The sequence below is a fragment of the Sphingomonas sp. CFBP 13728 genome, assembly GCF_014841895.1.
GTDB lineage: Bacteria > Pseudomonadota > Alphaproteobacteria > Sphingomonadales > Sphingomonadaceae > Sphingomonas.
Window position 1 is genome coordinate 55,952 of sequence record NZ_JACYUS010000004.1, and the last position, 54,535, is coordinate 110,486.

Here is a 54,535-nt window from a genome sequence, read left to right on the forward strand (position 1 = left end):
GCACGTCGGATGCTTTGGAAAGCGCGGGCGGCTTGGTCGCTGTCCAGCACAGATCCTTGCATCGGCACGATCGCCAAATGGGTCATCAACAGCGCGTTGGTAACGCGCGCCGACGCCCTGCCCTCAAGATCGACTATCACGAACCGCGCACGCTTTTGTGCCTCGTCGATCGTATCGATAATTGCGTCCTCGTCGACCTCTTGAACGACCTCAATGTTCTCCGGCTTGCCTGGCAAGCCTGCCCACTTCATGAGTGGGAAGTTCGGATCGGCATCTACTATGACGACCGAAGCGCCGCCTTCTGCCAGCTCGATCGCCAACAGCAACGCGGCTGTGGTTTTCCCTACGCCGCCCTTAGGCGAGAGCAAAGTTATAACCGGCATCGCAACGCCTCCCTTTGTTGTCTAGCTGTAATACCGCTATTACATTTATCCGAGGTACTATATGTAATACCAGTAAAACTACCATACAGGTAATCAAGTTAAAGCTATAATCGGCGTAATACACACGTTAGCTGAATTAACGTAATTCGTCGTGGTTGGGGGATTGCGCGGGTTATCGGCATTGCAGGTAATACCACATATACAGGCAATGGGTGCAATGCGAGTGTTACCCGAATTGCACGTGTTACCCGAATTGCACGTGTTACCCGAATTGCACGTGTTACCCGAATTGCACGTATTACCCGCATTGCACGTATTACCCAAATTGCACGTGTTACTCGCATTGCACGTGTTACCCGAATTGCAGGTATTACACAAAATGCAGGTATTACACAAGATGCAAGTATTACGTAGGTTGCAGGTGTTACGTAGGATTCAGGTATTAGCGGCATTACCGGTGTTACCGGTATTATATGAATGATATGTATCTTATAAATTCTTTGTGCTGCTGGTGTTGCAGGTGTTACACGTCCTACCCGCAACGCTGGTATTATATGCAGTACAGGTATTACAATGGTGCACGGGTCTGCAAAGCTGGTCCTGCCTATGAGCCCGGCCTTACGTATAATGGCCGCTGCACATGCACTACCTGAGTTACACGGACTACCGGCATTACATCTATTCGCGGTATTACACGTCAAACCGGTAATCACGATGCGTGCCGTTTCGGCTTACATAGAGTGTAGGACTGCCCACAGTAGGCAAGACCGCTAATCGCTGAATTATGTATAATCAGTGTAATACAGCTAATCGGTCGTACTCGGGAGGGGGGAGGGCGCTCGTAGTGCTAGACGGCGTACAAACCGAGTTGCAAGTACCGCTCGTCTTCGTTGGCGAAGGCCACAGCCTGGTCATCACCGGTCTCGAACGGTTCGCGCAGTCAATACAGAACATGCGGATGTTGTGCACGCGCTAAGGGAAGGGAATCGCGATCAAGGCGACTAGCAACTGATCGATACGAACACGGCGGCTGGGAAGCACTTCTCGACAAGCTTACTATTTTTTCCACAGTTCGAGACGAACATCCAACGCGAGCGGCACATTGAAGATATCGAGGAGGCAAAGGCGAGGGCGATTATAGAAGCCGTAAGCCACGTATCAATCCCGACCCAGTTCGAAAGCTGATCGTCAACCGTACAAAGACCGCGCACATTTCCCGCTAGCTCAGTAGCCCCGGAAGCATCGTCTAAACCCAGCCGCGACAGCTTCTTTCGAAATTAAAGTTACCCTGTCATCGATGCGCCGTGCAACTGAAAAACAGATTTTGCCAAATCCACGCCAATCATCGTATCCATTGTCACGGCTGCCGTCCTTTCCGCTAAGTGGCCTCAACACCACTAACTTGGCACATTGCGCTGCCGTCTGGAGAGGGCGACAACCACCCCATCTTTCAAGAAAACGTCTAGTCCGATATACTCGTCCATGGTTGTTCTCCATCAGATGCTTGGGCCCGGCTTCCGGTCGTGAGCCCGTACTTCCATCTTATCGGGGAACAGCCACCAACATCCATCATGAACGCTAAGGCTTCGCTCCCGCGATTACCCCATGTTTAAGAGGCGGGGCAGGGGGCTAGAAAACCGCTTCTGGTGGAGCGGGGAAGGGAGCGAGAATGACCGCCTGTGGGTTGGGTAACTGTTGAATAGCGAACGTGTATGGCCGGGGGAAAAGGTCCACAGGGAGACATCCCCTGTGACGCTTTCGGTTCCATGCCTTAGGACATAGGTAAATTAGATTTTGCGTCGGTGACATGCGCGATCACGACGATCCCGAGTGTCGCGGCACCGCCGAAGCCGTCGAGATTGTGCGGCCGGCTCGCGCAGGGCATTGTCGCAGAAGAATCGCTCAGAAAGTGTAACGCTATGAACCGACTGCTCGCCGCCTTGACCTGTGTCGTCGCGTTTGGCGCTACGGGCGTGGGAGCACAATCCGTTGCCCCCTCTAAGGATATCGTTGCCGTGCTCGCATCGCCCACGCGGACGCCAGCGAACCGCGCGCGTGATCGCTATCGTCACCCGGCGCAGACATTGGCCTTTTTCGGCGTTAAGCCGACGCAGACGATCATCGAATTCCTGCCGGCGGGCGGCTGGTATACCGAGATTCTTACACCGCTGGTAAAGGGCCGGGGGCACTATATTGCGCTGGTGCCGACCGCGCAGGCAGAGCGCACCCGCAGCGTTTTTGCCGATAAGACCGCGGAGTATGGCGTGACGCAGGTCGCGACGATCGACTTTACGACCGGAGCGTCTTCAATTCCGGCGGGAAGTGCGGATGTGCTACTAACGTTCCGGAACATACACAACCTCTTGATGCAGGACGACCCCGCCGTAGCAGGCCGCGTGTTCAAGGCGTTCTATGCGGCGCTCAAGCCGGGTGGCGTACTCGGGGTCGTCGATCATTGCTTGCCGGAGGAAATGGACACGGCGGGTGAGAAGACGAGCGGCTACATCAAGAGATCTACGGTCGTTCGCCTGGCGCAAGAGGCGGGCTTTGCGCTTGCCGCAGAATCGCGGGTCAATGCGAACCCCAAGGATACCCACGATCATCCGGAGGGCGTCTGGACACTGCCGCCGAGCTATCGATTGAAGGACGTTGATCGCGCGAAATATGCTGCAATCGGCGAGAGCGACCGGTTCACGCTACGGTTCGTAAAGGCGCGTTGATCGCACTAGTTTGCAGACATGTACATCGCGTGCCGAAGGCGGTTTGATCTAGCGGGCATGAGCAAAGACCACGTAGATCGCCATAGAATCGCGGCGGGGCAGGGGAATAGCTGGGGTCGCGGTCGCGTCCTGGCATGACAGCCGTCGGAATTGCTATCGCACTCCGTTGCCCTCGGACAGGACATGCCGAGCGAAGTCTCGTCGGATCGCATCCAGCTTGGGGGCGATATAGCGTTGGCAGAACGGTCGGATCGGGTCGGTACGGTAATAGTTGCGGTAGCGCTCTTCCGATGACCGGAACCCGACGAGGGGCAACACCTTCGTCTTCACGGCGCTGTCAACTTTCTGCCTAAGCCGGGTAATCACCGTATCTGCCCGATGCCGCTGGTCGGTATCCCCAAAATAGACAGCGCTGCGGTAACGCCCGTCCGGCGAATAGCCGCTGTTCGCCGAATGGGTGCGCAGATGGACCTCAATCAGAATGTCGAGCGAAATGATCCCAGGATCGAAGCGGACCACCACTCCTTCTGCCCAGGCATCGTCGGGTGCGGTCGATTGCAGGAAGCCTTGATTGACCTGGGAGACGCCGCGCAGGATTTGAAACACGCCTTCAGTGCACCAATGACACCCGCCGCCGAAGCCCGCCGTTTCCATGCTCACCTTCTCCACCCTGTCCGGCGAGATGCCCTTCCGCTTTCCGTGTTTAATGGCGGCAACGTGTAGCGCCGGTCGGATCGTGGCCTGGCATAGGCGGGGCTGTCTTCCCGACTAAGCTTGTACGCCGACGGTGTTAACCGATATCGGCCTAATTACACCCGCAAGACAACATCTGAACGAACGGATGGTTTCGAGATACGCTCAAGCCGCTCTGAACGTCCACACATGGGTCTGGCCGGAAGCCGTAGGGCAGGGCGTGTTACGCCCACACACCCGGACGTTCATCTGGCGAAATGGGGCTCCTGAAAGCAGACATCCGTTCAGCACGATGATCTCGGCCCTCAACTCCCGATGCAAAATCAGCACTTTCGCGACATCGGCCTTTTTTGGCGTCGACATGGCCCGCCTGCTGATGCCCTAACCAGCCATTCCGGTGACGTTCAGGCGCGTACTATCGCGTCGCCGCGATTTAGGACGTGGTCCAAAAAGGTTCGCAGGTGAGCTATGGCGTCTGCGGTAAGAACCACATCGTCATGGCCACGTCGCTCCGCCACCTGACCGTCTTTCACAAGATGCTCAATCCACCTCCGACCGGAATGCTCGCTGGCCCCGGCTTTCTCAATGAGAGCACTTTCCGTCATAACTTGGTTGTTGGCCAGCCCGACAAACAGATGCAGCATCATATTCCAGGCGAACTCGTCGAAGAGCTCACTGGGGAACATGACCTTCCGCAATGAACGAACATCTAGAATGCACTGAGCGGCCTCACCGCGAGCTTGGTCACCAATCATCAAACGATCTTGCCGGAAATAATTTCTGAAGCCTTGATCTGCGTGAAGCTCGCGAAATTAACCTTATGCCATGCCCCCGCTGAACTGGAAGAATCGGACAGGTAATATGCCGGCGATGAACGCACAAAACGTCGAGTCCTTACGTGCCGCCATAGCTTGGGCGCTCCTGCTCGCGGACTCCCAGGACCAAAGTTTAATCGCGGCGTATCTAGGCGATGCCCTTCATCTCGCCGAAAATTTGTCTGAGCATGATCCTAAATAAAGTCGTTTGCCTTGGCATGTCCACGGTACTCTGAACTTGGTAGAAGCGAACCGCTTTGCGGTTGCCGCGCGTCATACTGACTGCGCTCGGCGCGCTCATTAGTGCTTGTCGATCGACTGTGCGTGGAGGTAGCTAGGGTCAAACTCGGCAATCTCGGTGAGGGCAGGCAGATCGAGCACTGTGACCTGACCCTTGCGTATTTCAAGCACGCCTTCCTTCATAAGCTGACGAACGACACGGTTGATGTGCACCGCTGTGAGCCCAAGAGCCTCAGCTAGATCCGGCTGGGTCAACGGCATAGCGAACTGACCACCGTCTTCGCGATCGATATTGCGCATCCGTTCACGAAGTTCGCAAATGAGGTGCGCTACCCTTTCGCGCGCTGTTCGAACGCCGAGGCTGACAAGCCAGCTTCGCAATACGCCTTCATCAACCAACGTTGCCCACCACAGAGCTCGCATGATTGCCGGTCGCGAGCTTGTCAGTTCCTCGAATTGCAGGCGATCAACATAGGCAAAGGTGGTCGAAGTTATGGCGCCGATGGCATGATCCATTTGATCGAGCACGCCTACGTGCAGGTCACAGAAATCTCCGGGGAGCAGCAGAGCGGTAATTTGCCGCTTGCCGTTCTTCAAAATTTTGTACCGACACGCCCAACCGTTTAGAATAAGGTGGACACGCTCCGGCCTGTCGCCATCACGAATGATGTCACGCCGGGCGCCAGTTTGACGTACATCTTGGCACATCGCCTGAAGGGCAGCGCAGTCTTCCTGTGAGAGCGTCATTACCCGCGACAGTTTGGTAATAAGTGGGTTCGTCGCTTTGAAAGAAGCCGGCTTCATCGCCGGTGCTAATGACCTACGATCTTCGTCGGTATCAACATGCCCTAATTTTTCATCTGGTTTAGTATCAAGAAGTTCTAAAACTTTTGTCAACTGCGCTGATACCAATGTCTTACCGTGCAAGTCAAAAACATCAAACAGAGATTTAAGTTTTGATCGAGCGTCGGCGAGCCAGGCATCAGACATCAGCATCGCTTCATCGCTTTCGGTGCAGGCGGCATTTTACCGATGAAAGTCACAGTCATCTGGTATTCTGCATCGAGCTATTTCTAGGATAGGGGTATACATCGGTTATTGTTCATAAATTTTCGACAAACGGGCAGGTTTGTGAAAGACGAACCTTATTGTCCGATTGCTACTGAAATCCTGAGTGATTAATACCCTAAACTTACTTACATATATCAGTATCACGTATTCATGAAGGCACACCAGTAGGTAGGCATAGCCGGCGCTCAATCGATAGAGCACGGAGGTGGACGGTTCCGCCAGTTGGAAAACGCATGCGCTTCCGACGGCCAATTAGCGGTCGGCTTCCTCGGCCGCCCCCAAAGCGGAAGGTCCGCTTTCCTGCCCATCTTGGACATTCCCGACCGTCCCTCATGCCATCTGTCCCAGCTCGCCTTCGCAGTCACCGACCGGGTCCCGCAGGACACGGTGGTTGAGATGCTTTAGCGGTGATGCGAGCCGTCCAGTCGTACATGGGGCACGCAGCACTGCATCGGGCTCGATCGCCGGCGTTGTGTTGCTCGCTGCCCCTCTGGATGGCGAGAGAACGGAAACGTGGCGCCCGCACTCATGGACGCCTACAGTGGGCATATACTGACAGCGACAAGGACGACGGGGATGGCTGAACCACTACCTACGCATTCAGGCGGCTCGCCGAAGGACTGGATATCGGAGTTTGCCAGCCTCGTACGGCACGCAAATAGCCGGGACGAGAAGGTCTACGCCTACATCGCGGGGATTAGCGGTGCTCGCACCATCGTAGAGGCGAAGGCAACCGCGTGGCACTTGGAATTGACGGACAACGAAGGAACAAACTGGCTTTTCGCTCACCCCAGCTCCGTCGTGTTGCGGTGGATGCGAACCTAGGGCGAAGATTGACCCAATGGATGAGGTGGGGAATTTTAGAAGCTTTGGTTTTTAGTACAACCTGCTGTAAGTTTTGTGGCGGCAAAAATATCATTCAACTGCATTCATCCCGATAGAGTTGTAAACCTAGATGCTCAGAGCATCTTGGCTTACCATTAACTCGACTTATATCATGCCGCGCACGCTATTGGGGCGATCGTGATATTCGCGGCCCTTAGAAAAAGCCAAGGGCCGCTCAACGCTGTTCTGACTATTATAGCGATACTATGGACGGGCTAATGTTCACCGTCACGGAGTTGGCAGGTGCGACGCTCTAAATTTCGACAGGAATGGCCGCTTTAGCTGCATCGTAACGATAAGGAGACCGGCGGCTGTCCTTCCCATTCCTGCTATTCCGCTTCCGTTAGATTCGCGCCGTTAAACATCCCTAATTGAGGCCGCAGTAGCGGTCGTTGGTTCATTTGTACGAAGTCACGGATCAGGCCGGCTAATTCTATGGTAAATTTATATAGATGGTCAGACTTCCGCAGCCGGGCAATCGCTTCAGCAGCCCCCCACTAGATAGGGATAAGAAGGGGGATTCCGCGAGCTGCCTCGAACTCGTCAAGCGCAGCTATTTCATAGAGCCGCGCCGCCCCCTGTGTGCCCAGCGCGGCAGGAGGGAATCGCGCCATCTAGCGACGTCCAATACTCCAGCGAAGGTCATACGCAATTGTAACCAGTTTGGGTCAGGACAGCGACTGGCTAGAACCTGACAAGAAAAATGACGCATCCCATGACGATGAAGATGACGACGAGCATGAAGACGATCGACTGGCGTCGGTTCCGCACCACCGTCACGCGCGGATTGTGGGGGGGCGCGATCGGGGTTCCGATTGGGATGGTCGTGTTCGCGCTGCTGATGCTCGCCAGTTACGCCAGCCTTGGGCGCGACGTCTCGACCGCGCGGGCGCACGTGGCGGAAGCCTTCACAGCGGGAATATTGCAAAACGAAGACTATCTGAGGGGCAACACCGATCTCGGCTGGCACCAGTATAACGACTGCCTTATCCTGTGGCAGGCGATTGATCAGCGGGCGTCCACCAAGGCGCTGACGATCAGTCCGATCAGCGCAATGCCGGAGGGTACCCAGACGCGGTGCGGCACGCTGCGCGCGTTCGTGAACGGCGGGACAACGCCGACTCCGTCCTTCTACCATCGCTATATTCACGGCCACACGACGCTCATCCGATTCCTGCTGCCGAACCTGTCGGTCGAGGCGATCCGCAACCTCTATCACACCACGCTGACGCTGCTCATCCTGGTCGGTCTGTGCGTCGGCATGGTCGGGCTGGTCCGCCGTCGCCATCCGACGGAGGCACTGTTCTGGACGATCCTGTTCGTGGGATTCTCACGGTGGTTCGGTCTGGAGACTTTCGGGCAGTCGCTCGGACACGGGCCAGCCGACATCGTCCTGCTCGCTTACCTCCTGTTTCTTGCGTTCATGGGGACAACCCGCGGGCTTCATCGTCGTACCGCACTGGCAACGGCAGCCATGTTTGGTGGGCTTACCGCGGGTTTCGAGTTCCTGACCGGCGGCATCCCGCTCGGCATGGCGGCCGTCATCGGCGGTATACCCTTTGCCGTCCACGCCGAGCGCGAGGGCAATCCAGCGGTCTTCACCTTCGATGCATTTGCGGCATTTTGCGCAGCCGTGCTGACCTGTTTGACAGCGAAGGTCATTCTGGTGATGGCAGTGTTCGGCCCCGGCGCGATGGCCGACAGCGCGCTGCAATTGCGGATGCGGATGGGCTTGGACTCGAGCCGCGGCGAGACAAACGATTTGGGGCTCATGCTGATGGTGAAAAAGCTCGCTAAGGGGCTGAACGGGATCGCTCCCGGCATGTCGGTTATGGCCGGTGCGGTTGCCCTCCTGGCGATCGTCGCCGGCCTATGGGGAGCCCAGCGTCTGTTGCGCACAGCGGACCCGGCAATGCGCTTCCGTACGATCGCGTTGCTGGCGTCCAACCTGGCGGTGGCGGGTATGCTGACGATGTTCTGGCAGCATACCATGATCCACGCATGGTTTATGGAACGCACGCTCGTCTGGCCGATCGCAACGGGCTTCGCGCTGTTCGCTTTCGCATGTTTCTATGCGTCGCACGGCGTTCGCGATGGCGCGCGACCGGCCGGATAAGCAAGCCTGCGCACTTCGCGACGCCCGCGCACGATCGTGTCGAGGACCAAACTGGTGAACACGATCAGCGCGGCGAAGATGCCAAGCCCGGTAATCAGTATCGCGGTAGTAAAGCGCGGGCTGCGGCGATGCAAAAGACTGATGTATCTGGGATACTCGTATCGAGGTCGGTTTCTGAAGGTGCGGCCCCCAAAACAGATGGGGTGGATGGCTGCCGCTCACGGCATCGAAGTTTCAAGATGCGATTGCTGTCAGGCGATCACGAGCAAACCCACCCCATCTGCTTTCCTCTCCATCACGACATTCGCGAGCAGATGGCCGCACCAACCAGCATTGCAACGCGACTGTTCAAGCTTGCCAACGGAGGGCCGTCCACACATGGGTTGGCCTTCCGAAACGTTCAGCGAGCGTGGATCAGCGGGCTCCAACCAGGCTGTCGAGCAGGACCGGCGAAAAGTCGTGGCAGTCGACACCGACGTCGAACTGGCGCGGCATTGGCTTCAACCGTCCGTGGCTGTGCCCGTGCAGGTTCAAGGTACCACGGTGTTGCCCATTCCAGCTTCGGAACGGGTAATGGCATAGAACAAGTCGTCGGTCATCCAGATCGATTTCCGCATAGTCACCAACGCTCGTCCACCCCTCTGCCGCCAGCGTCGCATCGGGGTCGTTGTTGCCACGCAGCAGGTGCTTGGTCCCGTTCAGGCGAGCGAGCAATTCGGCTACATCCGTCGGGCGACGTGCTACGTCTCCCAGGTGCCAAATCACGTCGTCCGGGCTGACGACGGCATTCCAGCGCTCAACCATCGCCTCGTCCATTTCTGCCGTGTTGGCAAACGGTCGTCGGGAGATGTTGATGGCGCGATGGTCGCCGAAATGCGTATCGGCGGTAAAGAATACGCTCATGAGAGCCGCAACGTCCGTTTGCATGTCATCGCGAATTAACGAGCTCCAGCGTCAAAGGTTCGGTGCCATGGTGACTGGACGTCTTACATTGCGTCGAACGTGAACTATCTCGCGGCAGCGCATGACAACCGACCGACCTTTGATCCTGGCAATCGGCGACAGCCTGATTGCCGGTTACGGCCTTCAGGCTGCGGATAGCTTTCCAGCCCAGCTGCAGGCAGCGCTGCACAAGGCAGGTCCTGACGTGCGCGTGGTGAACGCCGGGGTGTCGGGGGATACCACCGCCGACGTCCTGCGGCGCTTGCCTCGCCTGCTGTCCGCCCTCGACCAGCGGCCCGTGCTTGCTATCGTTCAGGTCGGACCGAACGACGTCCTGCGGCAAGTACCGGCAGCGCGTACTCGAGCGCAACTGGAGCAGATCCTGCTGAACCTCAGCAGTTGTGGCATTCCCGTGTTGCTGACGACCGTCGATCCTCCGGCGTTCATCCGCGATCGCGCCGCTGCATATCTGGGGATCCACGCGGGATTGGCTGCCGAACACGGCGTGACGATCTGGCCATTCTTTCCGCCCGGGGTGTTGGGACGCGCTGACATGGTGCTGATGGACCGGGTGCACCCCAACGCCAAGGCGATTGCAGCCGTGGTCGCGGCGATGCTGCCAACGGTGGAGAAGATGCTGTAGTGCCCGCGTTTGAATGCGACCGCGGATGTCTCCGCCTATCAGCCGCCAAGCCGAGTGGACTAACGTGACAGAGCCGAAGTGGTTGAGAACGGCGCGTGCAAAGCTCGGCACGAAAGAGGCTGCCGGCTCGGCCAACAGCGCGACGATCCTGGGTTGGGCAAAGCGGCTTGGAACGAAGGTGCTGGGCTTGGTCTACAATGCCGATAGCGTTCCGTGGTGCGGCGTGTTCGTGGCGTATTGCCTTCAGGAAAACGGTACCGAGCCGGTCTCTATTGCGGTGCGGGCAACGTCATGGTCGACATGGGGCTTGGCGTTGCGGCCGGAGCGGTTGGCTCCGGGGGCCGTGCTGGTGTTCGAGCGTCCGGGCGGTGGCCATGTCGGTTTCTACGTCGGCGAAGATGCGACCGCGTACCATATCCTCGGTGGCAATCAGGGCGACGCGGTAACCGTAGCCCGGATAGCGAAGGACCGCTGCATCGCGCGCCGATGGCCAGCCGGCCGCCCCGTGATTGGCAAGCCCGTCCAGATGGCGGCAAGGAAGCCGATCTCCACCGACGAAGCCTGATCCTGCCGCCACGGACCGTAGCGACAAGCGGTTGCTTAAGTGGCGGGTTCGGCATGAACCCGCCGCACGGCCTCGACGATGAGATCGCCCGGTTCGAGCCGCTGCGTTTCCGCCTCCCAGAACCCAAAGCTTCGATCGCCCCGATAGATGCGGTGGCCGAGGCCGGTGCGGATCTCCGACAAGGGGATGCCCACCTCTGCCGAGGTTACCGCTCGTTCGTGCAAGACGACCTGTCCGTCTGCCGCAGCGAGATCCGCCAGATAGGACGCGATATGCGCGCCGTGGGTCGATCCTGCCAACAGGACACCGGCCAGACTTGCCGGGTTGATCACGGTGTCGGCCCCGGCCTGCCGTGCAATCGCCTCGTTGTCATGCGACTTTATGACGACGCTGATGGGTACCCGTGGGGCCAGTCCCCGCGCGGTCAGGACGATCAGGATTGACGTGTCGTCCCGCCCGGCCGCGACGATCAGGGCGCGCGCACGGGCGAGCTGTGCGGCTTCCAGCGCCGCATTGCGGGTCGCATCGCCCTGCATGACGGTCGTTCCCCGCGCTTCGGCAGCGTCGAGCGCGACAGTCCGATCGTCGATCACCACGATTGTCTCGGGATCCGCACCACGCTTGACGAGCTCGTCCACGGCTTCGGCGCCGCTGGTGCCATACCCGGCGACGACGACGTGACCATGAAGATGACGCTGGATGACGGTCATGCGCCACCGGTCCCAGACGTTTTTGAGCAGGAAGTCATACGCCGTCCCCAGAAAGATGATCCATACGAAGAGCCTGACCGGCGTGACGACGAACGTGTCGAACATGCGCGCCTGGGTCGTCACGGGCACGATGTCGCCATAGCCGACCGTGGTGACCGTGATCATGGTGAAGTAGAGCACATCGAGAAAGCTGATCGCGCCGTCGATGTTGTCGCGCAGGCCATCACGGTCGAACCAGTGACCGAATAGCGCGATAGCTATAAGCGCGCCGGCTAGTCCCACCCGCCATAGCAGCCTGAGCCAGACCGGCGTTCTACCGCGCCGTCTGAGGGTAAAGCTGCGTTTATGCGGACGGGTCATGGCCTGGTCTACGCATGGTTCCGCCCGACCGGAAGGGTTGCCTCGGCTGATAGGTCAAACGTGTATGAGCGTCCGACGTCCTATCGGCCTAGCGGACGCCGAACCCCGCGGTGCTGTTTGCGCCATCGTCGGTTCGCTCGCGACCAGCCAGGACGTTCTCGAGTTCCGCCAGTGAATGCGGCACGTCGAGGTGCTGCGCTCCAAGGAACAAGCGTGACCCATTACCTTCGGGTACTGCATGGGTCAGCTTGTCGATATCTACGAGTGCCTTGCCTTGCGGTAGGATCTCGATTTGAACGAATCGCATGTCATGTCTCAATCTTGAGTCTAGCGGCTGGATCGCCACATGTTGATAACGGACTGCTGTGCCCGAGGGTGCGCTGGACACCTCGCGTCACCTAAACGCGTAGCTGATTGAAATGGCGAAAATCAGTCTACGATTGAGATAAATGAATGGCCGAAGTTAGGAAGTGGGCAGGTCAGTCCGAATGTCTACAACTGGGTCGGCATATCGATACGTTGAGGAACTTGAGAGCGGTCTCTGGGGCGTGACAACTCTATAGCGTTAGCGGCCTGACGATTGAAGCAGCGTGCGCGGATTACGAGGCCTCTTACCGAGATGGGGCAACACGCGTTGCCAAAGTGGCGATTGATCGACGAGCCAGCCGGGGCAGAGATGCAACGATCCAGCCTGCTCCTCGTTAACCTTTGCTCTCCAGTCTACATCGAAGGACCGATATGTTCGGGCATACGAAAAAGGTGCGCTACGCCGTCGTTGGCGGTGGCCAGATTTCGCAACAGGCATTCATGCCGGGCATAGGTCGTACCGACAATTCGGAGTTGACGGCGCTCGTCACCGGCGACCCCGTGAAGGCCGACAAGCTTGCGAAACTTTACGGCATCAAGGCTTGGTCGTACGAGCAATATCGCGATCTGCTGAAATCCGGAGAGATCGATGCAGTCTATGTCGCCACACCGAATTTTTTACATCTGGAGTATGCCGTTCCCGCTTTGGAAGCCGGCATCCATGTTCTGCTCGAAAAGCCGATGGCTTCCAGCGTGAGCGAGGCAGAGCAGATCATCGCTGCGCAAAAGAAGAGCGGTGCGAAGCTGATGATCGCGTATCGGCTTCATCACGAACCTGGTACCGTCGAGATGATAACGCGCGCGCGGACAGGCGAGTTCGGCGAACTGCGAAGCTTCGTGTCCGTCTTCGCGCAGAACGTCTCGGAAGCAAATTCGCGTGGCCATAACGGCTATTGGGGTGGCCCTGTCCCAGATATGGGGACGTATCCGCTGAACGCGGTGCGCAACCTCTTCGGTCAGGAGCCAATCGCCGTCCACGCGGTCGGTACGAAAACGCCCAACCGTGGCTTCAATTTCCATGACACGGTGGCGGTCACGTTGCGCTTTTCCGGAGAGCGCGTCGCGCAGTTCATGGTCAGCTACGCTACGGCATCTTCGGAGTTCTTCGAACTGGTGGGCACGAAAGCCAGCATTCATGCGTCACCGTCGTTCATGTTCGGCCCGAAGGTCGGCATTGCGTATGTCGAGACGACCAGCGCCGGCAGCAAAGAGCACAGTTTCGATCCGGTCGAGCAGTTCGGCAACGAGACGCAGTATTTTTCGAAATGCATTCTCGACGACCTCCAGCCCGAAGCTGATGGCGATGAAGGTTTGCTTGATATGCGGGTGCTTGCCGCAATCGAACGGTCGCTGGAAACGGGCGAGACCGTGCCCCTGGATCCCCGGACGCGAACCGGTCAGGTTCAACCGGATCAGGCGCTCAAACTCAAGCCCGCCAAGGAACCCGCAGAGGATGACATGATCAGCATCATACCTCAGTCGGCGTGATGGCTGGGCCGGTATCGGTCTGACCCCGGCGTGACCGTAGGGTAGGGGACTAACGGGTACGCGTGTGGACTCTGCGCTGATTACCAACGTTCGAGGCGGTCGGGTGACCTGACCGTCTCGCATGACCGACTGGCAGATGTCGGCTCACCGATCGGGAAAGATTGAGTATCCGTTCAATTCACCAAGGTTACCCATGTCTTTGACACCGCGATTGTCTGGCAAAGTTGCGGCGCGCGCACATCATTCCCCCGTGACGGCTGCGTTTCTTCATCGCTTGGCGCCTTTCTTCGCCACCGATCAGGTCGTTGGGGGGCCGTTGCTCGTCGCAACGATCGTTGCGCTCATCTGCACGAATTCGTCCCTCGTACAGGTCTACGAAGCTTTCTGGGACAACGGCCTTGCGATCAGCCTGGGCGCGCTGCACACCACGCATCCGCTGGCCGATTGGGTGGACGACGCGCTGCTGCCGCTATTCTTCCTTATCATCGGAGCAGAGGTGAAGCGCGAAATCACCAAAGGTGCTCTATCAACTATTCGGACGGCTGCATTTCCCCTGGCCGGCGCGATTGGCGGCATAGTTGTGCCGATCGCAGTCTATCTCGCCTTCACCTACGGAACCGAGGCGGCGCATGGCTGGGGAACCGTCATCACGTCCGATACGGCGTTCGCGCTCGCGATCATCGGCCTGTTTGCCACGCGTCTGCCGAAGTCGGTCCGCGCCGTGCTTCTCGCATTTGCGGCAATCGACGACGTTGGTGGCCTGCTCGTGATCGCCGTCGCCTATACAGATGCGCTCGATCTGACCGCATTGATCGTCGCCATCGTGGCTTATGCCGCAATGTTCGGCGCACTCAAGTTACGGCTGGTATCGCCCATTCCCTACGTCCTGCTAGGGCTGATCGTGTGGGGTGGGACCTATGTGTCCGGCATTCACGCCACTATCGCCGGGGTCATGTTGGGACTGCTGTCGCCGACGCGCTCGCGATTGTCCGAGCATCGCTTCGCCCACCGCGTTCAGGAACCGATCGATCGGTTCCAAGCTGCCGTGCGGGATGCGCAGCAGGCAGACGACGATCATACAGACGCCGAAGAGGCCGAACGCAGGACGCAAAAGCAGCTTGGCTATCTTCAGGAGATGACGCAGGCGACCGACGAACCTGCTGAGCGTCTGGTGCAGATGCTCAACCCCTGGGTTTCGTACGTGGTCCTGCCTCTGTTTGCCCTCTCGGCCGTCCGCATTCACTTCTCCTCGGATTTGCTCGCGGACGCTGCTGGCTCTGTGCTCGGATTGGGCGTGTTTGCCGGACTGGCGTTCGGGAAGCCGCTGGGGTTCCTTTCGGCGACGTGGCTTGCAGTGAAGTTGCGGCTGGCGGAACTCCCCGATGCGGTGTCGTGGCGGATGGTGCTCGGGATCGGAGCGCTGTCGGGCATCGGGTTCACGATTTCGCTGTTCATCGCCAACCTCGCCTTTCCGGATGTGCAACGTACCGAAATGGCGTCCCTTGCCGTCCTTATTGCGTCAGTCGTGTCAGCCGGGTTCGGGTATGCCGCCCTGCAGTGGGCGTCGGGCTCGGCTGGCAGGCAACTTGGCCACGTCTAACTGCCTCTGCACCTTTACGTCGCGCGCGTCGCCATCGCCGCGCATGCGTCGGGGTATCGCCTACTTAAAACCGGGTTACATGACCGGCTGAAACCCGCAGAAAAAGCGTCATTGCGGCGGAGGACTTATCCACCGCTGCGCCTGCCTCTCTCAATTATCTCCTAGTGCAAAGCCGCGGGCACGTTCGCCAAGGGCAGCATAGATTCCTGCCTGATCGAGATGGGCGCGCCGCTCCTCTATTGTGGTCGATTGAGCAGCGGCTTTCAGTTCGGCGACGGTAAGCTGCTCATAGTCGCGTATCGGAGGGTTGTCTGACATCCCGGCATCTCGTCGTTAACCATACTTCGGCTGGGTATCGTCAGACAGGGAGAAAGCAACTGTTATGAATGAGTTATTGACCTAGATTGGTCGGTTCTCGATCGGTCACAGTCACGGTTAGGACAAGACCGCTGGGCGCTGCTAGCAATCACGATAGAGCTTCGAGGTAGCAAACGCATCCTGCCAGATGGCTCTCAGTAACGGCTCTCGTTGCTCATCGTACGGGCAGTGATCTAACTGACCAGCCGGATCTCTGCTCGCTGCTTTCCCTTCGTTTCGGGCATTCTCAGCTTCCAGTGATATCCCATCCATGCCGATCCCCAAGCCATCCAGCCCAAATTTGGGATACTAGGTTTTCACTAGGATGTTTTGCGAGAGAACGCCAATTTAGAACCAATTTAACCGATTGGTCGCATTTCAGTTTCGATGCCGGTTGTATGTCAGCGGCTTGCGGGGGGCGCCTTACCTAATTTTGGGTACCGATCTATCAGATCGCTTGAGTAACGGCGGAGGGTTCCTCAACCGCCTTTCGTTGTAAACGCCTCCGAGAACGGAATGGTCATCACGATATCGCCATCGATGTCGGCAATATCGATCTGGGAAGCGGTATCGAGAAATCCCTCTTCAACCTGAGCCGCGATTATGGCGCGAGCGGCGAAAATTGCCCGACGTCGAGCGTCGGTGATATCTGAAACCTCTAGCCCTTCGTCATCGACAAACGTGCGAGAGCCTTCGATCAGGTTGAAATACATCCGCATTCGGGGGCGGTACCAATCCGCCTGCCGCTTTTCATTTAACTGAATTTGGCAATGAATATCTAACCTAGGCTAAACTGATGGAGAGCCGGCGAGGTATCGCTAGGGTACAAGCTCGAAAATGCCACCCGCGACCGCAGAAAACCGTTGGTTTGAAACTGTGCGGGAGAGGGCTCCTCCGCCGCAGGCACCCACGATGATGCTCCGAGCGGCGCTTACTCTTCGAAAACTTCCCGGGTCCTGCGATCGAAGATCCTGAATTGATGTGACGACTGGTCGCCCCGTCTGATCCGGACCTCGTTCAACGCCCCTTCGGTCGATAACCGCAACGCAACCGACGACCACCCGGACGTTAGTTTTTGATCTGCGATTTCGACCGAATATCGCAGTTCCGTCGGCTCGCCCATAATTCTACCTCGATCCTCAAAGGGTATCCTATCCTGACCAACGCTGCGGTGAAAGCCGCGCGGCCACCTACATGCTGTTCGACCAAGGCGGCCTGCACCTCTACGTTACGCCGACTGGTCGGAAGTCGTTCCGGATTAAGTATCGCCTTGGCGGCAAAGAGCAGCTGCTGACGATCGGCGCCGTTCCCGGAGTGTCGCTAGATGCTGTCCAAGCCCGATGCGACTAGGTGCGCGAGCTGCCCGGCCGCGGCGACGGTCGTTTCACCGACTATGCCTGTGCATACCTGCCGAGCACTACGGCGATCGACCTGACCGGTGCCGGTGACATCTTCTACCGCCGGGAATCTGACCCGTCCGTCGCGCGTCACCGACAGCTCGAGGCTGTAGCGAGCGACAAGATACCGGGCGAATTCATGATCGCGAGGACCCAGTAGGAGGCGGCGCAGCACGCCGGCCGCTCGACCGTCGTGAGCGCGACGATCGACAGCTGACCGAGGCGTCGCGTGCGCTGGGCACCTGCGTTGGCACACCCCATTCCATCCGTCGGAGCTTACGCTCGCCGCCGTCCGGTACGATCGCCTTGCCGTAGAACGTCGTCTTCTTGCCAGTCGGGAAGATGTCACCGACGGGGTATTCCTTGTCCTTCTAAGGAGGCAGATACCGAAGGTGACCGCAAGGTCTACCTATTTTGCCGTCATACGATACCGGTTGCACACGAAGCCTATCCCTCGGGTTGACGCCGACGAGATCCCTCGCCGGCGCACACGTCTTACAGCTTGTCTTTCAGACCCTTGGCGGCCGTGAACGCAACCTTCTTAGACGCCGCAATCGTGATCGCCTCACCGGTACCGGGGTTACGGCCTTCGCGCTCCGGGCGGTCCTTGACGGTAAACTTTCCGAACCCTGGAATCGAAACCTCCTCACCCTTAACGGCTGCGGCCGCGATCTGGTCAAATACGGCGGTGATCGCCTTCTTCGCGTCAGCTTCGTTCGAACCGGTCGCTTCCGCGACGCCCTTGGCCAGGTCACTTACGTTCATGCTATTCGTACTCCATTGGAAACACCGGCGGGACCTTACCCATGGCGAACGACGAGACAAAGACCGTACTGGACGAGCCGAGCGCTGCGGCGGTTCGCCTCATGCTGGGCAAGCTTGCGGATCACGATGTCGCCGAAGTCTATGAGGCGACCGCAGGGCTTGGGCCTATCGCAGATTTGGCGCCCAAGGCGATGCGCGCCCGTAACATCGATCTTTAACGACCAGCGGTGCGCTCGCGCATGATGCGAGGATCCCGGTAGGTGTTCGGTCCCGCGGGGCGGCGGGTGGCGGCCGGGTGCGCGGTGGGCACGCGCTGACCTGCCGACCAGGCGTGCAGCGCGCCGCGATCGAGAAACTTGCGGACGGCGACGCCTTTCACAGCTTCGGTGCCGATCGTAGCCAGGGCTTGTGGAAGGTGAGGGGGCTCGGCGAAGCACCGCTGCCGCTGTTCGCTGCGGCCGACCGCGCGGATCAGGCCGTCAGCGCGGAAGGGATCGAACCTGAGGTCGAGCTGCGCCCACTGACCGACGGTCGTGAGGTGATTGAGGACTACCGCGCGCTGCAGCTCTCGTTGCGNAATACGCGGACCTGGCAACGATCCGCGACGGCCGCCATATCGAGGTCGCCGGCATCATCCTCGTTCGCCAGAAGCCGGGGTCTGCCAAGGGCGTGCTGTTCATCACGATCGAAGACGAGACAGGCATCGCCAACGGTATTCTGTGGCCCGATCGGTTCGAGCGCCAGCGCCGCACTGTGATGTCCGCGTCGATGATCGGTATGAAGGGCAGGGTGCAGAAGGAGGGCGAGGTCATCCACGTCATCTGCGACCGGATTATCGACCATGGCGATCTACTGCACAGGGTCGGCGAAATGTCGTTCCCGCACCGGACCGGCCGCGGTGACGGCGCGAAACATGCGGGCTCCCCTGACCGCGGCGACAAGGGCTGGAACCCTGCCCCTCGCAACGCTTACTGGCCGCCCCATGCGGACGGCATGGATCCGGAAGCCGTCGTGAAGTTCAAATCTCACGACTTTCATTGATGGCCAAGCTCGTCCGTCATCAGCGCGTTGTCATCGCGCTGTCGGTGCATATCCTGCGCGGCGGTGTCGCGCGCTACTCTGACGCCCGCGTCGATGTCGTCGAGATTCGGTTGGCGCGGCGCTGTCTGCTGCCGCACTGCCCCGAACGCTGGCCACTCGAACTCTACTGGGACGCCGCAGCCCAAGAGAACGAGATCGGCAGCGCGCAGGGCGTGACCGCGGCCTTCAACGGGATCGTCCGCCAGCTGCGGCGCGCCGGCTGTTATGAAGAGGTGTCTGAACCGTGAGTATGCGACTACCGCGCGCAGCCATTGCCCGCGTTCCCGACGGTACGCGGATCGTCAGTGTCGAACGCATGTCGCGGGCTTTCACCAAATACCATCTGGATGACGGACGCGCACTGCACCGGTTCAAGATGGAAGAGCCGCACGCCACACCGCATGACCACCCATGGAGCTTCGAGACGGAGATCCTCGATGGCGGCTATGTCGAAGAGGTGTTCCACCTGGATCCAAACGGCGGTTGGCACAGCGAACGCGTTCACCGGCTTCCCGGCAAAACCTATCATGTCGATGCCGCGCACATTCACCGCATCGTCGAGCTGCCGACGGGTGAATGCTGGACGCTCGTTCGTGCTGGTCTCCACACGCGCGAGACCCGGTTCTGGCGTTTTGGAGACGCGGTTCAGTCCCGGGCCTGGCATGAGCGCCGATGGACGCGCTTAGGATAAGCCATCATGGCAAGCGCCAGCCCATCGCGACGTTCAAGACGGCGTTGGCCGGGGAAGGGCATCGAGCGCTGCGGATACCTGCAGGCGCAGATCGTCATCCCGGGTGATTTCCAGCATCGCGCTGAGGCTGCTGCGTGCGCCGGCCACGTCTCCGGCGACCAGCTGAAGTCTGGCACGCTCCCACCAACCATGGGCATGCGTAGGCGCCACGATCGTCATGCGATCATACAGGACCAGCGCGCGCGCAGGATCACCAGCCTGCTCGGCACGGGTCGCTTGGTTGAGCAGCAGGCGGACGAGCGCCGACCGGTTCGACAGGGGAAGCATCCCGTCGGAGAACCGGGCCTGGCCCGTCATCTGCTCCAGCAAGGCTTTCACCTGTTCAGGGGCAACGATGCGACCATCGTTGAAGGGATCGATGATCAGCGCAGCCGATGCGTCGCCAAGGCGGACCAGGACGTGGCCGGGGGTATTGAGCGGCATTGCCGACCATCCCAGGCGGCGAGCCATCGCCACATAGATAATCGAGAGACTGATCGGCAGGCCAAGCCGACGATCGACAACCGCGATCAGGTCCGCATTCTGCGGATCGTCATAGTGTACGCGGTCGCCGGAGAACCCGAATTCTTCCACCATCACGCTGCTCAGGGCCTGGGCCTGAGCAACGCTGCCCACTGCGTCGCCGTCAGCAGCGCGCAGGGCTATTTCTATGTCGGTGAGCTCGTCGAGATATTCGTCGAGATCGACGCCGGGGTGATCGAGCGCTGCGAGTTCGAGGGCGGCCAGATCGAGCTCGATCTCTGTGTCTTCCATCAGCCCGAGATGAAGAATGCTATTGGTCATGAGCCGTTAGATGGGAGGCTGCTTCGATCGTTTCTATGGCGACACCAGAATACGGCACGCCTGGTCCATAACCGGTTTACGATACGGGAGCCCCGTTGTGCGGCACAGCCGGTCCGCCCCGTCTCTTGCCAAAAGAGAACCGGCGTCCCCGGTAGTATTCAGGCTTTGCCGCGCTCACCGTTGAGCTTGCCCGCGGCAGCATCAAGCTTCTCACGATCGTTGCCGACGTCGGCGATCAGGTCGCGCGCCTGCTGTGCGGTCAACCCGTGCTTCTCGGCGAAATACTCGACCTCATACGTCTCGCTACCCGAAACACGGTTGCGATCACGCCCATCGGTTTTGCTTTTGTCATCGGCCATTGTGGTTCTCCATCCAGTTGGACATGAACGCACCGCCCCGTGACCGTGTCCGTCCCAATGGCATGATAGCGATTAAGGTGTGCCACGTGGCACACCTTCCTGGATTGCTCGCATTCGCGCGACGCACGAGCATTGCATCTGTCCAATACTCTCGCCAACGACGGCAATCTGTTCGAAGCCAGCCGTGCGGCGGGGGCTACGCTGACGATCGGGAACTGCTTAGCCGCGAGAGGTTATAACCGATTCCGGCAAGGCGCGCTCTATCGCGGGACTGTGCAACCGACCGCATTGCCGGTTGGCTCATGCTCGGCATCGTAGCGCGATGGGTGAGCCAAACAGTGACTTCGAACAGGCGGCACAGATCGTCGAGGCGTTCTCCGAAAGCGAGACCGACGAACGCATTCTCGAACTGCTCACGCGGATCGCAGCCGCGATCCGCGATCAAGCAGTAGACAACTAAGGCAGCGACCATGTGTAATCGCGCTCGCATGCTCGGTGAACCCGAAACCCATTGGGAGTCTGCCGCAAAGATCTTCAGCGAGCGACCGCGCGACAACCGGTTCGATCCGCGTGAGCTTCGCCCCAAGAGCCGAAATTATGTGATGCGGGAACAGGACGGCGAGCGTGCCTGGTATGTGATGTCGTGGGACGTGCTGGGCGGAAAGGCCCCATGGCCGATGACCAACGTCCGTAACCTGGCCGTTCCACAGTGGCGCAAACTCGCGGAAAGGCCGGAAAACCGGTGCCTCGTGCCGTTGACCGAGTTCTGCGAATTTACGCCCGACAAGCATGATCTGGGTGACGGCAAACCCCCGTTTAAAGGCGAAATGTGGTTCGGCGTGGTCGATCAGCCGTGTTCGCAGCCGCCGGGTTTTGGCCGCATACCGCAGAAGGGAACGGGTTTACGATGGTGACGTGCGATCCCAACCCGCTGGTAGCGCCGATCCACCCGAAAGCCATGATCACGATCCTGGATCCTGCCGACATCGATACCTGGCTGCGCGGATCCCACGACGATATCGTTGGTCTGCAGAAAACCCTATGACCCTGCCAAGATGACCGTCCGGGGGCCTGTCTTCCCGACCCGCAGCAAGGAGCGGTAGATACCGGCTATCCTCAGCATTCGAGGACGACTGCGCCGAACGAATCCATTGTGTCCGCTACGCGTTGTGCGACCGTAACAGGGAGCCAAGACGATGACGCAGGATGACGAACGGTGGATGCGCGAAGCGATCGCGATCGCCCGGTCGAAGGGATCCAATCCCTCGACCTCGCCGCTGGGGTGCGTGATCGTACTCGATGGCAAGATTATCGCGGGCGAGCGCAACCAGACGAAGGAATTGCCGGACGCGACCGCGCATGCCGAGATGATGGCGATCCGGCGGGCGTGTGAAAACACCGGGGAATTGGAACTGCGCGGTGCGACGCTCTACTCTACGCTGCAGCCCTGCGGCATGTGCACGATGGCATCGATCTGGTCGAAGGTCGGCCGCGTCGTTTACGGGGCGGGCCGCGACGATGTCCACGAAATGTATTTCGAAGCGCAGCACGTCGACACGCTGACGTTCATCAGCGACGCCTACCGCGATGACATCGTCATCGAGGGAGGGTGCCTTCGCGACGACTGCGCCAAGCTCTATTATGGTCCGGACGCAGAGCTGCCGGTCGACAAGCAGGCAAATCTATAGCGCGCTGCGGCTGCGCGAAACCGAACGAAACTTACCCCGGAGTCGGCGCGTTGCGGCGGTGCCGAAGCAGTTTGCTTCGCGGTTATCCGCTCAGCGAGGACACTATCATGGGCCTGTTTTCCAAAGACATCGTGACGTTCGACGACCTGTTCCTGCATCAGCTGCAGGACGTTTATTACGCGGAAAACCAGATCACCAAGGCCTTGCCGAAGATGGCCGACAAGGCAACCGCGCCAGCGCTGAAGCAGGGTTTCGAAACCCATCTGCGTGAGACGGAAGGGCAGATCACGCGCCTCGAGAGCATCTTCGACCTGCTCGGCGAGAAGGCAAAGGCAGTGACCTGCCCGGCGATCGACGGCATCATCAAGGAAGCCAACGAAGTCGCCGGCGAGATCGAGGACAAGGCCGTGCTCGATGCCGCGCTGATCGCGTCGGCACAAGCTGTCGAGCATTACGAGATCACGCGGTACGGCACGTTAATCGCTTGGGCGAACCAGCTCGGCCGCGCCGATATCGCAGCGATCCTGAAAGAGACGCTCGACGAGGAATATGCGACCGACGACAAGCTGACGGCGATGGCAACGTCGAGCGTAAACGCCAAGGCGGAAGCGGTCACCGCATAAGCGTTTCGGTGTCGGGGGGCCGATGCCCCCCGACCACTTTTCAGCTTCCATGAAAGGCACATTCGATGGCCGATGATATCGCATTCACGCTTCCCGAAGCCTTGCGTGCCCAAAAGCATATGCGCGATGCGCTAGGCTTGGGCGAAGAACGGTTCCCGGTGCCCGCCTTCATCAACATGGTGAGCGACGAGATCGAGCAGTTGCGCGACGCCGGCAGGACCGATGGCGAAATCGCCATGCTCGTCGAAGAATCGAGCGGTCATGCGCTCACCGAAGCGGATATCGCGCGCTACTATACGTCAGCCGAAGACCGGCACTCCAACGAGCATTAAAACCGTCTCTACCAGGTCAGCGGTTGCGCCCCTTGTCGGGGGCAGGGGGCACGGATTTACTCTCCTGAGCGTGACTGCCGACGTCCGCGTCGAGCGTCGAACCGGTTCTGATACTGTCTGCGATACGCTGGCGCGCAGCTTCCCCTTGTGCGGTAACGCTGCGCGCGCTGTCGCCGCGGTCCCGCGCTAACTGCATTGCCGCATCGACGATCGTCTGTGCGGGTGCGAGGCGCGGATCGGCAAGATTTTTCTCGGGCGCGTTCTTAAGGAACAGGGCGGCAAGCCGCTCCTGCCCGGGGGAACGGCCCTGCGGCAAGATCAGTCGTTCAAGTGAGCGTACCGCGCGCTGCAGTTGCGAGGACTGCTGGGCGTTGATCTGGACGCCAAGCGCAGCGCCGATCTCGCGGACACGCTCGAGCGGCGTCTGCTTGGGACCGATGACGGCATCGACCTGCCGTATCCCGAGATAGGTCAAAAGGTGCGACTGATACACCGGGCCTTTGGGATGCCGGACATAGGCTAGCTCGGTGCGCGCATGCGCTATCGCTGCCGATGACGACGTGATCGCTGCTCGGTTGATAATAGGGTTGCGAACCGTGATGCTTGAGCGTGACAGCGACGCGACCAAAGAGCGTGTCCAGTTCTGCGTCCCGCTCGTCGGGATTGGTGGCAGCGATGATCGCTGCCGGGGCTGGATATTTCGCGTCGATGCCGTCGATCTGCTCGGCATTGAAGACCGTGTAGCGCTTGAGAAACGCGACCTGCTTTTTACCGTCCTCGCCCTGCTCTCGCCCCGGATCGGCCTTCTCATTGCGAACCTCGATCTTGTTGGCATAGAACACGATTGAACCGGCACGCACCGTCTACACCGTGGGGACCACGTCGCTGAGCCGGCAGGGCGTCAACGGGATCTATCCGCGGGTGGCGCTCAGCGCCTTCGATCAAGGGCTGGTCGAGATGCCAATTGCGAGGTTGAGGAGGCTGCAAGGGCGCTATCGAGCCACTCGCTGCGGGTAGGGCTGACGCAGGATCTGTTTGCGGCCGGGGAGGACGGCGTTGGCATTGCACAGGCGCTGCGATGGTCTTCGCCGTCGACCGCGTTGCGCTACGGGCGCAAGCTCACCGCCAGAAGCAATGTTGCCGCACGCGTGTTGTCAAAGATCAGAGGCTGATAACCGCCTCACTCGGTGGTCCTTATGGCACGGACAGCGGTCCCGGCAGCTGCCGAGGGAACCAAGTCAGAAGGGCGTCCGACAGCGCCGTAGCGACAACAGAGGGGGCGCCCTTTCGTGTGCCGCTTGGGCGCACCGTGGTCGCCTGTCCTGTCCACACGACGTGACTATCGCGGCGCAGCGACACGGTTACCTTGAGACGGGTCACGATCAGGCCGTGCAACTGTTCCTTCCCCAAGGGCAAAGTCAGCGACAGGCCCCCAAGTCCGGCCGCCATGCCCGGCCGATCCGATCGGTCGTTGCGCGACTGGACAACGCCGCGCTGGGTCTGCGACACCTCAACCTTGGCAAGGTAAAGGCTGTGGTTCGCGTCGGGCAGGGGCAGGAAAGGCGTTCGAAGGAGGGTTCGCTGAACGGCGTCCATGAACGTTTTCGTGATAGCGGGAGACGTGGGCGGGCTATCGGCAGCAACGATCGCTATCGTGCCAGGCTTCACGACGGAATCAGCAACTGGCGATTGCACTAGCGCTGCGGCCGCGGCGAAAAGGAGAACGTACATCTGACAGGCGCCGATCAATTACTGGGGCGAGGGGTGCTAACGGCATCGCGTCGACCCTCCGCGTTGGAGGTGGTGATGAACCGTGATCGAATGCCGGTCGTGATCGCGACCTGCCGTTCCGACAGCCCTCTACCCGAGCTTCTCGGCGTGTCGATCAGCCCATTCCTTCCCCTCATCGCCTCCCCATAGGAGCCAAGCGATGTAGCCCGCGGACGGATCAGTGTCCGATCCCCACTCATGCGTTTTCCCGTCTTTGTCGACCTTGTGACGCGCAAAGTAGCTGTGCATCGACTTTACATCGTCAGCGGTCACATCGTCCTGCGCTGCTAGTTGCCCGGCACGACGAACCCCAACGTCCGTACCGCCTCGACCGAAATCGTCGCGCAACTTTAGCCCCTTCTTCGCGTTGGCGGCCATTTTTGCAGTTGGTTTGAACGTATCGGGCATCATGCTCTCCCTGTGGCAATGTTCAAAACGCCTAGTTTTCGGAACATATCCGTGAGGGTGGATCTGCTAAATTGCCGTCTGCTCCCTCCAGGTAATGCTGGATGATTGGCGCATGGAAGGGCAACCGAGTTTGTTGGCATCGTCTCCGCGCAGCGAACAATCGGCAATAATGGACAGGATGGTTACGAGAGGCGGCAGATAGGGGATTTATGATACCGCTTTGCTGATGGGATCGACACTGCTGGCACGATTGCGAACTCGTCCAGCACATCATGGCCGCCGAGGCGGAGATGGGGCGCGATCTCGTGCGTGAACGAACAATTGAAGTCTTGACCGTTGCACGTTGGAAGGGGGGCGGTGGCCATAAGATCGTGATGGCGCCTGAGCGAATTCAAGTTGCCCGACAGTTTTTGGCCTCAGGAATTAGGGCGCGGGGACATTGCGCCCGCGATTGGCGTGTCGATCGCTACGCTATATCGGTACGTTCCGGCCTCAGAGCGGGAAAGCCATTGGCGTATAGGCAAGCGCGCACGTAGCGCAAAATGTGTTCAATAACGTCTGAACTACCGAGGGACGTGGCTAGCGCTCAGAGTTGCACGACGTTGAAACCTAGGACCCCGATCGATACTGTCTCGGACTGCACACCTTCTACCGCCAGCATGCCGGCGCGATAGCCGGCCGACCAACGCTGTTCGACCGTAGGCCCTGAAAAATCCAGCGCTTTACCTGCGACTTCTTCATCCTGCTCGGAGTAGGCGAGGCGAACAAGCGACAGCGTAATGCCCTCACGCCCGGTATAGGCGGCCTTCCAACGGGCTATCGATCGGCGAGTCTGAGCGGCAAAGATCAGATCCTGCATACGACTGGCTGTTTCGCCTAACGTCGCAGGCTTGGTGCCGTTAAGCGGCAACAAGTCAACCGCGATGCATAGCGTCGCACGGGGCGGTGGGTCGCTAAGAACGGGATCAAGTGGAAGGTTCGCTGACAGGCCGCCATCAACCAGCCAGCGACCGTCGATCTCCACAGGTGGGAAGGCGACCGGCAGCGCGGCGCTGGCGCGAATGTGATCAGAGCGTATTTGAATAGCGGCACTGTCGAACACGACGTCGTCGCCGGTTTCGAGGTCGACCGCCGTGGCGGTGTAGCGGCATGGCCCGGCGTTGAGGCGATCGAAGTCGACCAGCGTTTCCAGCGTCGTAGCGAGCTGATTGGTTTCGAAGATCGACGGCTGGTTGTCGCTCCAAGGCGTCAAGGCGGATAGCATGGGTCCGAAGATACCGGGCCGACCCAGCGTTGCGGCCCAGCCTACCGCGCTCGTCCGCCGGCTGGTTTCGAGTGCACTCAGCCACGGGGGCGTCATGGCACCGGACGGGGCGGGTCGCCAGAACGTCCGCAATGTCTCTATCCGGCGATCAGGAGCGGACCCGGCGATCAGTGCTCCATTGATGGCACCGATCGATGCGCCGATGATCCAGTCGGGTTGAAGGCCGTGCTCGTGCAGCGCTTCGTAGACCCCGGCTTCGAACGCACCAAGCGCATTGCCGCCGCTGAGAACGAGAACGACATTGAAGGCACGGACAGTCTCCTCCTGATCGGGGGCTGGCGTCACTCACGGGTCTCCTTTGGCCGGCTAACCGCGATAGCGATACCGGCTCCAAGAACGCCGAGCACAAGAAAGGCCGGGTGAAGTTTCTGTGCCTGCAACACGGTGCTCGATTTGCGCGCGCGGACGTCCTGGCTTCCGCGCAACGCATCGACGCGCGGCACATAGAGGTTGTCGCGGCGGGTCGGTTCGCCAGGATCTTCCGGCTTCTGCTGTGCGACCGTGCCGACCAGTTCCATGATCCTGTCGCTCAACCGCGGTGCGGCGCGCGAAAGGAACGAGGACAACAGGCCCCCGCCACCTGCATACAGCGTTCGCCGCGGGGTCTCGCACGCGAACAGCACCGCGTCGGCGACGACTGAGGGCGCATAAAGTGGCGGTGGCAAGCGTGGTGGCTGGTCCATGAAGTTGCGCGCATGCTCTGGGAATGGCGTGTCGATCGCGCCGGGCTTGATCAGCGTAACCGAGATGCCGGCCTTCTCCTGCTCAAGCTCCATCCGCAGCGTATCGTTCAGCGCCTGGACTGCGTGCTTCGTCGCGCAATACGGCCCCTGCTCGACGATCGCGCGATCGCTGAGGATCGAACCGACGTTGATTATGGCCCCGCCGCGTCGGCGCAGATGCCGCGCGGCGACGAGCGATCCGTGCAGCACGCCAAAATAATTGACGTCGAAAACACGGCGGTGATCGGCGACGGGTACCTGCTCAAGCGTACCATACGTGCCCGTGCCGGCATTGTTGACCCAGCTGTCGAACCCACCGAACGCCTCGATCGCGACAGCGGCAATACGCTCGACTGCTGCCATGTCGCTTACGTCGGCAACGCAGATCGCGATGCGTCCGCCCTCGGCCGATAGGCGATCACGAAGTGCCTCCAGCGCTGCCTCGTTACGCGCGGTCGCAACGACGGCTGCACCACGTTGGACGGCCTCCTCGACGATAGCGAGGCCGTTACCGCTGGTTGCGCCGGTTACGACAATGATTTGGTCGCGCAGGGGTTTCAGTGTGATGGCCATGTCGTTCAGCGTCCCAGTGGTGAAGTTGAGTAGCCAGCGAGCAAGGCGGCTACGTCGTCATAGATCGCGATCGCGCCTGCCGCGTGCAGTTGGTCGTCCCTGAACTTGCCCGATCGCACCGCGACCGCCGATATCCCGCACTTGACCGCGGCCTCGATATCGTAGGGCGTGTCGCCGACCACGATCACCTCGGCGGGATCGGTTCCCGATAGCTTCTTCAGTGCGGTCGCGAAGATGTCTGGCGCGGGCTTGGTCTTCTCGACGTCGTCGCTGCTCGTTGTCGCAGCGATCAATGCGCGAGCGTCGAGCAGGTCGATATAGGCTTCCAATTCTGCTTCGGAGGCCGACGATGCCAGTACGACCTGCTGCCCGAGGCCATGCGCGTGCGCCAACAGGTCGTGTGCCTGCGCGAACGGCTTGGCAGTCTCCAGGTACTTTGCCTTGAAGATCGCACCGTGCGTGTCGCCGAGCTTTTCCTGCTGAGCCTCGTCCGCGTCGGGCAGCAGCGTCGGAACCAGCATGTCGGTCCCCTTGCCGATCTGGTCGTGGATCATCTGTCGGTCGAATGACGCGCCGACGGTGGCGAACGCCTCCTCCCACGCCAGGACGTGCATGTCGTTGGTGTCGACCAGCGTACCGTCGATGTCGAAGAGAATGGCTTTGATTTGCATAATGTTTCCCCGGAACTGATCTCGTGCATACGCGTCCAAGCACTCACGTGCCGAAAAAGCCGCGATATTTGAGCGATTTTCGCGATGTGCGACAGGGGCCTAACGGTCCATCGTTCGGTTCGGGGCCGCATGCGACCAAATCTACCTTGCGACGAACTTGCAAACGGCGACCATTCGTAGAAACGGGCGGACAACCTGACGTAAAAACTCCGGAAGCGTAACACCCATTACAAACGGACAAATCGGTAAGTCTCTGCGATATTGTGCATTATGGCCTCCGTGCAGGAAGTCACACTTGAGCCGTGAATTAACAGGCATCAATACAAAATATAAGCGCTTCGGGATCGTGCTCACGCAGGAACGATGTTGTTCCATGGATCGCTATGCTCTCACAAACAACGCAGGTTTAGGCCGAGGCAGTCAGGGAATATGATCGCTCCAAACAGCTTAGCAGTTTCATCAAGCACATGCCGAGGCCTGACCGTCCCTACCTGGTCTGATCCGATTGATCGATGGGTTGGGGATTCCGTCACATTCAAAAGGACATACTGATGAGTGACAAGGTTCAGACACCCGTTCCCGGCAACCCTGCGAGCAAGGGCGCCCCGGACGGCGTATCGGACTCGCCGCGCGGCAACGGTGGCGCCGAGGTCCACGGTCGCAGCGAGGGAGGCGAAAGTGGCGGTGGGGCCTATCCCAACCCGCATGCCGGCAAGACCGAGACGAACACAGGCTTTATGGCGCACGGTGGCCAGACTAACATTGCCTATCACGGCGGTGGGCAGGCGGGCGAAGACGGTGGAAATGCCGGTAACGGTGTTGCAGGCTCGGGCGGCGGTGACGGCACGACTATCGCTGCGGACCCTGATGCGGACCGCGTACCCCATGAAGTCGCAGCCGAAGGTAGCAAGATCAACGTCGTCGAGACGTCGGGCATCGCCGAAGCCGAGGCTAGTGGGAAGATCGGTACCGATGCCGATTACGAGGAGGAGCAGAAGCAGCCCGGCGCCGGCTGAGGTTGGCCTATCGCTCACCGCCATTGCTTCTTCTTCGAACTAACATGCGTGCCTTCCTGCGACGAAGTCTCGTTCCCCCTGGATAGACCCGTCATGATCGCTGCATTGCCCGACCCCTACATCCTCATGCTCACCGGCTTCGGCCTGCTTACCGCGCTGGTCGTCTGGTTACCGCTGGCGCTTCGTAAGCTACCGCTATCGTTGCCGATCGTCTGTATCGCGCTTGGCGCTGCGTTGTTCTCGTTGCCGCAGGTCACGCTCAGGCCGCTGCCGCTTCTTTACCCTGAGATCACCGAACGCTTCACCGAGTTCGTCGTGATCATCGCGCTGATGGGGGCCGGCCTGAAGATCGACCGGATGTTCAGGTGGCGGGACTGGGCGGTTACCTGGCGGCTGTTGGCGATCACGATGCCGCTGGGCATTCTCGCTATCACGGCGGTGACGGCATGGGGAATGGGACTGCCATGGGCGATCGCTTTGCTGCTTGCTGCCAGCCTGGCACCAACGGATCCTGTTCTGGCGGCGGACATTCAGGTCGGGCCGCCCAAGAGCGAAGACGAAGACGAGGTACGGTTTGGGCTGACGTCCGAAGCCGGCCTCAATGATGGCTTCGCGTTTCCGTTCGTCCATCTTGCTATCATGCTGGCAGCCGCAACCGCAGCCGGGAGCAGCAAGCCGTGGCTGGGTGAGTGGCTGACGTACCGCGTCTTATGGGAAGTCGGCGCCGGCGTCGGCGCTGGCTGGCTGATTGGCCGCGCCTTTGGCTGGCTGACCTTCCATGTACCCGCGCAGACCAAGCTTGCGCAGACCGGTGACGGCTTGATTGCGCTTGCTGCGACGTGCATCTCCTACGGCGTTACGGAAATCATCCACTGCTACGGTTTCCTGGCCGTGTTCGTCACGGCACTGACATTTAGAGGGACGCACCGAACGCACGACTTTCATCACGACATGCACGATGTCACCGAGCAGATCGAACGGCTCGCAATGATGGTGTTGCTGCTGCTGTTTGGCGGCGCGTTGGTCAGCGGGCTCCTGAATTCGGTATCGTTGACGGACGCGCTAATTGCGCTGGTGATCCTGCTGATCATTCGCCCAATTACCGGCCTGATCGGCTTGGCCGGCCACCGGGCTGACCGCTCGGAAAAACTGACGCTCGCCTTCTTCGGCATCCGCGGCGTTGGATCGATCTATTACCTGGCCTATGGTTTGAACCACATTCACGTCGATGCGGCCGAACGCCTGTGGGGCCTTCTCGGACTGGTCGTGCTGTTTTCGATCGTTCTGCACGGCTTCACCGTGACGCCAATCATGCGTTTGCTCGATCAGCAACACGGCCGGGATCCGGACAAGGATGCGCCGCCCGCCGTGGGGGCTTGAAGCAACTCCGTATCAGGGACCGTATCAAACTGGCGTGTAGCGTACGAACGGTGATCGCAGGTCACATGCGGGAGTCGCGTAGACGGACAAAGGGTGATCGAGACGGACCGACCAAATCATACATAGTCAGTTGATCCCACGACATATTTTCTATGCCGTTTTTCTCTAAACGGGGAATGATGTTGTGTCCCAGCGTCGAACGTGAGCGTTATCAAGCCAACAGGAATCGCCATCGCAGCAGCCGGGGGTCCAAAGATGTTGGAAAATGATCGTTCGGCTTCCCTGACGGCCGCAATGTTGGAGTTTCGCCGCTTTCGGTTGAATGTGCTGCCTGCAGAGTTGTTCTCCGAGCCTGCATGGGACCTGTTACTCGAACTGTATGTCGCAGATGCCGAGGGACGTCGCCTTACGGCCAGGCAGGTCTGCGAGCGGTCCAAGATTCCGCCGGTCGTAATGTCGCGATGGCTTCAACACTTGTCTCAGGCGGGGTTCGTGATCGGTGACGGTACTGGAGATATTGATGATATCCTCACTTTGTCCGCGGCCATGCTGGCAAGAATGGAAGAGATGATGGACCATGCCGGAAAGCTGCAACTCGCTGTAAGCTGAAGATGGTCGCAGCAAAGCGCCTTTACCTTTAAGCGGCGTTACGGCCCTCAAGGCGAGCCCGAAGGCACTTGAGCGCCGTTGCGACATGCGCAGCAACCAAAGGCTCCTGATGCCGATCCAGCATTTCTAACAGGCCTGATAACTGGGCCTGGGCTCCGATCCACCCGCAAGGCGGTGGTGGTGACCCAACTCGCGAAGCGCAGCTCAGATCTTTGAACGATGGCCCCAAGGAGCCGCATACCAATCCGAACTGATCATCCTGGGATCACTTTCAAAGAACATCGCGCGGTCTCGGGGGACACCCCGGCGCTTCCGAGACGTTGAGTGTCTATGCATGATGATAGGAAAGTTCGGCTGACGCGACCGCGTTGTCTTCCCGTAAGTGTAGAGGCAGCCGCCTTGAGCATCGTCCGATGAGCGCTGATCGTAACCTGGCCGGGCGCCGCGTGGTAATCACCGGTGCATCGAGCGGTATCGGCGCGGCAACGGCGATGGCTTTCGCAAAGGCGGGAGCGCGGCTTGTCCTAGGGTCTCGCGGCAAGGACGGGCTGGACGACGTCGCGCAGCGCTGCGTCGAAGCTGGCGGCAGCGCAATCGTCCGACCGGTAGATTGCACCGACGCAGACGCGGTGGCCGCATTCGCTGCCGAGGCGCGCGATCTGCTCGGTGGCATTGACCTGTGGTTCAGCTGTGAAGGCGTCGGTGTGCTTGGCCGGTACGAAGACGTCCCGATCGCGGATCACGCCCGTGTCGTCGATGTGAACCTCGTCGCCCACATGAACGACGTCCATGCCGTACTGCCGATCTTCCTCGCGCAGGATCACGGCACTTGGGTAAACATGATTTCGGCGGGAGGTTTCGTCGCCACGCCTTATGCCGCGGCGTATTCGGCGAGCAAGTTCGGGTTGCGCGGGTTCAGCGCGGCGTTGCGCGGCGAGGTGTCGAAGCGCCCGCATATTCACATATGCGACGTCTGCCCGACCTTCGTCGATACGCCCGGCGTGGACCATGCTGGTAACTATACCGGCGCCCGGCTTTCGCTTCCCCCCGGTTCGCTCGCACCGGAGACGGTGGCGAAGGCAGTCGTGCGGCTTGCCACGCACCCTCGTAACCTTACCGCCGTCGGCGCACCGGCAATCGCATTCAAACTTGGCGAGTTCGCGGCGCCGAACCTGCTGGCGGCGATCATGAGCGGTTTCCTCGACACCTGGTCAGCCCGCGCGCCCAACGGCGACGACAGCGATGGGGTATTGTTCGAACCTGGCGTCCCCGCCGGTCCGGATGGTGGCCGACGCGATCCCCACCGGGGGCGCAAGCTGGCAGCCGCGGCTGGCGGCATGGCCGTTCTCGGCCTTGCGGGGGTCGGTGTCTGGCTCGGCCGTCGCCGATGATTGAGGACGATCGCTATCTCGCGGTGCGCCCCTGGATACGGTTCCCAACGGACGCTGTGGGCGAGGATACTGGGGGCTTGGCATTGCAGGGGCTTACCGCATGACTGAAGCGATCGAATTGGGACTGCCGGCGCGAGCCTTCGACCGTCAGGATGATGGCGACGACCGTGGCTTCTACGCACCCCCGCGTTTAGTCACGCACATTGACGAGGCAGCTGTCGGCGCACTGACCAGCCTGTACCGCGATTCGATCCCCGCTGGCGGGCGGGTGCTCGACCTCATGTCGAGCTGGGTCAGCCACCTGCCGGACGACGTCGCCTATGCCGAAGTCGTCGGCCACGGCATGAACGCAGAGGAACTCGCGGCCAATCCGCGCCTCGATCGCTGGTTCGTCCAGAACCTGAACGATGTGCCTGACTTGTCCGAAGAGGACGCGCGCTACGATGCCGTACTGATCTGTGTCGGCGTTCAATATCTGCAACACCCCCTGGCGGTACTGCGCGAGGTTCGTCGTGTGCTGAAGCCGGGAGGCCGCGTCATCATAAGCTTCTCAAACCGCTGCTTCCCGACCAAGGCCGTGGCGGTCTGGCGCGCTCTCGACACGCAGGGCCACGCATCGCTTGTCCGCCATTATTTGGAAACAGCAGGGTTCCGCGATGCCACGGCTTCCCTACTCGCCGACGGTCGCCTGGGCGATCCATTGGTCGCGATAACCGGTCGCAGTTGACGCTGTCGGGATCACACCAGCAATGAGGGCGCTGACTCCCGGTTCAGCACCGTCGCGCCTGTTACAGGTATGTATCAGGCGCAACGGCAACCCAGCGGTCAGGCTTCGACGCTGGCGGTCAAGGGTGGTGTCTGCTGATGTTGGACGACCAGCCAATCGTCGTGTCCCCGCATCCGCAAAGTCGAGGTGCAATGTGCCTCGTACGTCTCGTCGCCGCTCGCGCAGCGCGCGGTGTACGCAACGACGATGAGGCCCTCTTGAGGTCGTGACACTCGTCGATCCGATAGCTCGACCGTATCCCAATCGGGCGTAGCTTTGACCGCATCCTTCGCTTCCTGCCCCTGGAAGACATAAGGCGGACGGGGCAAGACCATGACGATCTCCTCGTCGATCCGGTCCTGGTAATGCTCGTCGCTGGCATCCCATAGGCTGCCTTCGAATTCCCACACGCGCTGGTCGTCCATGCCGTCTCTCCTTCATGGCTCAAGCGCGAGAGTATGGGGGAGGGTTCCGGTGTCTCGGCACCATCGCGTCAAGATCTACCGACGGATAAGACGTTTTGGCGCCCGTACGCCGGAACTCCCTGACTAACATTGCGCAGACAGCGCATGCCTACCGATCCATTGTCATAGTTCGATCGAAGTGCCCGGACCTATAGGTCGCAGCATCTGTTGGTACCCCTAACAACAAGGAAGCCGACATGAATCTCAATGACCTGCTGCCTGATGGTGGCATCGATGCACTCGCCGCCCAACTAGGCATACCGCGTGAGCAAGCCCAGCGCGGCGCCGAGGCGCTGCTGCCGTCGGTTCTGGGCGGCATGGGGAATAACACGACGCAGTTAGACGCCCATGTGAACACGCTTGGCGGCGCAGACCTTGCTGCGAACGTGTTGGGCAACGAGCCGACGCAGATCGATCGCGGTAATCAAATCCTCGGCGGTATCTTCGGGTCGAAGGACGGCAGTCGTGAGGTCGCCGACAACGCGGCGCAGAGCAGCGGCCTGGCGCCCGAGCTTCTGAAGCAGATGCTGCCGATCCTGGTCATGCTGGTGGCAGGCCATCTGACAGGGCGCTCAGGCGGGCAGCAGGGTGGCCTTGGCGGGATCCTTGGATCTGTACTCGGCAGCCTGGGTGGCGCTGGAGTCGCAGGCGCTGCGCCCGGGGGCGGTCTTGGCAGCGGACTGGGGGGCATTCTTGGTTCGGTCTTCGGCGAGCGGCGATAGAGCCGTCCGGACATAAGATCGTCCTGCTCGATCAAACCGGTCGACTTGAGGTCCACGAACATCCCGTCGCCACGCGGCTACGGCACGGCGATACCATCGATGGCATGACTGGGGAGCGCATGTGATGCGAAGACGAGGAAACAAGCGAGCCGGTCCTGTGGCAATTGTCATCTTCGTGATGATCGTGGCACTCGTCGTCACGATCTGCTGGCTTGCCGCACGTGGCTTTCAGAAAGAGCCGAATGGACCACCGCGTGGTAGTCAAACGCTGCCAGCACAAGCAGCGCAGGGAACCGTCGCTGGGACGCCTCCGAACGCTAGTCCAACTCGCTAAATTGAGGGCGGCTAAGCCAGCAGTCTGAGACCGGAGGGGACCGCATAGGATGCGGTCCCCTCCGGATCGGCCGAGTTAGTTCCGCAAGCTGTCTGGAACGATGCCGCCGTTATCGGCAAGCTTTCGCATCACAGCCTTGTGAAGGGCGATGTTCTGCTCGGCCGAGCCGTCGGCTGCTGCATGGACATTCAGCTCGGCAGCAAGTTCCTTGCGAGCGGTCAGACTGGAATCCAGGTCCAGCAGCTTCAAAAGATCGACGATCGAGCTCTGGTAGTTGCCGCCGCCATCTTTCATTGATGCCATCTCGCTGAGGACCGCACCGACGTCGACGGACTGCTGAGGCGCTGCTGGGGCGGGCTGGGCGGTAGCGGTCGGCGCGGCTTGTGGTACAGCCTGTGGCGCAGCGGCAGGAGCCTGAGCCGGCGCAGCGGCTGGCGCGGCCTTGTGGTGGAAAACCTTGTTCATGATCGTGCTGAAGATGCTCATAGCCGTGTCCCGATAAGGCCGGCAGCTGTGCCGGCAGACGGCTAGAACGAACGCGCGTTACGATCGGTCCGAAGCTCGTTGCTGGGGCGGAACGGTCCAATCAGGGCACGCGTTTAGCGGGCAGCGGCAATATGCGAGCAGATGGAGAGTATGATGAACTTCAAGACCCTGGCACTGGTATCGGCAGCGGCCCTGTCATTGGCCGCATGCGGCAAGAAGGCCGACGATACGACCGCCGTCGATAACAGCACCTACGCCAACACGACTGCCACGGACGTGAATGCAGCCGGTTCCAATGATGCCATGGCAGCACCGGCCTCAGGTGGGCAGGCTTTCGTCAACATGGCGGCTGCAAGCGATGCGTTCGAGATCGAGACCTCGAAGCTGGCCACAACCAACGGCGCATCTACTGCGGTAAAGAAGTTCGCTGGCCAGATGATCACCGCACATGAGGGGTCGACTGCAAAGCTGAAGGCGTTGACGGCAACGCTGTCGCCAGCTTTGACGCCCAACCCAGCGCTGAGTGCTGAGCAGCAGCAGAAGCTTGCTGATCTGAAAACCAAGCAGGGCACTGATTTCGACACCGCGTACGCAGCGGCCCAGGTCGCCGGGCATCAGCAGACGCTCGATACGCTCAAGGGATATGCTGCAACCGGCGACGTGTCGCAGTTGAAGACGTTTGCGTCGGGATTGGCACCGACGGTTGCGGCGCATCTCAACATGGCGAAATCGCTCAAGTCCTGAGTTCGGGTCTAAGACGATGAAGTATGAAGTCGAGAGGTGCACCAGTGCACTTCTCGGCTTTCCAGGAACGTCACGTTGCCGATTGACGTGGGAGGCTCGGTTTGAAGATGTTGTCCAGAGCGGGCTGATCGTTGTTGGCAAGTTCTGTTATGGACGTCTCGATCTTGGCGAGGCGTTCAACTCCGCGATCACGACGATTAGAGATCCGCTTCATTTTGTCCTAAGTATACATTCTCCTACCAGGGGCGTAGCAAGGCGGGCTCGCCAAGGAGATGGGACCGACTTGGCACCTACGCTGTTGCCGCATCGTCCGATTGAAGGAACGAGACAAACAGATCGGTCGACGATCGTAAATGCCGCGCGCTGGCTGCCAGATCGCTGGCGCTGCCCCGTACCGACGCCGACAAGAGCGCGGCAGATCCTGCCGCTTCCGCCACGCCGTCAATCCGGGTGCCGATCTCGTCCGCCGCGCCGACCGCGCGCGCTGCACCCGCATCTACCTCATGTGCCGTGAAGCGCTGCTCGCCGACTGCGGTTGCGATCCCCGATGCCGCGACCGAAACCTGACCGATCGCAGTATTGACGCTACGCAGTTTCTCGCCCGTGTCCGCGACGCCCTCGCGGATGCCGGCAAGCAGAGTGCTGATCCGGTTGCTCGCACGCTTGGTGTCCGCCGACAGGACCTTCACTTCGCCAGCGACCACTGCGAACCCGCGCCCCGCGTCGCCCGCCCGCGCTGCCTCGATCGTAGCGTTCAGGGCGAGCAGATTGGTCTTGTTCGCCAGGTCACGGATGTCGTCTAGAAAGACTTCGATCTGGACCGCATGATCCTCAAGCATCGCTACCGTCTGCACGCTGCGTTGCGCTTCCAGGCTCGCCACCTCGGTCAACTCCGATTGCCGGTCGGCCGCGATCGCGATCGTTCGGATCGATTCGGACAGGTCGCGGATCGACGACGCGACATGCGCTATGTCGCGTGCTGCTCGACCCGCGCCCGATGCCGCCTCAACCGCATCCTGGGTCGCGCCGCCGGTGACATCTTCGAGCCGCACTGCTGCATGCTCCAGTCGTTCGGTCGCCTGGCCAATGCTCTTCACCACGGACGTCACCGAATGATCGAACTCGTTCGCCAGGACTACCAGCTCGCCGCGCCGCTCGCTCGCGATCCGCGCCGCCTGCTCCTCGCGCTGTTGGCGTTCGCGCGCCGCCGCTGCCTCCGCTGCACGCGCCTGAAGCATTGCCTCCTCGGTTCGCCGCTGGCCGTCCTCTGCCAACTCGGTCAACTCGCGAGACCGCCGCAACGCTGCACTCTGCGATTGGAACAGCCGCTCGAGCTGGATCGTCAGCACCGTTAATGCGCCGAATTGCAAGCCAACCGCCACGACATGAAAGATCACCCGGCCGAGATTGCCGGTGCCGGTAAAGACGAATTCCGGGGCCCACCATTCGAGGGCAAGATGATGGATTGCGGTCAGCACCGTCGCTAGCGCAATCGGCCGCCAGTCCGCCAACATTACCAGCGCCGCCATTCCGACGAAGAAGTACATGTGTGCATCCATCTGCCACGGATGCCCCTTGAGCAGGAAGACGAGCATTGCCGGTATCACCGCCGCAAGTGATCCCATCAGGGTCCGGGCCTCGATATCGTAGCGACCGCGGAGCGCCATCACGGTCGGCCCCGCCGTGATGGTGGTGCCGATTACCAGCAGCGGAACGCCTGCGCCCGCATCCAGTACGGCGTTACCTATCAGCAGCCCCCCCAACGAGGTCCAGCCGATCAACGCGCACGCTTGGACGGCGCGACGCCGTAGCCGGTCAAGCGGGTTAAGTCCGGCATCATCCCCGACTTTGCCGGTAGCTCCAAGCTTTACTCCGAAACCCAACCGGGAAAACGCTGGCTTCAGCAGCGAGATGGTTCGGTTCATGCTCGCTTTCCAGCACCGCCATCAACGCCGCACCCCGCGGGCGGAGCGGCCATGATGACGACATTCCACGCGACCCGGGGGGCGATGCGGGCACGATCGCCAACGATGACCAGCGATCCCGGAAATGGCCCGGTCCCAAGCAATGCCGCACCGCCCGCCAGCGCACCCTGCACTGCTGCTCCGCTATCCTGACCGAGTGGCACCACCAGCATCGAACCCGATGCTGGTGGCCACATCGTCAACACCACGAGCCCAAACGTCGCAGTAGCGATCTGGGCAGGGATCAGCATCCAGCTTGGCAGGAATTTCATATGCTTACCTACGCACCGCCTGGTTAATGCAAAGTAAGTTCGCCATCCATGATCGCCCCCGATCTGGTCTCGACAAGATCCAAATTGGTGGCCCAAGCAGGGGGTATCGCAGAGGATCGACCTGTTTGATCCGAGACTAACAGCGGACAGGTTGGTTTGCGGTCGGACAGTTTCAGCTAACAACGACACCGCGTGGATTTGAGCCTTGGTGGGGTTTTAGATTTCCCGGTGTCGGTTAAGGGTTGCGTTATGAACCTTTCACAGACCGAGGCATACCGTAGCGCTGCAGCCCACGAACGTTCGGAAGCGGAGCGGTCCGTACTTCCCCTTGTTCGAGAACGTCATTTGCGATCGGCAGAAGCTTGGGATGCGATGGCCACTCAGGGTGAAATGACTGAGCGCTTGGCGCAGGCGAATGCCGAGAACCGGATCAAACAACCTTATCAGCGACGGTCGTCAACTGAAGGTACGTAGGCCAGGCTTGTCGTATCGTCACCGGCACGGCTCCCCGCATCGGCACCGCTGCGTTATCAGCTAGCCGGCCTCTTCCAGCGCCTCGATCAGCGTCGCGAGGCGATCGATGCCAGCCTCCCCGATGCGATATTCTTCCAGCGCATCAATGAAAACGGTGGTGCCCTGCGGACGGTGGCGGCCACCACTGACGAACTGGCGGGCCGTGACCGGCTGGATGCCGGCCGCTTCTGCTTCGCGCTGGAACGCCGTGGACTTGCCGCTGCCTGGCTCCCCAAGCAGAACGTAGCGCGGCCGATCACGCAGGTCGCTCAAGCGAAAGCGTTGTGGCGTGCTCGATTCTCTTGCAGGAACCTGCCGGTCGATGTCGGCCTTGGGTTTCGGCTTTCGGTTCACTCGTTTTCGCTCGTATTGCTGTAAATGATATGCCTGCTAGGCGATTATCGCCGTACAGCGAATATATGCAATTCGGCAGATATTCGCTACGGATGCCATATTCACTGGACATCGAATATGACGGCTGAGGCGAACGAAGAAGAACTGCTGGAGCGCTTGATCGACGCGATCCGCGCCGTGCCCTATGCTCGTGCTAGGCTCACGCACCGTCAAATGCCGCTCGACCAACGCCGGCGTATCGACGGGATCGTCGAAGCAGAGATCGGCGGACGTCCGATCGAACTGATTGTCGAGGCCAAGCGCCACGCCTTCCCGCGCGATGTGCGCGAGACGATTTACCAGCTTCGCAACTATCTCGCCCACTACTCGTCAGGCCCGACCGAGGTGATCCCCTTTTTCGTGGCCCGCGCTATCTCGCCGGGTGCGCGCGAGCTGCTGCGCCATGAGGAGATCGGCTTCTACGATCTCGGTGGCACGCTCTACATTCCCGCCAAGCACGCTTTCGTCCACATCGACCGGCCCGCTCCGCGCAAGAAGAGCAAGAGCTTCGACTCGATCTTCCAGGGTCAGAAAGCGCGGGTCATGCTCTATGTGTTCGAGAACCGCCGCGATTGGCTGAGCGTTAAGCGCATCGCCGAAGAGGCCGAGGTTTCGGCGGCGACCGCGTCTGAAACGCTGAGCGAGATGGAGCGGCGCGAGTGGGTAGAGGCGGAAGGTGCAGGGCCTGTCAAGACGCGCCGGCTGCGTGAGCCCAAAGGCCTGGTCGATGCTTGGGCGCACTATGTGGCGAACCAGAAGGCGCGGGGAATCGAGCGCTTCTACGTCACCTCGGCCGACGTGAACGATCTCATGCACAAGCTTGATCACGCGTGCGGCGAGGCGGACGCGGCCTATGCGGTGACCGGCGAGGCTGCCGCGCAGGTCTACGCGCCCTATCTTTCAACGATTTCGCAGGTCCGGTGCCGTATCATCCCCGGCCCGCGCCGCAACGACGCGCTCGACCGCTTGCGGGCTCGCCCCGTCAGCGAGGGCTGGAACCTAGCGCTAGTTGAGACCAACGCGCGTGGCGACGTCACCGTCGGCGAGCGGATCGACGACGTCAGCTTCGCTCCACCTCTTCAGGTCTACCTCGACCTGCTGCAGGGCTCGGGCCGTGCCAAGGAGATGGCCGCCCACCTTCGCAGCGAGAGGCTTGAGAACTGATGGCTAAGCCGCAAACTATCGACGGCTATGAAGCCGCGGTGACCGAGGCCTGCGAGCGCGTTCTCGTCACGCTGCTGCGCGGCCTCGGGCCATGGAAGGACTGTGTCTACCTCGTCGGCGGGCTGGCGCCGCGTTACCTGATCACGGCACGGCCGCCGAAGGTTCCGCCTCACGCGGGCACCGGGGATGTCGACGTAGTGGTCGACATAGCCATTCTCACCGACACAGAAGCCTATCGCACGCTCGAAGAAAATCTAAAGGCGATGCGCTTCGAGCGTGCGGAAAATGACGCGGGCAAGAAGCAATCGTGGCGCTGGAAAGCCGAAGTCGAGCGCGGCACGACCATGGTGCTCGAGTTCCTCGCTGATGCGCCCGAACTCAGCGGTGGCCGCGTCACCGAGCTGCCAACCGAAGGCAATGTCACCGCGATCAACATTCCGCATGCCTCAATGGTTTTCGACCTGCATGGGACGACCGAGATCACGGCGGAGCTTTTGAGCGAGCGCGGACGCGCGACAGAGCTAGTCCGCTATGCTGACATCGTGAGCTTCACCTGCCTTAAGGCCTTCGCCTACGATCAGCGGTCCGAGCCAAAGGACGCACATGATCTGGTCTACTGCGTGGAGCATTATGAGGGTGGCCTCGATGCGGTCCACGCGGCGTTCCGGGCGGCACTCGATGGCAAACATGCCGATGTCATCCGCTTGGCGCTAACACGGCTTGCCGCCCGCTTCATCGATCCCAAACCGGAGGAGAGCTATCGGCGCGACGGTCCCGTCGCTTACGCCCTATTTGAGGGTGCGGCCGGCAGCGACGATGATGAGGAACTTCGCAACGCTCGCATCCTGCGCCAGCGCCGCGCGGCGGACCTTATGAGCTCGTTCCTCCTGCCGCTAGTGGGCTGAGTTGACGCCACTGAGATCAGGGACCTGATAAACTCGGATCGAGGTTGCGTGTTCATCAGCGGCTGCAACGTCATACCGCAAAGCGCGAACTACGCGATTGGCTGTTAGGCCATCGCATCGCGCGGGTGAACGCATTCTACTGCTTCACACACCCGACACTTGAAAGCTGCCGTTCCGCTAACGATCCGGTTCCAGCCGTCCTAGCAGCACATGAACCAACGACCGGTTTCGGGGAACGTTCAAGTCGTCGTGAACGTCGGCTTCTGGGTCGTGATCGCTCGCAAACCGATCAGTGGCCAGGATGCATCTTTCACGGACGATCAACGCGCGCCCTGAAATTTGAACGTAAAGCGGTAGGGAAAGGGCTTGTTGTTCCATCGGGCTAATCATCCGGGCGGCGTCGCCGCCACAAGTGTAAGAGTGCCATCAGCGACTTTAACGGGAATGGCGAGCGTCAGGTCGAGCTGTCTGGACCACCCCCCTCCCAGCACAGTTGCCCGCACGATCAAGCGCCCTGCCCAAACGCAATCTGCGTCGATGGAACAGCGACTGTCTTCAATGACCTTGTCCGTCCGGATCCTCTGGCCGTTGACGGAGCCGACCTGTCCCAACCGCACCGGACCCTCGACCGGAAGGTTCGGTCCGCAGCCTGCGAGTAGCGGTAGGACCGCCGCGAGAAAGGGCGCTTTCATCCTGGTTCAGCGCTCAACCACAGGACGCGGAGACCACCCGTCCCTCGGCGACCGTCAAGGTGACGCGCTCAACGCGGAAGTCCCTGGTCGTCGGGTCGCCGGGTGCGATTCGCCGGACGATCGTACCGCCGGTTTTGCTAAGGACGGTGGCGTCGTCAGGTGCGACCTGGCCCACGAGCGCCGCGGCAGCATCGGCGCTGCAGGTCGCGGCTCCGGCGCGATTACCTGCCACGGTGGAGGCGCAGGCGCCGAGCCCCAGAAACACGCTCAGCAGGCTTATCCTGATCATCCTCATCGCCGTATCTCCGTTCATAACGACTGACCTCGCGGATAGCAGGCCGAACCTGAACGATAGACGATATCGGCGGCGCATAGCCTTGATCACGCGGCGAAGGTCGCGATGTTCCAGCGGGAGAACCGGCGCTTGCCGATCAATTTGGCAATCGACAGCGATTTTGGCGCGTCGCGCACGCCTCGGCTAGGGCACAGTGCTCATCGCGATCACAGCCATAAGCGAACGCCAAGTGACCTGATCCGCTCCACCTCACTCGAACGCTCTCCATCAAGCGGCCACAAGTTCGATGTTTTGATGATCGCCGATGATTCTAATGACGATCTCGAAATAGGTTTGTCCCGTGCCGCGGTCGAGTGCGTGCAGCTGGCGGCCAATCGCGTCCACGTTAAAGAGGTCTGGCCGCTGCAACTTCTCAGCTAGGAACGCCCGGGTCGTTCCGACGCCAAGAGCGGACCTACTTACTGCAATGTCATGCCAGACGATACGGACCGGCTGCCGCCCCTTGATCGCGCCGTAGCCGCCATAAAGCAGGTCGTTCAACGCATCGAGGCTGTCGCCCAATCGCCAGTCTTCTTCCGCCATGAAGACCCGGTTGATCTCGGCGTAGAAGGTCGAAATATCGTCGATATTCCGACCGATGAGGCTCAACGTTTTCATCACTGCAGATCTTTAGGCGGAGGTGGTGGGCCAATTCTAGTGCCGCGCGACAGAGGGACGCTGATCGTCGCTCGCACGTGACTTGAACGGCTCAGGATGAGATGAACAGGCGACCGCTTCCGGGAATGGCCATAGGCCGCTGGACAACCGGATTTGGGTCCTCGGTCAGGCAGTTGGAACGAATTTGGTGTTACGACCTGAAATTTCGATAACCTCGATTTTGGTACGTTGAATGGCCGCCATGGGCACAGAAGGAGTCAACGTTTTGCGCAATCTGGACTTCAGCTCTTGGCAGAGCCTTCTCGCAACGTTGTTCGGCATCATCTTGGTCACGCTACTCGGTGTCGGCATTCGTCTGCTAACGCAGATGACGTTCCAGCAGCGCCGTGAGCGGATGAACCGTCAGATTAATGAGCGTCTGCGCACCCTGATCGCGGCGTACAAGGTCTTGGGTGGATCATTCACAGGCGATCTCACCGTCGATCCGACACACAAGCGGGACCTAAGAGGCTTAGATTCTCCTACACCCGCCGAGCCGATGGCGCAGCTCGACCTTACTGCGGAGACAGCCTTGAAATCAGACCGAACGCGGAGAATACGTGACGCGGTGGAAGCCGCACTTTCCGACATCATTCTTCTTGGTACGGAAGAACAGGTGAGACTTGCCGACAAGGCAGTTCGGGAACTGGTAGCCGGGCATCCAGTGCACACCCATGATCTCGTAGTATCGCTCCGCAATTTTGTGCGCGAGGCCCTCGACCTCGATCCCATACCCACAGACCTAAAGATACCGATGCAGGGCCCAACACGGCCAGCGTCATCGGGAGGAGGGGCTAAACACGCTGGCGGAAGAGGCGAAGGCGCCAAAACGGGTGGCGGCGGCGGCGGCGGCGGCGGTGGGATGGGCGCGGGAGGATCAGGTGATCCGAGTATCGGAAGTCTAGAAACGTCCCACGCCGACCCGCATCATCAGGCCTGACCCAATCCTGCCGTCAGGCTATGCCCAGTAGAGTCGCATCGGATTGTCGATCAACAGCTTGTGTTGGAGCGCGGGGGTCGTTGCGATACGCGGTATGATGTCCACCAGCGCACCATCGTCAGGGGCGTGCGTGGTCATGTTGGGATGCGGCCAGTCGGTGCCCCACAGGACGCGATCGGGGAAGCGCTCGACCAGCCTCCGCGCGAAGGGCACGACGTCGTCATAGTCAGGCGGACCGACCTTCGACAGGCGTTCGGGACAACTCACCTTGGTCCAGACGTTCTCGTGGCTGTCCATCAGGCGGATGAAACGCCCGAACTCGGGGCCATCGACGGGTTGCGTCACGTCTGGGCGCCCCATGTGGTCGACGACGACGATCGTCGGCAACGACGTGAAGAAGTCCCAGCGCTCTTCGAGATCCGCGGCTTCGAAATAGATCACGACGTGCCAGCCGAGCGAAGCGATCCGGTCGATGATCGCGCGGTAATAGCCGTCGGGCTTCGGATCGACGAGGCGACGGACGAAGTTGAAGCGTACGCCGCGCACGCCGGCCGCGTGAAGGTCGGACAGTTCCGCATCGCTCACCGTATCGCGTACGGTCGCGACGCCGCGAGCGCGGTCGCCGGCGGTCTGCAGGGCATCGACCAACGCGCGGTTGTCCGCACCGTGACAGGTCGCCTGGACGATGACGTTACGGGTAAAGCCGAGATGGTCTCGTAGCGCGAACAGCTCGTCCTTGCCGGCATCGCACGGCGTGTATTTCCGTTCCGGCGCGTAGGGGAACACATCGCCCGGCCCGAACACGTGGCAATGCGCATCGACCGCGCCCGCGGGCACGGTGAAGGCGGGCTTGCTGGGAGCGGGGTGGTAGCAGATCCAGGCAGGATCCATCGTGAACTCGGGCATCACAGCCCCCGTGCGGCGAGTTGCGCGTCGAGGCGTGGGTAGACGCGGCGGGCGTTGCCCTCGAATACCTTGCGCTTGTCAGCATCCGGGATGTCCAGCGCGTCGACATAGCGCTTGGTATCGTCGAAATACTGGCCGGTCTCCGGATCGATGCCGCGCACCGCGCCGACCATCTCGGACCCGAACAGGATGTTGTCGACGTCGATCACCTTGAACAGGAGGTCGATGCCCGGCTGGTGATAGACGCAGGTATCGAAGAACACGTTCTTCATGACGTGCTCGGCAAGGGGCGGGCGCTTCAGCATGTCGGCGAGGCCGCGATAGCGTCCCCAGTGATAGGGCACCGCGCCGCCGCCATGGGGAATGATGAAGCGCAGGTCCGGGAAATCCCGGAAGAGGTCGCCTTCGAGAAACTGCATGAACGCGATCGTATCGGCCGCAAGGTAGTAGGCGCCGGTCGCATGCATCGCCGGGTTGCAGCTGCCCGAGACGTGGATCATCGCAGGAACGTCGAGCTCGACCATCTTCTCGAAGAACGGATACCATGCGCGATCGGTCATCGGCGGGGAATCGAACTTGCCGCCCGACGGGTCGGGGTTGAGGTTGCAGCCGATGAAACCGAGGTCCGTCACGCAACGCTCGAGCTCGTCGATCGAATGCGCGATCGAGATGCCGGGGGATTGTGGCAACTGGCATACGCCGGCGAAGGTTTCGGGGTATAGGTCGATGACCCGCTTGATCAGGTCGTTCGAGCGCCGGGCCCAGATGTGCGCGACCGCCGCGCTCCCGACATGCGGCGCCATCGCCGAGGCGCGCGGTGAGAAGATCGTCATGTCCGCCCCGCGTTCGCGTAGCAGGCGCAGCTGGTTCGCCTCGATCGTCTCGCGGATCTCGTCGTCGGATATGGCGGGGTAGGCCGGGTCTATGTCGCCGCCGGTACCGATCGCCGCGACCTGCGCGTCGCGCCACGCATTGTGGCTGGCGGGAGCGGTTGTGTAGTGGCCGTGGCAGTCGATGATCATGGCTGCGTTCCCAGAATGGCGAGGGTTGGCGTTCGCCTTGTCGGCGACGTGATGCGGGGTATCTAAGCGCGCCAAGCCTATCAGGCGTATCGAAACGGCTGTCCGTCCATTGCTTTTCCTGAAGTCCATTCGGCGCAGGTGGATCGGAAGATGCTCAGGAATTCACGCTGAAGTTGGGTGGGTCGCCAATCCTGGCGGGTCGTCATCCCGATCTGCCGGCGCAGCGACGAGCCGGCTCCGGCGATCTCGCTTAGCAGTCCGGCGCGGTCCTCGAGCAGGAACTGGTCGCGTGACATGAGCGTAAGCCAGTCGTCCTCGAGCATCAGCCCGCGCACCACCATCACCGACCCGCACTCGATCCGCGGGCGTGGCGGTTCGAGCCCCTGTTCCTGGAACATCTGTTCCCACCGGCGCCGTACTGGAGCCCCCGGTGCGGCGATAACCCACGGAAAATCCAATAGACGTTGGAAGACGAAGCCCGCCTCGCCGAGCAGAGGGTGCCCCTTGCGTCCCACGATGACGGGGTCGTCGTCGAACAAGGGTTCCTGCACGACGTCGGCCACGGGCAGCGGATCGCGCATCGCCCCGACGACCACGTCGATGCCGCCTTCGCGCAGCGCCGAAAGCACCTCGATATAGGGTCCTTCGACGACATCGACGGAGGCCACCGGGTAGAGGCGAGCAAAGCGTGCCAGCGCCTGCGGGAGCAGGATCGCGCGCGCCAGAGGCATGACGCCGACCGTTATCCGCCCCGCGCCTTCCAAATGCAGCGCCGCGAGTTCGTCGAAGCCCGATTCCAGTTCCGCGTGTGCCAGTCGAGCAAATCTCAGCAAACGTATCGCCGCCGCGGTCGGCTGGACGGTTCGTCCCTGCCGGGCGAGCAGAGGCACTTCGAGCAGTTGTTCGAGATCGCGCGCTCCGCGGTGAACGGCGGGCTCCGATAATCCGGTATGCCTGGCAGCCAGCGCAAAGCTACCCGCGTGGTCGACCGCCATCAGTGCAAGCAATTGGCCAAGCGTGATCCGCCGTTCGACGTTGGGCAGGGGCGGCAGGCGCGCCCCCCGCCGCACGCTCCGCCCGCCTTGCGCGACATACGCCAGCGCATGCTCGATCCGGCCGGTCATCAGGCGTCCGGCCTCGGTCACGACCACGCCACCGGGTTGCCGATCCAGCAGCCTGTGCCCAAGCACCGTCTCGACCTTGGCAACGGCCTGCGTGAGCGCAGGCTGCGACAGGTTCATCGCGTGAGATGCCGCGCTGATGCTTCCCAGGCGTGCCGCGGTGGCGACCGCATCGAGATGGCGCAGGTTGAGTTTGCGAAGGCTTGGCATGGTTCGGACCTCAGCACAGCTTATGGCATGTGCGCAAATCCGTTTTGCCTTTGGATCGTCGTCGGTTCCTAGGGAGAGTAACGAAAAAAGGATCGAGGATCAGAGATGCCCAGCGTCGTCACTCATATCGAACGTGCTGAACCGTCGGTCATCGACGGCCTCGCCAAGGTCGGCGTCGCGACCGTGCACGAAGCACAGGGCCGGATCGGCCTGCTCGGCAGTCGCCTTCGTCCGATCTATGCAGGTGCGCGGATCGCCGGGTCTGCGGTCACCGTCTCGGTTCCGCCAGGCGACAACTGGATGATGCACGTCGCCATTGAACAAGTGAAGGATGGCGACCTCCTCGTGGTCGCGCCGACATCGCCCTGTGACGACGGCTATTTCGGCGACCTGCTTGCCACGTCGGCGATATCGCGGGGCTGCCGCGGGCTTATCATCGACGCCGGCGTTCGCGACGTCCGCGATCTCACCGAAATGCGGTTTCCGGTCTGGTCGAAGGCGATCTTCGCGCAGGGCACCGTCAAGGAGACGCTGGGTTCGGTCAACGTGACCCTGGTGTGTGCGGGCGAACGGATCGAGCCGGGCGACGTGATCGTGGCTGACGACGACGGCGTCTGCGTCGTGCGCCGCGCGGACGCGGCAGCGGTGCTTGCGGAGGCGCAGGCACGCGAGGCGCGCGAGACGGAAAAGCGCGACCAGATGGCCAGTGGCGAACTCGGGCTCGACATCTATGCGATGCGCGAGCGGCTCGAGGCCAAGGGGCTGAAATATGTCTGAGCGCCCGAACGCCATCCGCGCGATGTGGATGCGTGGCGGCACGTCCAAGGGCGGGTTCTTCCTTGCCGCCGACCTTCCTGCCGATCCGGCCGCACGCGACGCGTTCCTGCTGCGCGCGTTCGGTTCGCCCGATCCGCGCCAGATTGACGGGATGGGGGGCGCCGATCCGCTGACGTCGAAGGTCGCGATCGTGTCGCGCTCGACCGAAGTCGGCGCCGATGTCGATTATCTGTTCCTCCAGGTCTTCGTCGACCAGGCGATCGTCAGCGACGCGCAGAATTGCGGGAACATGCTGGCCGGGGTCGGCCCGTTCGCGATCGAACGCGGCCTGGTCGAGGCAAGGGACGAGAAGACGAAGGTTTCGATCTTCATGGTCAACACGGGCAAGCTCGCCACCGCGACGGTTGATACCCCGCACGGCGTCGTCACCTACGAAGGCGATGCGCGGATCGACGGGGTTCCCGGTACGGCCGCGCCTGTTCCGCTTGCCTTCGCCGATATCGCCGGCTCGAGCTGCGGGGCGTTGCTGCCGACGGGTAACGCCGTCGATGTCATCGACGGCGTCGACGCGACGCTGATCGACAATGGCATGCCCTGCGTCGTGCTGCGCGCGGCCGATGTCGGTATCACCGGGTACGAAGACCGCGCGACGCTCGATGCGGACGAAACGCTGAAGGCTAAGATCGAGGCGATCCGGCTGAAGGCCGGGCCGCTGATGAACCTCGGCAACGTCACCGAACAGTCGGTACCCAAACTGATGCTGGTCGCCGCGCCGCGTAACGGCGGTGCGATTAGCGTGCGATCGTTCATTCCGCATCGCTGCCACGCCTCGATCGGCGTGCTGGGCGCGGTCAGCGTCGCGACCGCCTGCCTGATCGACGGGTCGCCGGCGCATGGCCTCGCGGTCGTGCCAGACGGGCAATCGAAATCGCTCGACGTCGAGCATCCCAGCGGTGCGACCGGCTGCGTGATTGATCTGGACGAGAACGGCAACGTCGTCGGTGCGGCCATGCTGCGCACCGCGAGAAAGCTGTTCGACGGATATCTATTCGGCTGAGACCGCCGACACGTCACAACGAAAGAAAAATCGATGACGGACCTAGGAGAGACTACCAAGCAGGCGAGCCGGTTCGGCGTATTCGGCCAGCTCTGGTTCCAGGTGCTGGCGGCGACGGTGCTCGGCATCCTGCTCGGCCATTTCGCGCCTGCGACCGGCGTGGCGATGAAACCGTTCGGCGACGCCTTCATTAAGCTCATTCGCATGATGATCGGACCGGTGATCTTCGTCACCGTCGTCCACGGCATCGCCGGCATGAACGACATGAAGAGCGTCGGCCGGGTCGCGCTGAAATCGATCCTGTATTTCGAGGCGGTCACGATCCTCGCGCTGATCTTCGGGCTGGTCATGGTCGATCTCTGGCAACCGGGCGCGGGCATGAACATCGACGTCGCGGCGATCGATACGGCCTCGATCAAGACCTATGTCGCGACCGCGCACGACCAGTCGATCACCGGCTATTTCATGGGGATCATTCCCGACACGTTCGCCAGCGCGCTGACCGAAGGCCATGTCCTCCAGGTGCTGTTCGTGTCGGTACTGTTCGGCATTGCGATCGCGGCGCTCGGCGAGCGCGGCAAGCCCGTCTACACGCTGATCGATAGCGCCTCGCAGGGGTTCTTCCGGATCATCGGTTACATCATGTACTTTGCGCCGCTCGGGGCGTTCGGCGCGATCGCCTTCACGGTCGGCCAGTTCGGCACGGCGTCGCTCTGGTCGCTGGGCGAACTGATCATCGAGTTCTTCGTGGTCTGCGGGCTGTTCACCGCGGTGGTGCTGGGCGGGATCGCGCATTGGTGCGGGGTCAGCCTGTGGCGGCTGCTCGGCTATCTGTGGGACGAGATCGTGATCGTCGCCGCAACCACCTCGACCGAGACGGTCCTGCCGCGTCTCATCCAGAAGATGCGCAAGGTCGGTTGCGAGGAGAGCGTCGTCGGCTTCGTCATCCCGGCGGGCTATTCGTTCAACCTCGACGGCACCTGCCTGTACCTGACTACCGTGGCGGTGTTTCTGGCGCAGGCGACCAATACGCATCTGACGCTGTGGCACGAACTCGGGTTGATCGCGGTGCTGTTGCTGACGTCCAAGGGGGCGGCGGGTGTTGCCGGCGCGGCGTTCGTGGTGCTCGCGGCGACGCTCAACACGACGGGTACTATCCCGGTCGCCAGCATCGCACTCATCCTCGGCATCCACCGTATTCTCGCCGAGGGCCTGACGTTCGTGAACCTGATCGGCAACGCCCTCGCCACCGTCGTGATCGCCAAGTGGGAAGGCAAGCTCGACGAGCGCACGCTCGCAGCGATGATCGGGAATGCGCGGCTGCGAGCAAAGTATCCGGTAGCCGCCTGAAGCTGCGCGGCGATCGCCGAGTGTGATCGCCGCGACACTTACCGTCCCACGACAACAGCCCGCTGCGCCCGTGCGCGGCTGGGCAGGAGACCGTCATGTCCATCGCCATCGCCATCGCGCTGACCGCAGCGGCGCAATCCGAGCCGCCCCAGGCTCAACCGTCTCGGGCGGTCACTGCTCCTACCGATGCGGCCGTGCCGACGGCGGACACGGACGTCGGCGTAGCGCGAGCCCTCCCCGACAAGCGACATCCGCAAGTCTTCTACCCCAATACCAAGCAGGGTACCGCGGACGAGCCAGCACCTTCCGGCATCGCGCGTTTCCAACGCGACAATCCGATCGGCAAGGAACTGCGCGGGCTCAAGGCCGCAGGGGTCGACCTGGTGTTCGATTTCGTCGGTAATTTCGCCGCCAACCCGATCGGCGGTATCCGTCAGGGCAGTGCGGAATCGCACTGGGTATCGACCGCGGCGGACATCGATCTGGAAAAGCTGATCGGACTGTCCGATACCAAAATACACATTCAAGGTGCATGGTTTAGCGGAGACAGCCTAGGTCGAGATTCGATCGGCAACTCGATCAGCTTTCAGCAAACCTGGCGGCCGGTAGCCGGACCACGCCTGACGCAGTTCAACATCGAGCATGATTTCGGCAAGCTCAACATCCTCGTCGGCCGTGCCGCGGTAAACAGCTACTTCAACAATTCGCCGTTCAACTGCGTGTTCATGAGCAACACCAGCTGCCTGACGGCGTATGGCGGCATCAGCGACATCGGCATCACCGCGTTTCCCAACTCGTCGTGGACCGCGAAGGCGCGGTACGCGATCGATAAGCGTTGGTATGTCCAGACCGGCATGTTCGAATACGACAATGACCTCAACCTGAAGGGCAAGGGCGGCCTGGACTTCTCGCTGGGTAAGGGCACGGGCGTGCTTATCGCCAACGAACTGGGCTATCAGACGACGTTCGCGGACGAACGGCTGCCGCGCCGTTACAAGGCGGGTGTCTATATCAACACCGACGGCGGCCAGAGCCCGTATTACGATCGCAACGGCGCCTCGGCCGTGGTGTCCGGACTCCCGCGGGTCGCACAGGAAGGCAACCGCGTCGGTCTCTATGCGATGGCAGACCAGACGATTCAGCGCGCCGCCGGCAAGAGTACGCGCAACCTCGCGCTGTTCGGGCGGGTGTTCTACAATGTCGGCAACGTCGCCCAGCTCGACTGGTTTGCCTCTGCCGGTTTCGTCAAAACCGGCACGTTCAAACACCGCGACGCGGACACGATAGGCTTCCTGGTCAGCAACACGCATTTCAGCAATCAGCAGATAAATTATCTCCGCGATCTGCGTGCGAAGGCTGGTGGGACAGGATCGCCGAAATCGAACGAGATCATCGGCGAGATTAATTATGGATTTGCAGCCATGCCCGGGGTGAGAATATTGCCCAATATTCAATACGTCATCAATCCAGATCCGATATTTGCACCGACCCGGAAAACTGACATTCCGTCCGCAATCGTTCTAGGGCTGCGTTTGGATGTACGTTTTGCTCAGGTATTCGGAGGGTGATGACTGGAGTCAGCAAATAATAAGCTGATGTCAGATGTGCCTATCGCGGAATTCCGGATAGTATCGCTATGATCCCGCATCAAATTGTCGAGAGGCGCCCGCCGTCATCACTAATTTACTTTGACGTGGCAGCGTGTGAACCCCGCTAGGTATTAAGCAACCTAAGAAGCATCGCGAAGATCTGGTTGCATCGCAACAAGTGGCCCTTCCAATCACCCCTTCTACTGTCGTGGCGGTAGATTAACGAATGACCGGTGTTGGGAACGGAGAAAGGATCTGCGAACGGCAGCTTATGGGTGGTCTGACGTTTTTCGCCGAGCCGTTTAGACCGACCGGGTATAATCGGTCTTCAAACCGTTACTTCCGAAGTTACTTCTGCTTTTCTTTTCCCGAACAGCTTCCATCCCAGAAATCCTGCAGCAAGAAGGCCTACGACGACCCAGGTGAGATTGCCGAGTAAGCTCGCCACGGTCTGAACCTGATCGCTAAATTGGCGTCCCAGCGAGACGTATATGAGAAGCCAGAGCAGTTCGCCGGCAACGTCGAGCAGGATGAACCATCCCCAGGGGTATTGCGTAAGGCCGCTTGTCACGTTGATCCAGGGTCCGAGCGGGCCGATCAGCCAGCGGCTGAAGAAGATACCCCAGCCTGCCCATTTGCGCGAATAGGTCTCCGCTTGCGCCACCTTGTCAGCGCCCCCGATCCGCGTCGTCACGGCAGCAAGAAGCGGGCGGCCCCCGTAACGACCAAATGCATAGCCGATCTGGTCGCCGAGCACGGCGCCGCCCGCACCGGAAAGCACGACCGGCCAAAAGCTCAGTTCGCCCTGCGCAACGAACGATCCCATTGCGATGAGGGTCAACGAACTGGGGAAAGGAAGCCCCGCAGCCGCTAGCACCATCGCGCCAAAGAGGGCAGGTAGGCCGTAGGTCGTCAGCAGTTCGAGCAGCTGGTCGGTCACGGCTTCGAGCTCGTCGGCGAGGAAGACCGTGAAGGCGGGGCGGGGGGCGGGTAGGGCGGTCGGGCATGGACGATCGCGTAGGTGAGCTTGCCGTCGATCTGCGTCATTGTTTGTCCGGTGTCCTGCGCGATGCGGCCGAGCGGACGGCGATCGGGTGCCGGGGCCAGGTTCAGCGCGCGATGCAGGACGTGGGGTGGCACATGGTACGAATGCGCGACGTACCCGATCGTCATCCAGCGCTCGATCGGTTCGTCGCGGTGCGCGTTCCAGTAGATCGCGTCGCTGACGGTGCGCGCCGTATGGTAGCCGGTGAACGCCACCACAGCGACGAACATTGCGATCAGCAAGCGACGCCACATCCGATCGCGCGTCATCCGAGGGCAATCCTGACACCAAGGGCAGCGATCAGCGCCAGCGGCATCGCCACCGCGCCGACCTTCAGGAACCTCCAGAACCCGATGTCCTCACCCTCCCGCCGGATCGCCTGCAACCACAATATCGTCGCCAGGCTGCCGGTGATGGACAGATTGGGGCCAAGGTCGACGCCGATCAGCAAGCCGTCGACGACCAGCTTGGGCGGCTGGGCCTGTGCAACCGCGGTGCTGGCAACCAGGCCT

General features: G+C 60.9%; 62 protein-coding genes and 3 pseudogenes (2 of these 65 cut by a window edge). 34 read left to right on the forward strand and 31 right to left on the reverse strand.

Annotated elements, in window-relative coordinates:
- Positions 1-383, reverse strand: the 5' portion of a protein-coding gene (locus IFT67_RS16215) for a nucleotide-binding protein (protein ID WP_192239221.1). It extends 301 nt beyond the left edge of the window; the window shows 383 of its 684 coding nt (coding positions 1-383); its start codon is at positions 381-383; its stop codon lies beyond the left edge, outside the window.
- Positions 384-2,302: 1,919 nt separating this feature from the next.
- On the opposite strand from IFT67_RS16215, the gene IFT67_RS16220 reads away from it, so the two are divergent.
- Entirely contained in the window at positions 2,303-3,103 is an 801-nt protein-coding gene (locus tag IFT67_RS16220) for a class I SAM-dependent methyltransferase (RefSeq protein ID WP_192239352.1), read from the forward strand.
- Positions 3,104-3,256: 153 nt separating this feature from the next.
- Here IFT67_RS16220 and IFT67_RS16225 read toward each other — a convergent pair whose 3' ends face one another.
- Positions 3,257-3,757, reverse strand: coding sequence for a peptide-methionine (S)-S-oxide reductase (locus IFT67_RS16225; protein ID WP_192239353.1), 501 nt, complete (start codon positions 3,755-3,757; stop codon positions 3,257-3,259).
- A gap of 500 nt (positions 3,758-4,257) precedes the next feature.
- Here IFT67_RS16225 and IFT67_RS16230 point away from each other — a divergent pair, with 500 nt between their 5' ends.
- Complete coding sequence (locus IFT67_RS16230) at positions 4,258-4,497, forward strand: hypothetical protein (protein WP_192239222.1); 240 nt, start codon at positions 4,258-4,260, stop codon at positions 4,495-4,497.
- 414 nt (positions 4,498-4,911) lie between these two features.
- Here IFT67_RS16230 and IFT67_RS16235 read toward each other — a convergent pair whose 3' ends face one another.
- The gene (locus IFT67_RS16235) at positions 4,912-5,847 is read right to left on the reverse strand and encodes a Crp/Fnr family transcriptional regulator (RefSeq protein WP_244647448.1); all 936 of its coding nucleotides are present in this window, start codon (positions 5,845-5,847) and stop codon (positions 4,912-4,914) included.
- A 1,675-nt stretch (positions 5,848-7,522) separates the two neighbouring features.
- Here IFT67_RS16235 and IFT67_RS16240 point away from each other — a divergent pair.
- On the forward strand, positions 7,523-8,923 hold the full coding sequence (locus tag IFT67_RS16240; RefSeq protein ID WP_192239223.1) for a hypothetical protein: 1,401 nt from the start codon (positions 7,523-7,525) through the stop codon (positions 8,921-8,923).
- Here the strand turns inward: IFT67_RS16240 and IFT67_RS20700 are convergent.
- A pseudogene (locus IFT67_RS20700) lies at positions 8,878-9,042 on the reverse strand (glycosyl transferase); the annotation flags it as partial. The gene IFT67_RS16240 and the pseudogene IFT67_RS20700 overlap by 46 nt on opposite strands.
- 295 nt (positions 9,043-9,337) lie before the next feature.
- On the reverse strand, positions 9,338-9,826 hold the full coding sequence (locus IFT67_RS16245) for a metallophosphoesterase family protein (RefSeq protein ID WP_192239224.1): 489 nt from the start codon (positions 9,824-9,826) through the stop codon (positions 9,338-9,340).
- 121 nt (positions 9,827-9,947) lie between these two features.
- Here IFT67_RS16245 and IFT67_RS16250 point away from each other — a divergent pair, with 121 nt between their 5' ends.
- Positions 9,948-10,508 carry a GDSL-type esterase/lipase family protein gene (locus IFT67_RS16250; RefSeq protein ID WP_192239225.1) on the forward strand — a complete coding sequence of 187 codons (561 nt, stop codon included), beginning with the start codon at positions 9,948-9,950 and terminating at the stop codon, positions 10,506-10,508.
- 64 nt (positions 10,509-10,572) lie between these two features.
- Positions 10,573-11,073: a TIGR02594 family protein gene (locus IFT67_RS16255; protein ID WP_192239226.1), complete on the forward strand. Its 501-nt coding sequence runs from the start codon at positions 10,573-10,575 to the stop codon at positions 11,071-11,073.
- 35 nt (positions 11,074-11,108) lie between these two features.
- Here IFT67_RS16255 and IFT67_RS16260 read toward each other — a convergent pair whose 3' ends face one another.
- Together IFT67_RS16260 and IFT67_RS16265 are read right to left on the reverse strand one after the other, a co-directional pair.
- Positions 11,109-12,143: a potassium channel family protein gene (locus tag IFT67_RS16260; protein WP_192239227.1), complete on the reverse strand. Its 1,035-nt coding sequence runs from the start codon at positions 12,141-12,143 to the stop codon at positions 11,109-11,111.
- An 88-nt stretch (positions 12,144-12,231) separates the two neighbouring features.
- Positions 12,232-12,450 (reverse strand): hypothetical protein, encoded by a 219-nt coding sequence (locus IFT67_RS16265; protein ID WP_093400015.1) that lies wholly within the window; start codon positions 12,448-12,450, stop codon positions 12,232-12,234.
- Between the two features lie 431 nt (positions 12,451-12,881).
- Between IFT67_RS16265 and IFT67_RS16270 the strand changes: the two genes are divergently transcribed.
- Both IFT67_RS16270 and nhaA read left to right on the forward strand, forming a co-directional pair.
- Positions 12,882-13,997, forward strand: coding sequence for a Gfo/Idh/MocA family protein (locus IFT67_RS16270; RefSeq protein ID WP_192239228.1), 1,116 nt, complete (start codon positions 12,882-12,884; stop codon positions 13,995-13,997).
- Positions 13,998-14,118: 121 nt separating this feature from the next.
- On the forward strand, positions 14,119-15,597 hold the full coding sequence (gene nhaA, locus IFT67_RS16275) for a Na+/H+ antiporter NhaA (protein ID WP_244647449.1): 1,479 nt from the start codon (positions 14,119-14,121) through the stop codon (positions 15,595-15,597).
- Between the two features lie 150 nt (positions 15,598-15,747).
- Here the strand turns inward: nhaA and IFT67_RS20485 are convergent, their stop codons facing one another.
- Together IFT67_RS20485 and IFT67_RS16280 are read right to left on the reverse strand one after the other, a co-directional pair.
- Positions 15,748-15,915 (reverse strand): hypothetical protein, encoded by a 168-nt coding sequence (locus IFT67_RS20485; RefSeq protein WP_206757937.1) that lies wholly within the window; start codon positions 15,913-15,915, stop codon positions 15,748-15,750.
- Positions 15,916-16,433: 518 nt separating this feature from the next.
- On the reverse strand, positions 16,434-16,673 hold the full coding sequence (locus IFT67_RS16280; protein WP_192239229.1) for a DUF6894 family protein: 240 nt from the start codon (positions 16,671-16,673) through the stop codon (positions 16,434-16,436).
- A 475-nt stretch (positions 16,674-17,148) separates the two neighbouring features.
- On the opposite strand from IFT67_RS16280, the gene IFT67_RS16285 reads away from it, so the two are divergent.
- Together IFT67_RS16285 and IFT67_RS16290 are read left to right on the forward strand one after the other, a co-directional pair.
- Positions 17,149-17,304 carry an Arm DNA-binding domain-containing protein gene (locus IFT67_RS16285; protein WP_192239230.1) on the forward strand — a complete coding sequence of 52 codons (156 nt, stop codon included), beginning with the start codon at positions 17,149-17,151 and terminating at the stop codon, positions 17,302-17,304.
- Positions 17,305-17,511: a hypothetical protein gene (locus IFT67_RS16290; RefSeq protein ID WP_192239231.1), complete on the forward strand. Its 207-nt coding sequence runs from the start codon at positions 17,305-17,307 to the stop codon at positions 17,509-17,511.
- Positions 17,512-17,846: 335 nt separating this feature from the next.
- On the opposite strand, the gene IFT67_RS16295 is transcribed toward IFT67_RS16290, so the two are convergent.
- On the reverse strand, positions 17,847-18,116 hold the full coding sequence (locus tag IFT67_RS16295) for an HU family DNA-binding protein (RefSeq protein ID WP_132897098.1): 270 nt from the start codon (positions 18,114-18,116) through the stop codon (positions 17,847-17,849).
- A gap of 41 nt (positions 18,117-18,157) precedes the next feature.
- Between IFT67_RS16295 and IFT67_RS16300 the strand changes: the two genes are divergently transcribed.
- The 4 genes from IFT67_RS16300 (at position 18,158) to IFT67_RS16315 (ending at position 19,887) form a co-directional block, all read left to right on the forward strand.
- Positions 18,158-18,334 carry a hypothetical protein gene (locus tag IFT67_RS16300; protein WP_192239232.1) on the forward strand — a complete coding sequence of 59 codons (177 nt, stop codon included), beginning with the start codon at positions 18,158-18,160 and terminating at the stop codon, positions 18,332-18,334.
- Positions 18,335-18,785: 451 nt separating this feature from the next.
- Positions 18,786-19,157, forward strand: a complete 372-nt coding sequence (locus tag IFT67_RS20710; RefSeq protein ID WP_446740824.1) for an OB-fold nucleic acid binding domain-containing protein — start codon at positions 18,786-18,788, stop codon at positions 19,155-19,157.
- Positions 19,157-19,444: a hypothetical protein gene (locus IFT67_RS16310; protein ID WP_192239233.1), complete on the forward strand. Its 288-nt coding sequence runs from the start codon at positions 19,157-19,159 to the stop codon at positions 19,442-19,444. The genes IFT67_RS20710 and IFT67_RS16310 overlap by 1 nt, the downstream gene beginning before the upstream one ends.
- Positions 19,441-19,887 (forward strand): hypothetical protein, encoded by a 447-nt coding sequence (locus IFT67_RS16315; protein WP_192239234.1) that lies wholly within the window; start codon positions 19,441-19,443, stop codon positions 19,885-19,887. Before IFT67_RS16310 ends, IFT67_RS16315 begins: the two co-directional genes overlap by 4 nt.
- Before the next feature lie 33 nt (positions 19,888-19,920).
- On the opposite strand, the gene IFT67_RS16320 is transcribed toward IFT67_RS16315, so the two are convergent.
- Together IFT67_RS16320 and IFT67_RS16325 are read right to left on the reverse strand one after the other, a co-directional pair.
- A complete protein-coding gene (locus IFT67_RS16320; protein ID WP_192239235.1) occupies positions 19,921-20,730 on the reverse strand; it encodes a SirB1 family protein in 810 nt (269 codons plus the stop codon).
- Between the two features lie 158 nt (positions 20,731-20,888).
- Complete coding sequence (locus tag IFT67_RS16325) at positions 20,889-21,089, reverse strand: DUF3606 domain-containing protein (protein WP_192239236.1); 201 nt, start codon at positions 21,087-21,089, stop codon at positions 20,889-20,891.
- A gap of 322 nt (positions 21,090-21,411) precedes the next feature.
- On the opposite strand from IFT67_RS16325, the gene IFT67_RS16330 reads away from it, so the two are divergent.
- The 5 genes and pseudogenes from IFT67_RS16330 (at position 21,412) to IFT67_RS16350 (ending at position 23,732) form a co-directional block, all read left to right on the forward strand.
- Positions 21,412-21,549 (forward strand): hypothetical protein, encoded by a 138-nt coding sequence (locus IFT67_RS16330; RefSeq protein ID WP_192239237.1) that lies wholly within the window; start codon positions 21,412-21,414, stop codon positions 21,547-21,549.
- 10 nt (positions 21,550-21,559) lie between these two features.
- Positions 21,560-22,192: pseudogene (locus IFT67_RS16335) on the forward strand (SOS response-associated peptidase family protein).
- 93 nt (positions 22,193-22,285) lie between these two features.
- A complete protein-coding gene (locus tag IFT67_RS16340) occupies positions 22,286-22,777 on the forward strand; it encodes a nucleoside deaminase (protein ID WP_192239238.1) in 492 nt (163 codons plus the stop codon).
- 107 nt (positions 22,778-22,884) lie between these two features.
- Entirely contained in the window at positions 22,885-23,400 is a 516-nt protein-coding gene (locus IFT67_RS16345) for a YciE/YciF ferroxidase family protein (protein WP_132742078.1), read from the forward strand.
- Positions 23,401-23,465: 65 nt separating this feature from the next.
- Positions 23,466-23,732 carry a hypothetical protein gene (locus IFT67_RS16350; protein WP_192239239.1) on the forward strand — a complete coding sequence of 89 codons (267 nt, stop codon included), beginning with the start codon at positions 23,466-23,468 and terminating at the stop codon, positions 23,730-23,732.
- 16 nt (positions 23,733-23,748) lie between these two features.
- Here the strand turns inward: IFT67_RS16350 and IFT67_RS16355 are convergent, their stop codons facing one another.
- A complete protein-coding gene (locus tag IFT67_RS16355; RefSeq protein WP_244647450.1) occupies positions 23,749-24,360 on the reverse strand; it encodes a hypothetical protein in 612 nt (203 codons plus the stop codon).
- On the opposite strand from IFT67_RS16355, the gene IFT67_RS16360 reads away from it, so the two are divergent.
- Together IFT67_RS16360 and IFT67_RS20715 are read left to right on the forward strand one after the other, a co-directional pair.
- Positions 24,332-24,580, forward strand: a complete 249-nt coding sequence (locus IFT67_RS16360) for a hypothetical protein (RefSeq protein WP_192239240.1) — start codon at positions 24,332-24,334, stop codon at positions 24,578-24,580. The genes IFT67_RS16355 and IFT67_RS16360 overlap by 29 nt on opposite strands.
- 4 nt (positions 24,581-24,584) lie before the next feature.
- A pseudogene (locus IFT67_RS20715) lies at positions 24,585-24,904 on the forward strand (site-specific integrase); the annotation flags it as partial.
- Between the two features lie 22 nt (positions 24,905-24,926).
- Here IFT67_RS20715 and IFT67_RS16365 read toward each other — a convergent pair.
- The 5 genes from IFT67_RS16365 to IFT67_RS16385 all read right to left on the reverse strand — a co-directional run bounded on the left by IFT67_RS16365 (position 24,927) and on the right by IFT67_RS16385 (position 29,200).
- The gene (locus IFT67_RS16365; RefSeq protein ID WP_192239241.1) at positions 24,927-25,328 is read right to left on the reverse strand and encodes a hypothetical protein; all 402 of its coding nucleotides are present in this window, start codon (positions 25,326-25,328) and stop codon (positions 24,927-24,929) included.
- Positions 25,329-25,592: 264 nt separating this feature from the next.
- Positions 25,593-25,913 (reverse strand): hypothetical protein, encoded by a 321-nt coding sequence (locus tag IFT67_RS16370; RefSeq protein ID WP_206757938.1) that lies wholly within the window; start codon positions 25,911-25,913, stop codon positions 25,593-25,595.
- A 583-nt stretch (positions 25,914-26,496) separates the two neighbouring features.
- Positions 26,497-27,519 carry a patatin-like phospholipase family protein gene (locus tag IFT67_RS20940; RefSeq protein ID WP_192239243.1) on the reverse strand — a complete coding sequence of 341 codons (1,023 nt, stop codon included), beginning with the start codon at positions 27,517-27,519 and terminating at the stop codon, positions 26,497-26,499.
- A complete protein-coding gene (locus IFT67_RS16380) occupies positions 27,516-28,529 on the reverse strand; it encodes an SDR family oxidoreductase (protein WP_192239244.1) in 1,014 nt (337 codons plus the stop codon). The genes IFT67_RS20940 and IFT67_RS16380 overlap by 4 nt, the downstream gene beginning before the upstream one ends.
- A gap of 5 nt (positions 28,530-28,534) precedes the next feature.
- The gene (locus tag IFT67_RS16385) at positions 28,535-29,200 is read right to left on the reverse strand and encodes an HAD family hydrolase (protein ID WP_192239245.1); all 666 of its coding nucleotides are present in this window, start codon (positions 29,198-29,200) and stop codon (positions 28,535-28,537) included.
- 551 nt (positions 29,201-29,751) lie between these two features.
- On the opposite strand from IFT67_RS16385, the gene IFT67_RS16390 reads away from it, so the two are divergent.
- The 5 genes from IFT67_RS16390 (at position 29,752) to IFT67_RS16410 (ending at position 34,323) form a co-directional block, all read left to right on the forward strand.
- Entirely contained in the window at positions 29,752-30,216 is a 465-nt protein-coding gene (locus IFT67_RS16390) for a hypothetical protein (RefSeq protein ID WP_192239246.1), read from the forward strand.
- A 93-nt stretch (positions 30,217-30,309) separates the two neighbouring features.
- The gene (locus tag IFT67_RS16395; RefSeq protein WP_244647451.1) at positions 30,310-31,596 is read left to right on the forward strand and encodes a cation:proton antiporter; all 1,287 of its coding nucleotides are present in this window, start codon (positions 30,310-30,312) and stop codon (positions 31,594-31,596) included.
- A gap of 201 nt (positions 31,597-31,797) precedes the next feature.
- On the forward strand, positions 31,798-32,205 hold the full coding sequence (locus IFT67_RS16400) for a helix-turn-helix domain-containing protein (RefSeq protein WP_192239247.1): 408 nt from the start codon (positions 31,798-31,800) through the stop codon (positions 32,203-32,205).
- Positions 32,206-32,618: 413 nt separating this feature from the next.
- Positions 32,619-33,596 (forward strand): SDR family oxidoreductase, encoded by a 978-nt coding sequence (locus IFT67_RS16405; RefSeq protein WP_192239248.1) that lies wholly within the window; start codon positions 32,619-32,621, stop codon positions 33,594-33,596.
- A gap of 100 nt (positions 33,597-33,696) precedes the next feature.
- Positions 33,697-34,323, forward strand: coding sequence for a class I SAM-dependent methyltransferase (locus tag IFT67_RS16410; RefSeq protein ID WP_192239249.1), 627 nt, complete (start codon positions 33,697-33,699; stop codon positions 34,321-34,323).
- 98 nt (positions 34,324-34,421) lie between these two features.
- Here IFT67_RS16410 and IFT67_RS16415 read toward each other — a convergent pair whose 3' ends face one another.
- Positions 34,422-34,787 carry a DUF4440 domain-containing protein gene (locus tag IFT67_RS16415; RefSeq protein WP_192239250.1) on the reverse strand — a complete coding sequence of 122 codons (366 nt, stop codon included), beginning with the start codon at positions 34,785-34,787 and terminating at the stop codon, positions 34,422-34,424.
- Between the two features lie 236 nt (positions 34,788-35,023).
- Here IFT67_RS16415 and IFT67_RS16420 point away from each other — a divergent pair, with 236 nt between their 5' ends.
- On the forward strand, positions 35,024-35,548 hold the full coding sequence (locus tag IFT67_RS16420) for a DUF937 domain-containing protein (RefSeq protein ID WP_192239251.1): 525 nt from the start codon (positions 35,024-35,026) through the stop codon (positions 35,546-35,548).
- A 409-nt stretch (positions 35,549-35,957) separates the two neighbouring features.
- Here IFT67_RS16420 and IFT67_RS16425 read toward each other — a convergent pair whose 3' ends face one another.
- Positions 35,958-36,368: a DUF3597 family protein gene (locus IFT67_RS16425; protein ID WP_192239252.1), complete on the reverse strand. Its 411-nt coding sequence runs from the start codon at positions 36,366-36,368 to the stop codon at positions 35,958-35,960.
- 153 nt (positions 36,369-36,521) lie between these two features.
- Between IFT67_RS16425 and IFT67_RS16430 the strand changes: the two genes are divergently transcribed.
- A complete protein-coding gene (locus tag IFT67_RS16430; protein WP_192239253.1) occupies positions 36,522-37,112 on the forward strand; it encodes a DUF4142 domain-containing protein in 591 nt (196 codons plus the stop codon).
- A gap of 290 nt (positions 37,113-37,402) precedes the next feature.
- Here IFT67_RS16430 and IFT67_RS16435 read toward each other — a convergent pair whose 3' ends face one another.
- From IFT67_RS16435 to IFT67_RS16445, 3 genes are all read right to left on the reverse strand, one after another.
- Entirely contained in the window at positions 37,403-39,037 is a 1,635-nt protein-coding gene (locus tag IFT67_RS16435) for a methyl-accepting chemotaxis protein (RefSeq protein WP_192239254.1), read from the reverse strand.
- Positions 39,034-39,348, reverse strand: a complete 315-nt coding sequence (locus tag IFT67_RS16440; RefSeq protein WP_244647452.1) for a hypothetical protein — start codon at positions 39,346-39,348, stop codon at positions 39,034-39,036. The genes IFT67_RS16435 and IFT67_RS16440 overlap by 4 nt, the downstream gene beginning before the upstream one ends.
- 534 nt (positions 39,349-39,882) lie before the next feature.
- Entirely contained in the window at positions 39,883-40,215 is a 333-nt protein-coding gene (locus tag IFT67_RS16445; RefSeq protein WP_192239255.1) for a hypothetical protein, read from the reverse strand.
- Positions 40,216-40,332: 117 nt separating this feature from the next.
- Between IFT67_RS16445 and IFT67_RS16450 the strand changes: the two genes are divergently transcribed.
- Together IFT67_RS16450 and IFT67_RS16455 are read left to right on the forward strand one after the other, a co-directional pair.
- Entirely contained in the window at positions 40,333-41,418 is a 1,086-nt protein-coding gene (locus IFT67_RS16450; RefSeq protein ID WP_192239256.1) for a type IV toxin-antitoxin system AbiEi family antitoxin, read from the forward strand.
- A complete protein-coding gene (locus tag IFT67_RS16455; RefSeq protein WP_192239257.1) occupies positions 41,418-42,323 on the forward strand; it encodes a nucleotidyl transferase AbiEii/AbiGii toxin family protein in 906 nt (301 codons plus the stop codon). The genes IFT67_RS16450 and IFT67_RS16455 overlap by 1 nt, the downstream gene beginning before the upstream one ends.
- 705 nt (positions 42,324-43,028) lie before the next feature.
- Here the strand turns inward: IFT67_RS16455 and IFT67_RS16460 are convergent.
- Complete coding sequence (locus tag IFT67_RS16460; protein ID WP_197978529.1) at positions 43,029-43,328, reverse strand: I78 family peptidase inhibitor; 300 nt, start codon at positions 43,326-43,328, stop codon at positions 43,029-43,031.
- Between the two features lie 249 nt (positions 43,329-43,577).
- A complete protein-coding gene (locus IFT67_RS16465) occupies positions 43,578-43,967 on the reverse strand; it encodes a barstar family protein (RefSeq protein WP_192239258.1) in 390 nt (129 codons plus the stop codon).
- 232 nt (positions 43,968-44,199) lie between these two features.
- On the opposite strand from IFT67_RS16465, the gene IFT67_RS16470 reads away from it, so the two are divergent.
- A complete protein-coding gene (locus IFT67_RS16470) occupies positions 44,200-44,946 on the forward strand; it encodes a hypothetical protein (RefSeq protein ID WP_244647453.1) in 747 nt (248 codons plus the stop codon).
- An 18-nt stretch (positions 44,947-44,964) separates the two neighbouring features.
- Here IFT67_RS16470 and IFT67_RS16475 read toward each other — a convergent pair whose 3' ends face one another.
- The 3 genes from IFT67_RS16475 to IFT67_RS16485 all read right to left on the reverse strand — a co-directional run bounded on the left by IFT67_RS16475 (position 44,965) and on the right by IFT67_RS16485 (position 48,205).
- Positions 44,965-45,852, reverse strand: coding sequence for an amidohydrolase family protein (locus tag IFT67_RS16475; RefSeq protein ID WP_192239259.1), 888 nt, complete (start codon positions 45,850-45,852; stop codon positions 44,965-44,967).
- A complete protein-coding gene (locus IFT67_RS16480; RefSeq protein WP_192239260.1) occupies positions 45,852-46,874 on the reverse strand; it encodes an amidohydrolase family protein in 1,023 nt (340 codons plus the stop codon). Before IFT67_RS16480 ends, IFT67_RS16475 begins: the two co-directional genes overlap by 1 nt.
- Positions 46,875-46,954: 80 nt before the next feature.
- A complete protein-coding gene (locus IFT67_RS16485) occupies positions 46,955-48,205 on the reverse strand; it encodes a LysR family transcriptional regulator (protein WP_192239261.1) in 1,251 nt (416 codons plus the stop codon).
- 105 nt (positions 48,206-48,310) lie between these two features.
- Between IFT67_RS16485 and IFT67_RS16490 the strand changes: the two genes are divergently transcribed.
- From IFT67_RS16490 to IFT67_RS16505, 4 genes are all read left to right on the forward strand, one after another.
- A complete protein-coding gene (locus IFT67_RS16490) occupies positions 48,311-48,982 on the forward strand; it encodes a 4-carboxy-4-hydroxy-2-oxoadipate aldolase/oxaloacetate decarboxylase (RefSeq protein ID WP_192239262.1) in 672 nt (223 codons plus the stop codon).
- Positions 48,975-50,039 (forward strand): 4-oxalomesaconate tautomerase, encoded by a 1,065-nt coding sequence (locus IFT67_RS16495; protein ID WP_192239263.1) that lies wholly within the window; start codon positions 48,975-48,977, stop codon positions 50,037-50,039. The genes IFT67_RS16490 and IFT67_RS16495 overlap by 8 nt, the downstream gene beginning before the upstream one ends.
- A 33-nt stretch (positions 50,040-50,072) precedes the next feature.
- The gene (locus IFT67_RS16500; RefSeq protein ID WP_192239264.1) at positions 50,073-51,389 is read left to right on the forward strand and encodes a C4-dicarboxylate transporter DctA; all 1,317 of its coding nucleotides are present in this window, start codon (positions 50,073-50,075) and stop codon (positions 51,387-51,389) included.
- Positions 51,390-51,484: 95 nt separating this feature from the next.
- Positions 51,485-52,957 (forward strand): carbohydrate porin, encoded by a 1,473-nt coding sequence (locus tag IFT67_RS16505; RefSeq protein WP_192239265.1) that lies wholly within the window; start codon positions 51,485-51,487, stop codon positions 52,955-52,957.
- 349 nt (positions 52,958-53,306) lie between these two features.
- Here IFT67_RS16505 and IFT67_RS16510 read toward each other — a convergent pair whose 3' ends face one another.
- The 3 genes in view from IFT67_RS16510 to IFT67_RS16520 are tightly spaced (each overlapping or abutting the next) and all read right to left on the reverse strand, a layout consistent with a single transcriptional unit that may run on beyond the window.
- Positions 53,307-53,918, reverse strand: a complete 612-nt coding sequence (locus IFT67_RS16510; protein ID WP_192239266.1) for a VTT domain-containing protein — start codon at positions 53,916-53,918, stop codon at positions 53,307-53,309.
- Positions 53,915-54,292, reverse strand: a complete 378-nt coding sequence (locus tag IFT67_RS16515) for a hypothetical protein (RefSeq protein ID WP_192239267.1) — start codon at positions 54,290-54,292, stop codon at positions 53,915-53,917. The genes IFT67_RS16510 and IFT67_RS16515 overlap by 4 nt, the downstream gene beginning before the upstream one ends.
- Positions 54,289-54,535: the end of an SLC13 family permease gene (locus IFT67_RS16520; protein ID WP_192239268.1), read on the reverse strand. 1,004 nt of this gene lie beyond the right edge of the window; the window shows 247 of its 1,251 coding nt (coding positions 1,005-1,251); its start codon lies beyond the right edge, outside the window; its stop codon occupies positions 54,289-54,291. The genes IFT67_RS16515 and IFT67_RS16520 overlap by 4 nt, the downstream gene beginning before the upstream one ends.

Coding starts and splice junctions, on each gene's coding strand:
- IFT67_RS16380 (WP_192239244.1), bottom strand. CDS start 28,529: ATGGCCATCACACTGAAACCCCTGCGCGACCAAATCATTGTCGTAACC.
- IFT67_RS16390 (WP_192239246.1), top strand. CDS start 29,752: ATGAGTGACAAGGTTCAGACACCCGTTCCCGGCAACCCTGCGAGCAAG.
- IFT67_RS16455 (WP_192239257.1), top strand. CDS start 41,418: ATGGCTAAGCCGCAAACTATCGACGGCTATGAAGCCGCGGTGACCGAG.
- IFT67_RS16250 (WP_192239225.1), top strand. CDS start 9,948: ATGACAACCGACCGACCTTTGATCCTGGCAATCGGCGACAGCCTGATT.
- IFT67_RS16450 (WP_192239256.1), top strand. CDS start 40,333: ATGACGGCTGAGGCGAACGAAGAAGAACTGCTGGAGCGCTTGATCGAC.
- IFT67_RS16495 (WP_192239263.1), top strand. CDS start 48,975: ATGTCTGAGCGCCCGAACGCCATCCGCGCGATGTGGATGCGTGGCGGC.
- IFT67_RS16350 (WP_192239239.1), top strand. CDS start 23,466: ATGGCCGATGATATCGCATTCACGCTTCCCGAAGCCTTGCGTGCCCAA.
- IFT67_RS16490 (WP_192239262.1), top strand. CDS start 48,311: ATGCCCAGCGTCGTCACTCATATCGAACGTGCTGAACCGTCGGTCATC.
- IFT67_RS16265 (WP_093400015.1), bottom strand. CDS start 12,450: ATGCGATTCGTTCAAATCGAGATCCTACCGCAAGGCAAGGCACTCGTA.
- IFT67_RS16505 (WP_192239265.1), top strand. CDS start 51,485: ATGTCCATCGCCATCGCCATCGCGCTGACCGCAGCGGCGCAATCCGAG.
- IFT67_RS16500 (WP_192239264.1), top strand. CDS start 50,073: ATGACGGACCTAGGAGAGACTACCAAGCAGGCGAGCCGGTTCGGCGTA.
- IFT67_RS16470 (WP_244647453.1), top strand. CDS start 44,200: ATGGCCGCCATGGGCACAGAAGGAGTCAACGTTTTGCGCAATCTGGAC.
- IFT67_RS16330 (WP_192239237.1), top strand. CDS start 21,412: ATGGGTGAGCCAAACAGTGACTTCGAACAGGCGGCACAGATCGTCGAG.
- IFT67_RS16430 (WP_192239253.1), top strand. CDS start 36,522: ATGAACTTCAAGACCCTGGCACTGGTATCGGCAGCGGCCCTGTCATTG.
- IFT67_RS16310 (WP_192239233.1), top strand. CDS start 19,157: ATGGCCAAGCTCGTCCGTCATCAGCGCGTTGTCATCGCGCTGTCGGTG.
- IFT67_RS16425 (WP_192239252.1), bottom strand. CDS start 36,368: ATGAGCATCTTCAGCACGATCATGAACAAGGTTTTCCACCACAAGGCC.
- IFT67_RS16240 (WP_192239223.1), top strand. CDS start 7,523: ATGACGATGAAGATGACGACGAGCATGAAGACGATCGACTGGCGTCGG.
- IFT67_RS16360 (WP_192239240.1), top strand. CDS start 24,332: ATGCTTGAGCGTGACAGCGACGCGACCAAAGAGCGTGTCCAGTTCTGC.
- IFT67_RS16245 (WP_192239224.1), bottom strand. CDS start 9,826: ATGAGCGTATTCTTTACCGCCGATACGCATTTCGGCGACCATCGCGCC.
- IFT67_RS16485 (WP_192239261.1), bottom strand. CDS start 48,205: ATGCCAAGCCTTCGCAAACTCAACCTGCGCCATCTCGATGCGGTCGCC.
- IFT67_RS16465 (WP_192239258.1), bottom strand. CDS start 43,967: ATGAAAACGTTGAGCCTCATCGGTCGGAATATCGACGATATTTCGACC.
- IFT67_RS16395 (WP_244647451.1), top strand. CDS start 30,310: ATGATCGCTGCATTGCCCGACCCCTACATCCTCATGCTCACCGGCTTC.
- IFT67_RS16440 (WP_244647452.1), bottom strand. CDS start 39,348: ATGAAATTCCTGCCAAGCTGGATGCTGATCCCTGCCCAGATCGCTACT.
- IFT67_RS16420 (WP_192239251.1), top strand. CDS start 35,024: ATGAATCTCAATGACCTGCTGCCTGATGGTGGCATCGATGCACTCGCC.
- IFT67_RS16340 (WP_192239238.1), top strand. CDS start 22,286: ATGACGCAGGATGACGAACGGTGGATGCGCGAAGCGATCGCGATCGCC.
- IFT67_RS16270 (WP_192239228.1), top strand. CDS start 12,882: ATGTTCGGGCATACGAAAAAGGTGCGCTACGCCGTCGTTGGCGGTGGC.
- IFT67_RS16435 (WP_192239254.1), bottom strand. CDS start 39,037: ATGAACCGAACCATCTCGCTGCTGAAGCCAGCGTTTTCCCGGTTGGGT.
- IFT67_RS16285 (WP_192239230.1), top strand. CDS start 17,149: ATGCTGTTCGACCAAGGCGGCCTGCACCTCTACGTTACGCCGACTGGT.
- IFT67_RS16370 (WP_206757938.1), bottom strand. CDS start 25,913: ATGATGCCCGATACGTTCAAACCAACTGCAAAAATGGCCGCCAACGCG.
- IFT67_RS16415 (WP_192239250.1), bottom strand. CDS start 34,787: ATGGACGACCAGCGCGTGTGGGAATTCGAAGGCAGCCTATGGGATGCC.
- IFT67_RS16405 (WP_192239248.1), top strand. CDS start 32,619: ATGAGCGCTGATCGTAACCTGGCCGGGCGCCGCGTGGTAATCACCGGT.
- IFT67_RS16365 (WP_192239241.1), bottom strand. CDS start 25,328: ATGGACGCCGTTCAGCGAACCCTCCTTCGAACGCCTTTCCTGCCCCTG.
- IFT67_RS16320 (WP_192239235.1), bottom strand. CDS start 20,730: ATGACCAATAGCATTCTTCATCTCGGGCTGATGGAAGACACAGAGATC.
- IFT67_RS16345 (WP_132742078.1), top strand. CDS start 22,885: ATGGGCCTGTTTTCCAAAGACATCGTGACGTTCGACGACCTGTTCCTG.
- IFT67_RS16385 (WP_192239245.1), bottom strand. CDS start 29,200: ATGCAAATCAAAGCCATTCTCTTCGACATCGACGGTACGCTGGTCGAC.
- IFT67_RS16475 (WP_192239259.1), bottom strand. CDS start 45,852: ATGCCCGAGTTCACGATGGATCCTGCCTGGATCTGCTACCACCCCGCT.
- IFT67_RS16225 (WP_192239353.1), bottom strand. CDS start 3,757: ATGGAAACGGCGGGCTTCGGCGGCGGGTGTCATTGGTGCACTGAAGGC.
- IFT67_RS16460 (WP_197978529.1), bottom strand. CDS start 43,328: ATGAACGGAGATACGGCGATGAGGATGATCAGGATAAGCCTGCTGAGC.
- IFT67_RS16235 (WP_244647448.1), bottom strand. CDS start 5,847: ATGCTGATGTCTGATGCCTGGCTCGCCGACGCTCGATCAAAACTTAAA.
- IFT67_RS16515 (WP_192239267.1), bottom strand. CDS start 54,292: ATGACGCGCGATCGGATGTGGCGTCGCTTGCTGATCGCAATGTTCGTC.
- IFT67_RS16410 (WP_192239249.1), top strand. CDS start 33,697: ATGACTGAAGCGATCGAATTGGGACTGCCGGCGCGAGCCTTCGACCGT.
- IFT67_RS16260 (WP_192239227.1), bottom strand. CDS start 12,143: ATGACCCGTCCGCATAAACGCAGCTTTACCCTCAGACGGCGCGGTAGA.
- IFT67_RS16300 (WP_192239232.1), top strand. CDS start 18,158: ATGGCGAACGACGAGACAAAGACCGTACTGGACGAGCCGAGCGCTGCG.
- IFT67_RS16295 (WP_132897098.1), bottom strand. CDS start 18,116: ATGAACGTAAGTGACCTGGCCAAGGGCGTCGCGGAAGCGACCGGTTCG.
- IFT67_RS20485 (WP_206757937.1), bottom strand. CDS start 15,915: ATGTCAGACAACCCTCCGATACGCGACTATGAGCAGCTTACCGTCGCC.
- IFT67_RS16480 (WP_192239260.1), bottom strand. CDS start 46,874: ATGATCATCGACTGCCACGGCCACTACACAACCGCTCCCGCCAGCCAC.
- IFT67_RS16280 (WP_192239229.1), bottom strand. CDS start 16,673: ATGCGGATGTATTTCAACCTGATCGAAGGCTCTCGCACGTTTGTCGAT.
- IFT67_RS16325 (WP_192239236.1), bottom strand. CDS start 21,089: ATGGCCGATGACAAAAGCAAAACCGATGGGCGTGATCGCAACCGTGTT.
- nhaA (WP_244647449.1), top strand. CDS start 14,119: ATGACCGACTGGCAGATGTCGGCTCACCGATCGGGAAAGATTGAGTAT.
- IFT67_RS16220 (WP_192239352.1), top strand. CDS start 2,303: ATGAACCGACTGCTCGCCGCCTTGACCTGTGTCGTCGCGTTTGGCGCT.